Source organism: Cytophaga aurantiaca DSM 3654, assembly GCF_000379725.1.
GTDB lineage: Bacteria > Bacteroidota > Bacteroidia > Cytophagales > Cytophagaceae > Cytophaga > Cytophaga aurantiaca.
In genome coordinates, this window is sequence record NZ_KB903643.1 from 57672 (window position 1) to 115342 (window position 57671).

Genomic DNA, 57671 nt, shown 5'->3' on the forward strand with positions numbered 1-57671 from the left:
GGTCACGACCTAAGTTTTTTTCAATCGACAAACACGTATTCAATACATCAATTGGCTTCTGCGCTGTTTCGCAAACCAGCACCTGATTCAGAAAATCCGGCTGTGTTTCATTTCCCCAGGCTTTCGTTTCGTAATACGAAGAAGACTTTATAATAGCGCCGACTTGAATAGATAATTCTTGTGCGGCTTGCTGCATAAATTCCTGACGAGAGCCAAGATTGCTTCCTAATAAAATAACTACGGTGTGTGATGTTACTTGCTTCATGAATGTTCAAATATACGGAAAATGTCTGAACCACTGATTAACCTGATTTATATGATTAAATGATCATGTGAATTATTTTGATTGTCTGAATATGTAACAATTTTCAACGGCCTCATTTCAAATTGCGTTAAGAAATTTTGGTTCATGGAGCTTTTTGAACGCTACAACTAGTCCTTTTCCCAGGACGATTTTGTAGCGTTCGCGGAATGAACCAAAATTTTAGCTTATTTGAAATCAGCCTTGATTTTTTTGGTTCTTTTGCATCAAAGCCTGTCCCGCCTTAGCGGGGGCAAAAGAACAGAAGAATAAAAAAGAAAGGTTGATGAGGATAAGCAAGAAAAACTATTTATAGAAGGGCCACGCAATATAATCGCCCTTCAACCGACTACATTAAAACAAACAATTAAACTAATCATAATAACTATTTAACTACCCGCTAGTTTTGTATATTTGATCAACTAATCATTACCCATATGAATTTTCTGAAAAATGTTTTGGCCGTTATTGTAGGCTTTATTTTATTGACAGTAATAGGTATTGTTATTCTTCTTGCAATATTCTCTTCCGGAAAAGATGAAGGAGCTGTAGCTTTGAAAGAGTCGTCTGTTTTAAAGATCACATTAGACAATCAGATCGTTGAACGCGAATCGGATAAATTATTTGATGGCTTGCTGGATCCGCGTGGAGCGTCTTCTCAAATTGGTTTGTTGGAATTGAAACAAGCAATCAAAGAAGCAGCGGGCAATGAAAAAATCAAAGGGATTTTAATCGAAATAAAATTTGCCAATGCCGGCATTGCAACCTGGAAAGAATTGCGCGACGAATTGAATGACTTCAAAAAATCCGGAAAGTTTGTTATAGCCTATGGTGAAATGTATAGCGAAGCGGCATACTATTTAGCATCTGTAGCAGATGAAATTTATTTGCCTGAATCAGGAATGCTTGAATTTAATGGTATTGGCGTAAACATGCTGTACTTTAAAAATCTGCTTAGCAAGATCGGTGTTAAAACGGAAGTGTTCCGTGTAGGAAAATACAAGAGTGCAATAGAGCCGCTTGTGAATGATCATATGAGCGATGAAGATCGTGAGCAGGTTCGTTTATATATCAACTCTCTGTACAGTGTAATGCTGGAAGACATTGCTGCAAGCAGAAACATTCAGGTAGAAACACTAAAGGTCATTTCAGATTCGATGCTGGTTCGCAATGCTGCTGATGCCAAGCGTTTCGGATTGGTTTCACATGTTGCCTATTACGATGAATTATTAACTTCATTGAGAGTAAAATTAAATATGGAAGTCGATAAGGAAATTAATTTTGTTTCGTATAAAAAGATCAATCAATTAACCGGAGATAAAAAAAAGCTTTCAACAGAACCGCATATTGCTGTATTGTTTGCGAATGGTGAGATACAGTCGGGCAGAGGCGATGGTGAAACGATCGGTTCAGAAACGATCTGTGCGGATCTTCGCAAATTAAGAGAAGATAAAAATGTGAAGGCAATTGTATTGCGCATCAATTCTCCGGGAGGTAGTGCTCTGGCTTCGGATGTGATCTGGAGAGAAATTGTGTTAACACGTAAAGTAAAACCTGTAATAGCATCTATGGCGAATGTAGCTGCTTCAGGCGGATACTATATTGCGATGGCGTGTGATACCATTGTTGCATCACCGGCTACTATTACAGGTTCTATTGGTGTATTTGGACTATTGATGAACTCAGAAGATCTGTTGAATAATAAATTAGGTATCAATACCGACTCTGAAAAAACAGGTTTGTATTCCGATATCGGTTCGTTAACAAGGCCGGTTACAGATGCTGAGCGTATGATCATTCAAAATGAAGTGAACTCCATCTATTCAACTTTTGTGCGCAAAGCTGCAGAAGGCAGACGTACTACCGTAGAGCATATTGAAGAAAATGCTTCGGGTAGAGTATGGGCAGGTAAAGATGCGATAAACAATAAATTGATTGACGTTTTTGGAGGCATGAACAAAGCAGTTGCTTTGGCTGCAAATGCAGCAAAGTTAGGTGAATCCTATAAATTGGTTTATTACCCTGAAAAGAAAAATCAGATCTGGATCGAGTTTTTTAATTCCTTATCCGGTGAAGAAGAAGCCAAAATGAAGACCTTCGGTGCCTATTATGAGCACTTTAAAACACTGCAATCCTTGCCTAAATATCAGGGTGTTCAGGCAAGGATTCCATATTTTATAGAGATAAAATAACGAAAAGTTAAAATATTATATCTTCATGCTGAATTACTTAGCTTTTGGCAGAGAACGTAAGGCATGAGAGTACGTATACAAAACTCAATAATTCGTATATTTGTTGATTAGCTACTTAGAAAAGAAATGACAGAAATTCGCAATAACTGGACAAAAGAAGAGATTTCAGCAATCTACAACAGCCCTATATTGGATTTAATGTATCGTGGTGCTACAGTGCATCGTGAATTTCATGATCCACAGGAAGTACAGGTTTGTACGTTGTTGTCTATCAAAACGGGCGGATGTCCTGAAGATTGTTCTTATTGTCCGCAGGCTGCCCGCTATCACACAGGTGTGAAAGTAGAGAAGTTGATGGATGTAAAAGAAGTGTTGAACTCTGCTTTGGAAGCAAAAGAATCCGGAAGTACACGTTTTTGTATGGGTGCTGCCTGGAGAGAAGTGAGAGACAACAAAGACTTCGATAAAGTAATTGATATGGTGAAAGGTGTAAGTACAATGGGTATGGAAGTTTGCTGTACACTTGGTATGTTAACACCTGAACAGGCAACAAAATTAAAAGATGCCGGTTTGTATGCATACAACCACAATCTGGATACAAGCGAAGAACATTACGATAAAGTAATTACGACAAGAACATACGACGATCGTTTAGAGACATTGGATAACGTGCGTAATGCAAAAATCTCTGTATGTTCAGGCGGTATCATCGGTATGGGCGAAAGCCATGGCGATCGAGTAGGTATGTTACATACTTTGGTAAACATGGCTGAGCATCCGGAATCTGTTCCGGTAAATGCATTGGTACCGGTTGAAGGTACGCCGTTAGAAGATCAACCACGTGTTTCTGTTTGGGAAATGGTGCGTATGATCGCAACAGCTCGTATCATCATGCCGAAAGCAATGGTCCGTTTGTCTGCAGGTCGCGTGCGCATGAATACAGAAGAGCAGGCATTGTGTTTCTTAGCAGGCGCTAACTCAATCTTCGCAGGTGACAAATTGCTTACTACTCCGAATCCGGAAGTAAATGCAGATAAAGAAATGTTCCAGGTGTTGAACCTTAAGCCGCGTCAGTCATTCAAAAACGGCGATGCTCCAAAGATCAAATTCGAACAGATCCCGAGTGCATTGGTTAAATAAATAATAAATCCTGCAAACATAGTTGATTCAAGATCTCTAAATATAAAAAGCCTTCCGTTATTAACGGAAGGCTTTTTTGTATATTACGTATAGTGGTAGAACTGAATAAATTTGTCTTATTTATATGAAAGCAAATCATGTTAAGATTTCAATGGTGTTATTCTTATCCATTATACTATGCTTATTTAATTGTATTGGAAAGAATGATTCATATGAAGCAAATCCAAAAGGATTGGTTTATAGTTCCGTACAGGGTGGGCCGGGTACCAGCAATAGTCAGGGTGCTTTAAAGGTAAACATTCGTTCAGATACGTATTGGTCAAATTATGAAAAGTATACGATCCATATTGATGGACTAGGAGATTATACACTTCCGGTCAATACCATTCAATTTAATAAATCGAATATTAACCCGGGTACATATACATTTCAGATAAATGTGGTTTGTGAAAATGGAAATAATAATAATTGCAGACAACGTTTTATAAAAGGACAATTTACGGTGCAAGCTTCATATACCACTGTAATCGATGCCGGCCTATAATTTATTTTTCGGAAAATTTAATGAGTAGGTCTTTCGTTTGTTGGGAGGATTTTTTTGTATGTTTTGAGAATCTGTTTTTTGAAATAATTTTTTTCGAAAGAAATTGATTTCAGATAAAAAAATACCTTAGATTGTTGATACAAATCCCCGGTGTTTTTTAGAACTACCCAAATGAAGCATTTTATTATTTTCCCTTACAAACCATTATTGTTGGTGTGTTTATTCGCATCTATACTCTTTGCATGCAAAACAAAAGAGAAACCAAGTCAGATCACCAATGCGATTTATGTATGGAATGAGCGATCGGGATATAATTATTTTTCCGATGAAGAATTAAATTTTATTAAAGTAAATAATATTCAACAGGTGTATTGCAAACTGGCGGATGTAAGCTGGGATGAAACGGATCATGCGTATCCGCACGACATCAATCAGCTGCCGGGGGATCGTGTATTGCAAACATTCATAAATATTGTTCCATGTATTTTTATGGAAAACTCTGTGATGCTGAAAAGCACAAAGCCTGAATTGGAATACATGGCTCAAAAAATTGCAGCACGTATTAAAAATTTTGACAAACATACAAAGATCTGCCAGGTCGATTGCGACTGGAGTGCAGCAAGCAAAGACAATTATTTTTTCTTTCTGGAAAAAATGAAACAGCACCTGGATTCAACAAAACTTTCGGTTACGCTACGATTGTATCAATATAAGTATCCTGAAAAAACAGGTGTGCCGCCTGCAGACCGTGTTACGTTGATGTTATATAATTTTAATTCACCTACCGTTTACCGTCAGGAGAATAGCATCTTTGATAAAGCAGAAGCAAGCAAATACATTACCGGTAAAAAATATGCGTTGCCGATGGATTTTGCCTTGCCGGCTTTTTCATGGAATGTGGTCTATGATCATGAGGATAAATTTGCGGGCTTTCTTAAACTCAGCGGAGATTTTGACAAAATCGAATATTTGAAATTAGTAAAGGATCATGTGTATGAGGTAACAGCAGATACAGTTATTGATGCATACTATTTAAGGAAAGGATATAAGCTAAAGTTTGAAGAGGTCAATCATAAAAAATTGAAAGAAGCATACAGTCTGATCGATAAATTTAAAAATACAGATACCTTTTCTGTTGCTTTATTTGATTTGAATTATGAAACATTGAAAAAAATAACTGAAGAAGATCATGCACCGCTATACAATTCGATTCTGGTTAAGTAGTATTATTCTACTGCTGCCGCTGATTCCATTGAAGCCCTGCGGCGATTATTATGCAAATGGAATACGTGTTACCAATTTCATGGATAACGTACTGCATTTTGATGAACTTACGAAATATGTTTTCACGACAGATTATTATAAATACGATTACGATATACCCACATATGAGTCGTACAAAGAAAATATTGAACAATGGTTTGTGTATTGCAATAATCAACATGTTAAACGAAAAGATATTTATGATTATTTATATATTCTATCAGATGAGGATTTTATAAAAAATGAACGCATCTTATTAGAAAAAAACACCTTTCTTTCTTCCTTAAAAAATAAAAAAGAAGCACTGAATTATGTCTTGTCACTAAAGCATACATCCGGCGGTAGCTTTGAAAAGACCTGGGATGATTTTGGAAATGAATATGGTTCATATTATAATGGAAGAGAAAAAGTATATGATATAAAAGCTTTAGATAGCTTACTTGCAAATACACAGGATGCTTTTTTGAAAAGACGTTATGCATATCAATTGTTGATCGCTTCTTTTTATTATGCGGATAGTATTCCTCATACGGTTGAAAATATCTTTGATCTGAATTTTAAAGAAGGTAAAAAAGATTGGATGTATTATTCAGCCTTGCATTATGTGGCGTATGTTGTACCGAATGAAAATGAAGTGCGTTTAGAGTGTATCATGTATGGTAGCGATAAGCAGTCTCGCAATATAGAATTGCTATATGCTTCACCTACATTTAACAGTTTTCTTGCAACTGAAAAAGATCCGGTAAAAAAATCATATTTGTTAGCTGTTAGATCGATGCGCAATATGGGGCCTTGTCTGGCTGATCTCAAAGAAATTTATCGTTTGAATCCGAAAAATAATTATCTGAATTTTTTACTGAATAGGGAAGTGAATAAAATTGAAGACTGGATCTTAACACCGGAGTTTACGTCATTCGCTCCATATGTTGGATATACAGAAGATATGGAATCACACGCTGCACGGAATTATAAAAAAGATCTGCTGTATACGAATACGTTGTTAGAGTTTACAAGCCAGTTGCAGGGTACAAACAATGTTATGTTTGTAACACTGATAAATTCTTACTTAAACTATATTTTACACAGACCTGAAAAAGCATTTGAAATCTTAAACACTATAACATATTCCGGAAATGAAACATTGAATCTCCAGGCACGGACGATTGCACTTCTAATAAAGCTTTCCGAAAAGAATGTAAATGCGGAAACTGAAAATGAATTGTGTGAATTGATTAAACGTTCTCCAAATTATGCCTTCCGCAATCAATTGATACGAAGCTGTGCGAGTTTATTATTTAAGGTTCCTGCTTATAGAGCGAAGGCATTTTTATTATTAAGTCAGAGCTGGTATCCGAAAGAATATTTCGGAAACGATCTTTATTACGATATTCACGATGATGCTTCAATCGATGAAATATATCAGATGATCGCTATTATCAATAAGCCTAAGAAATCTACACTGGAAACATTTATTGCTACAAACAACACAAGAACATATTCGTGGGAAGATGAAATCAATGAAGAACGTCAGGCATACGATACCTTGAAGATGAAAAACCTGATCGCAATGAAGTACATTCATGCAGATCAATTAGAACAGGCACTTGCCGTTTATAACACATTTCCGGAGTCGTATTGGGAAGATTCCTATTTCGATGATCCCTTTACTTTCAGCATTTTTGACGGACACAATCATGCAAAGACCGATAAGATCGGTTACACAAAAAAACAATTTCTGGAACAATTTATCGCCTATAAAAAAGATCTTTCCGCTAAGCCGAATGATCCGCTGTTAAATTATTACGTAGGAAATGCGTATCTGTCCCTTACTTGGTATGGGAAAAACTGGTACATGACGGATATCGGATGGAGTTCAATGGGATTGGGCTATAGAACAAAAGCATTATCTCAATTTGAAAAAAACTATTATTATTTTGCCAGAGCTTTGCCCTATATTAAAAAAACTGCTGCCAATAATTCAGATAAGATCCTGCAGACATTAGCAAAATTAAATCTGGCCTATTGTTACAGTAATATTAAAGAGGAGCAGCTTTCAGATTTGTTGGATGCACATACACGTGCATACTACGCTGAAATTAAATTGAACTGCGATGTCTATGAACAGTATTTAAATCATTACCGATTGGTTGATCACAATTATTCTCCGGTTGTTAAGCTCAAACGATTTGAACATTTTGAGGATCGTTGGTATTAAAATTTTGGACAAACAACCCGGCGCTGAATGCGTTTAGGTTGTTTGGTTTTAAAGCTATAGGATAAAGTAAGTTCATGAGCACCTCCGGATCTGCCTGAAAGTTTTGATATAGTATAATCGTAGCTGTATCCCATGGTTACATTTTTATAAATAAAACCAATTAAAAGAATGATTGCTTCGTTGTTCATTTTTTCGGGTTTAAATACTTTTACAGGTATGCCTCTATACCACATGCCGATTACAAGTATATTATATCTTCCGTAGAGCCCGATGTCCAGTTGGTCGGACTTGCCTTGCATCTTATAAAATGCAGTTGGAGTAATGCTTTTTTCTTCATCCGGATTCACATATCTTTTTTTCCATTCCGGAGTAAATGAAAATTTGTATCCACCGAAAAAAGAGATTCTCATTGGTAATTCACTTTGGCCATGAATAAAACTTTGTTCGGGAGTATTCATGTGATGTGTTGAGGCACCTATCCAGAATTTTTCTGAATATAAAATTCCACCGGCAGAAATATCAAGATAAGAAACTGTTGAAGCATTATACGGTTCATTGCTCGGACCGCCTGTGTATCCATTGTTTGTGTATTGCGAACCAAATGTTAGACTGTTAAAATTAAGGCTTCTATTTACATAGGACAATTGAAGTGCCGGTCTGAATACGATTTTTTTTGAGAGTTCGGCATGGAAAGCATAAATTCCGCCTATTTCATTTGAACGTAATTGTGCAGCGGTTGAAAAATCGGATGTTGCTATCAAACCTATTCCGCTTTTATACCGATCGATATAATGGTCTACCGAAAATGTATTTGAAATAAATGATGCATCTAAACCCGGCCATTGATAGCGCGTGGCAAAGATGGCTCGTGTATTTTCTTCTGCACCTGCAAACGCCGGGCATAAGTATAATGCATTGGCATACATTTGCGAATATTGCGGATCCTGGGCATAGATCTGCCTGCTGCAAAGGATTACGAATGTTAGTGTGAGTATAAACTTCATGTTCATTGAATTAACGTACCAATGTAATACTGCCCTTTATCACATGCTCCTTGTGTTCCGGATCAAGTGTACTTGTATAGCTAATGATCCATGGATAACTTCCCGAAGGCATTAATTCACCTCTGTATGTGCCGTCCCATCTTATATCTCTGTCTGTTGAAATGAAAACAATTTCTCCCCAGCGATTAAATATGGTGATTTTAAAATCGGTAAAATGTTTTCCGAAAATTTCTACATCATCATGCAGACCGTCATTATTAGGTGTAAATCCGGTTGGAACAAAAATCTTTGTTTCGCAAAATTCTGTTACGTTTATCTGTTCGGTATAAGAACATTGATTGATATCTGTAGCTGTTACACTATACGTACCAGCTTGTGTAATTTCAATGCTTTGAGTTGTTTCTTTTGATGGCATCCAAATGAAAGACTGAGCAGTATTGGCAGTAAGCGTTAAAACTCCTTCGTCAAAACAATATGCGGTATCGTGTACAGATATAACGTCAAATGGCTTCAGCACTGTAAGGTTCAATGTTACAATGCTGTCACACGTACTGGTTGAAAGTGTATCGCGGTAGATACCGGTTTGATTATAGGTATGTACACCAATCGTTATACTTTGACCTGTGCAAATAGATCGATTTATCGTAGTGCGCTTAATTGGAAGTACTATGAGATCTGTAACAATAACACTGTCGCATCCGAAGGAAGAACGCAATGTATCGGTATAAAATCCGGTTAGGGTGTACGTATGATCTGCTATTGAAAAATATGTTCCTTCGCATATAGCTGTTTGAATGGTATCTGGATATCCGTTCACTTCCAACTTTGTTACTGTTATCTCATAGCATCCATATGCATTCTGAATAGAATCTTTATATAATCCAGGTTGATTGTATGTATTCCCGCCCAAAATAATATGTTCTCCATTGCAGATACGAACATTCGCTGTATCTATTTTTTTAGGCAGCATGGTTAATGTAATGATACGAATGCTGTCACAACCTTCCTGATTTTGTAAGGTGTCGGTATACACGCCGGATGTTGTAAAAATCTTCGTTCCTATGGTTAAGGAATTTCCTTCACAAAATGTAATTGTTTGTCGGTAAACATCGGGTAGCTTAAGGTGGTAGCTTGATTGAAATGTATCTACACATCCGTTAATATTTACTCTTTTTTCAATTATATACAGTCCCGTATCTGCAGGAGAAAAAGCATTTATAATAAGAGAATCCCCGGTGTATATACTGCCATTCGGGCGCTTCCAATCGTATTCAAAAAAAGTAGAAGTAATTGCTTTTAAGACAATTCTATTTCCTCTGCAGGTTGCTCCAATTCTTAAGATGGGCGCAAATTTTGCTGAATCAACAGAAATTTGTTTTGCATTGCTATTGCCGCACGCATCTCTTATTCGAATAGAATATTCTCCATAGGTTGGTAGTTGAAACACATTTCTGCTTTGTAATGGAAATGTTGTTGGTCCGTTATTTATTTCATATTGGTATGGAGGAATTCCAAATGTGCTATCTGCATGGATCTCTACATAATTGATATTATTACATAAAATGGAAGTGTGGGATTGGAAATTTGAATTACTTGCTTTTTCTTTAATACGAATTGTATCTGTTAATACTGCGCAGCTGGTTGGACCATCGGTTATGCTTGCATTGGATGTTGTTCCATACGTAATTTTTAAAAGATATTTTCCGGCTTGTAAAGATGTGATGGAATCCGGGATCACCACACCTGCTCGTTTATAAAGATCCGTATTTGTAGAGACATTTGTAATAACAATTCCTGTAGCATTGGAGTTTGTTGCATTGAATTTTAGAACATTATTTCCTGCACATCCTTTTGTTAATGTATATGTATAAGACATGCTATTTAAATTTGAAGACGGTATGATAAATGAACCGTTTACAATTGTTCCGCAGGTATCAGTAACTTTATAGCTATATGTTCCGGCAGCCATATTTTTAATAGAATATCCATTGGCACTATTCGCAAAAAAAGTTTTAGGATAAGTAATTGGATAGGAAAAACGATAGCCCGGTTTTGTACTTTCAACTTTTGATGGACCTGATAGAATCTGTATAGTAACCGGTGCGCCAAAATTTTTAAGATTGAAATTTGCTACAGATGTTGAATCCAAACAACCCTTTCCAATTGAGACACCAACGCTTGCAGGATCAATGATGGGTGCAGGCCATTGAATATTCCGTTGAAATACTTGACCACAACCATCTGTAATTCGTAATATATACGTGTTACTGGTAATTCCATTTGAAAAATAAAGGGAACAAAAACTATTGTTACAACCTGCAGAATCAACTAAGGCATTTGTTGAAACATCGCGTAGTGTAACCGACAACGGAGAACGGAAAGCAGTGTTCATAAAGGGCTTTCCTGAAATGGAATTATATACTGCATGTCCGGTGAGATTATAACCACATGCAAAATAGCTTGTGTTGAATGCTACATCAAAATCAAAAGGGGCAATAGAATCTTTTGTTGCACAAATTTCATAACCGCAAACATCTTTGAGACATCCATGCAGGTAGTCATTGTAGGATATATTAAGTATTGTATCCCGGATTACATAAAGTGCAGGTTCATAATTTATTGTATCAACCGGTATAGGGTAAACGGTTTTTACTGTACTGCTGCCATCACCTCTGGTAAGTGTTAGTGTAAGGGGATATCTGGATCTGTCTTTTAATATTTTTACATCCATGTTATACAACATACTATCACACCCGATTTTAGTTATTGTAGGCACCCCATTATATGTATGTGATAAGCCTGTACCTCTGTCTAAAATAATAGCTGTCCGGGTTTGATAATTTCCACATGCATCGGTTAATTTAATGACATAGTTTCCTGCGGAAAGATTGTTAAATACATTCGTTGTTTGTGTGATGATGGAAGAAGCAGGTGAAGTTAAGTCCCAGGTAAAAGGAGCCTTTCCTTTTCCGGGTAAAACGCTGCCAACTATCTTTCCATTTGCACTACCCAAGCAAAAGGGGGCTGTGATTTGCAGATTGATATCAGGCAATTTATAATTTCCTGTAATCGTAAACTGTTGTTCTCTGTATACAAAATCTATATCATATATACGCACAGTATAGGTGCCGGGAAATAAGGATGAGAAAACAGGAACGGTTTGTATAGCCGCAGTAGTAGGACCTGAAACAATTTCATAAAATAAAGACGGATTGGGTTTGCTGCTTGTTGCAACGATTGTTGCTGTACCGTTATTACTACAGCTGCTTATTGTTGTTGCAATAGAATGAACGGTAATGGTTGCAGCTGCAACTTTTGCATTTAATAAAATAACAATACAAAAAATATATTTGAATACGTATTTTACTTCTAAAGTAAAAAATGATACGCGCATATTCTGAATCGATTTACATTCAGATAGTCTTTTGTATATGTTTGTATCTGTACTTTCCATTTGCTATTAAATAAAATGATCTATGGACCGTATTGCACAAGTCAATAAGATCCCTAGGCAATCAATTAAGCTAAAGCAGGGGAATAGATAAGATTAATAGCTGGTTAACCTCTTGGTAAACATAACATAAATTTCAACTAATGGAATTACATTATTTCCATTGAAATTCCATTGAATATATATGTTATAAAAAAATCGGTGTTTTATGTAACAACTGTGTTCAATTAAATGGTATGGTTTTCCTGTTTGATTTTTAAATGAATTAAAAATTCAGAACAATCCGAGTTGTCCTTTGTTGCTGCGAACAAACAGATCCGTACGCAGTTTAGGGAATTCTCTTCCTGCTAAATACTTTTTCTTGGATACCATAAACAGATCCCGTATGATCGTAGCGATGTTTCCTTCACCACGCATGCGTGTTCCGAATCTGCTGTCATTTAGTGTACCGCCATGGCACTCTTTAATCTGATTCAATATTTTATCAGCTCTGTCGGGATATGCTTTGCGCACCCAATCTTCAAAGACAATACCAATTGAACCATTCAAACGCACTATGGTATAGGCTGCAGAGGAGGCACCGGCATCTGCGATCTGTTTCATGATCTGCGGAATCTCATGATGATTGATACCGGGAATGATGGGAGCGATCATCACATTCACCGGAATATTTTCTTTCGCTAAAGCCTCTACTGTTTTTAAACGTTGTGAAATGGCTGAAGCTCGCGGTTCTAATTTTTGTCTGATCTCATCTCGGGCTGAAGTAATGGAAATGCTCACATGCGCCAGATGCTGTGCAGCAAGTTCTTTCAGAATATCAATATCACGTGTGATCAAATGATTTTTTGTGATCATGCTAATCGGATGTTTATAACGTGCCACTACCTGCAGCATGTTTCGCGTGATCTGCAGCTTGCGTTCGATCGGTTGATAACAATCTGTGTTGCCTGAAAACATAATGGGTAGCACTTCCCAATTTGGTTTCTCAAAAGTTTTAGCCAACACACTTGCTGCATTCCGTTTTACAATGATCTTCTTTTCAAAATCCATCCCAGCATTGTAACCCCAGTATTCATGGGAGTTTCGGGCATAGCAGTAAATGCAGCCATGCTCGCAGCCTTGATACGGATTCATAGAATACGCAGCACCTACATCTCCACTTTCAACCTTGTTTACGATCTGTTTTGCATTTTCATAAAAATACTGTGTTGGTGTATTGATGTCGGTATATTCATCAATCCCTTCAATATGATCCTGAACAATTTCCTGTGCATGAAAGCGGCTTTTGGCTTGCATTTGCGCACCACGGCCTTTGATGAAGTCGGAGTTTTCTTCCATAGAAATATTATGATGCTAATAAACCTCCAAGGTTTTTTAAGTTGTATCGCAGCTTAACAAATTAGCAGGAGGTAATTGAGATAAAACCTTGTAGGTTTCATTTCCTATTTAAAGTAGTTGTTGATTCAAAAATACTAAAAATAATAGTAAATACTAAAAATATTAGAAATATCTTTTTGCCTCACGAAGCCACTTCGGAGTCGCAAGAAGTAAAAAAACGGCAAGACAGATAAACGGGAGAAATATAAAAAAGAACATCAGGTGATATGTCCACATAAGCCACAAGCAACTAAACAGAATGCCGATCCCAAAAAGATAGAACACAAATGGGGCTAAAAGTAAAAGCGCTTTGGCCGGTTTAAAGTATTTGGATTGTTGAAATGCTTCTTTACGTTTTAAAAAATCCTGGAATGCTTTTTCTTCCAATTCCTCAATTTTTCTGCGTTCAATTTCTTTCCATTGTCCATAGGTTAAAAGATGTTCAGAATTTGAGATCATAGCCATGTCGTATAAATGGCGCTTGTTTGCATCGATCAAGATTTCGTAAGCCTGACGGAGAATTAAAAAATGCATGTGCGCATTTGATTGCCCACTCGTATCGGGGTGATATTGTTTTGCCTTTTTTCTATACGCTTTCCGAATCTGCTCGATAGTAGCATTCTGAGGTATCTCTAACAGATCGTAATAGGTGTTGATAGACATGTGTTGGTGATTTCTGTTGCAAGTACGAAGAACTGATGTGAAATTCCAAAAAGTTTTACGTTCTAAGTAATAAGTTTTAAGAAAAGGTACACTACTATTCATTTTCTTAAAACATAAAACATATTACATAAAACATTTAAAATGTCCACCGTACTTGCCAAGTACCTGAATAAATTGTTTTAGATACCGCAATATCCAGCTGTGCTAATGGTTTTGTTAAGCCGATTTTAAACCACAAATCCATATTGTTAAAGAGATTGTATTTGATGATGATGAATGGATGCATTGCTTTTCCATTATATGCCGGAATGTAGAAACTATAGGGAACATCGGGTTCATATGCATACTGTCGGGCATTGTAATCTTGTACATCGTAAAACATCCATCGGAAAGTGACTTGATATTTTCGTTGCTTGTAAATAATATCCTGCGCAACTAAGCTACCTGTTGTAATTTTATCATTGGTTTCATAACTGCCCCATTGGATGCGTGTACGTAAGGTGAGCGCAAAACCGATCTTATGTTCGAAATAAATAATATTTAATTTTTTAATTGCCGGTAACGTAAGAAAAGTACCGGTTATATCCCACGATTTTTGTTCGTATCGATATTGAAAATAGATACTTGTTTTCTTTGTTGGTTTGTATTCAACTTTAATAAAATATTCTTCACCGCTGCTGGGTGTGTGGATGCGATACTTCAGCCATGGAAAAACAAATACATCTGCGTAGGCATGTATGTTCCATTCTTTCTTCGGTCGTACTTTCAATCCAAGATAACAGCCCTTTTCATTAGATACCGCCGCCGACTCTCCAAAGGCTTGTGCAAACGGACTTACATATTCCTTTCCATAGTTGCGGTATAGAATGGAAAGATCTGCTTTGCGATGCAGTGCGATCATTGTACCAATTAATAGCGCTTTTCCGCCCGAAGCTGTCATTGCAGCTTCTCCGAATAAAAGCATATTTTGAAATTGCCATTGCATGTCTAGGGAGGCTCCTGAAAATTCTTTTCCCGATACATAAAACTGATTGTAATAATTCCGTTCAGGTTGTAGGTTAGCAGATAGAATGCGGTGTACATATGTTGTACCCATCGAAAAATTTCTGCGTTCGTAACGCACATGGAAACCCGCTACCTGAACGAGCAATGCTTTGCGTTTCGCTAACTCTACATCTGTGCGGTGATAACCTGTTTCGGAGATCGATTGAAATGTTTGTTCGAAACCGCTGGTATCAATACCGGCGTCCTGGTTTGTTCTGGAATAAAATCCGGTAATGGAAATTTTTTTTGTGAATTGATACGTTGAACTGATCCCGAACAAGCGGTTGTATTCGGTTGTACTTCCAATGGGTATGATAGCGCGGCCGGCCTTTCGAAGGGTTGTGATGGTTTCAGAACCTTTGCCTGCATAAAATCCTGCGCCCATCAATACGCCTTGTCCGAACTGCAGATTCTGTGTTCCGATGGTAAGCTGTTTCCATTTTTTTGATGGAATATAATGCAGGTAAAAATTGATGTTGTCAAATCCAAAGTAATTTTTTTTAGCGTTCCATGTTATTTGTTCTCCTGCATCTTTTTCAAGACTCAGACCGAAACGCATTTTGTTAGGTATACTTGTTTGAAAGCGTATCGAAGCTTTATCACCGCTGCCTTTCCATTCTTTTGGAACAACGGCTGGCGCAGCACCATAGCGGAGTAATACCATGCTTTGTTCTTTCCCGACCAGGTGATGCAGGAGATTTGTTTCAGTCGGCCCCGATGAAACTTTAAAGCAGGTGTTCAATAAGGAATACGTTTGCTCATTCATGGATGGTAGTGTCTGCAGCTCAAGTAAATTCAACAGTGGACCGTAGTCGTTCACGTAATCAGCAATCTCTTTGATCTGATTTTCTTTTAAAAAGCCAATACTTAATAAGGCAGAAGCATCTATTTTATTGATGTCCAGGGGATTTTTAGTTAAGATGGCGAGATTTTCAGCAGCCTCAGAATTGTTTTCAATAACATCTTCATTGGCTGTTAAATTTTCAACTATACCTGATTCTTCAAAACCATTTTGTGCAGAAAGGCTGAAAATAAACCAGAAGAAGAAAAAAAATAGAACCGGCTTCATGATCTTTTTGCAATCGTAAATCGTGCAGAAAGCTGATGCCTGTAGCCCAACGGCGACTGATAGCTAAGGCTGTAGTCGATTGAGATAAATTTGTTTGCAAAACCAACGCCGCCATTTAACCGCAGCGGCTTTAATTGCAGTCCGCTGCGAATATAAAAATGCGCATGTATTTTATATTCCAGTCCGGAATGCACACTTATACTACTGTTGCTTTGTTTCACAAGATCGGTGTAAAGCAGTACCTGATCCGAAAGTTTGTAGAACATGCCGCCCTGTATGGACAAAGGAAGTGTTTGCGTTTCATTTTGTGTATTGCTGCAATTACTGATATGCAATCCAAACTGAACGGATCTGTTCAACGACATGGTACCGCCAATATTGAAAAGCGGATAGAGTTGGTGATAGGTTTCACCTGCAACGCGTTGCCATAAGATAAAACTAGCGCCTAAGCTGTAAACACTGATCTTGTGCGCCACATGAATACCGATCTGCTGATCGTTGAACCATTTATAGCCTTGCTTCTGAAAAGTGATTCCTAAAATGAATTTTCGTTTAAACGGAACTAGTATCGCTGCGGAAAAACTTTTAATGTCCTGAATTCCGTAGAGCTGTTCATCACTGACTAATAAAGTGGAGCGTTTAATGCGTGTACAACCTGCCGGGTTTGCAAAAACCGACCAGGCATTTGTATCTGCTACGCAGGTGTTTCCTAATGCACGTGTACGCGCGCCAGCTGAAAAATCCTGAGCGAAAGTGTACTGTTGTTGAACCAGTAATAGAGAAACAACAAGGAATAATTGACTGAAAAATTTCATAATAGATTTAAAAATCCATCAAATAAAATCATAATTTTTCTGCTTCAATATTTCTCCGTATTTCTTTATCGAATGTTAAGAAGTGTGTTCATTATTAGGAATTTAGCAAGTTCTAATTAAAAGTGGGCGGAAGGACAAAAAAGCCGTCTGACCACTAGAGCACTATTCGTCAGACCACTTTTTTGTGGTCCGACGAATAACCCCAATTGTATAAAATATATTGCACGCTCCAAGGGTTTAAACCCTTGGAGCGTTTTGGTTAAGAGCTTTCGCTTTTTTGCAACTGAATTCACCTTCTATCTTGAATGAATTATCATGTATTTTTTGTACTTTACTAATGAATAACCGATCTAACTGTATCTATTATGTTTCGATATGTAAGTGCATTTCTAATTCTTCTTTCAAGTATGTATGCGTATGCTCAACAAACGAAAGAGTATTATGAGAATACAAAAGTTGTAAAGGCTGAAGGGAATTTAGTGAATGGCAAACGTGAAGGTTTGTGGAAGAGCTATTATTATTCAGGTACAGTAGAAGCAGAAGAAAATTTCAGCAACAATCTTTTTAATGGCGCGGTTGTAAATTATCACCCCAACGGTAAAATTTCATTGCAGGGGAATTTTGTAAATGGAAAAGAAGAAGGTGACTGGAAAGAATTCTATAACAACGGACAGCTCTCTGTACAGACTACCTTTACAGATGGGAAGCGCAATGGAGTTTACAAAGAATTCTATTCAAACGGAAAACCATCGATTGATGGATCGTATAAATTAGACGTAAAAGACGGGGTGTGGAAAGAATATTATCCATCCGGACAAATAAAGATCGACGGGGTATATGCTGTTGGTGAGCGTAAGGGGGCATGGAAAGAGTATTATGCGAATGGTACGTTGTATCATTCATCTGCTTATGTAGATGGAAAAATTGAAGGTACGGTTGTGTGGAACCATGCAAATGGTAAAACCAAGATCAGCGGACAGTACGTGCATGGCAATATGGATGGGGAATGGAAAGAATTTTTTACCTCAGGCAAAATACAATCGCTTTCACATTATGCAGACAGTTTAGAGAATGGATTGTTCGAAGAGTATTCAGGCAAAGCAATAAAGATCTTTTCTGGAAATTATAAAGCAGGGAAACCGGATGGTACCTGGACATACTTTTACGAAAATGAAACCGGTACAAAGAAAAGTGTAGAGATCTGGAGTGAAGGCAAATTGATGGAAGCTCCTGAATTTTATTCTGAAGCAGGTGTGGCTTTAAATGCAGGCACTCTGAAAGATGGAAAAGGTACACGCAATATTTATTATCCGAAAGGTGCCTTGCTGATGGACATTACTTTTGACAACGGAGTTGAAAATGGTTTGGCAACAAGTTATTATGAGAACGGATTTATAAAAGCCGAAATCTATTATGTGAATGGCGTGCAGGAAGCAATCATGCGCGAATACTACAACACAGGTACACTTGCAGCAACTACTTCCTATGAGAACGGCGTTGAAACAGGTGAGTACAAACAATTCACAAAAGATGGTGTTATATCTGTTTATGGATTTTATAAAAACGGAAAAGAAGACAGTGTTTGGTTTGAGTATCACGCCAACGGAAAAGTTTTCAGCGAAGGCTATTATGTGGATGGTCAGAAGGAAGGAGAGTGGCTGGAGCATTACGACAACGATACGCTTGCATCCAGAGGTGCGTATGTGAATGGTAAACCGGATGGGTTATGGGTCGATTATTATCCGACCGGAAAAGTTACAGCTCAAGGATATTATGTGGATGGTATGAAAGAAGGTTTATGGAAAAGTTATCACGACAATGGTAAAGTTTCTATGGAAGGAAATTTTGTACAAGGATATGAAGACGGTGCCTGGAAAATTTATTATGAAACGGGCAGAATAAATATGGAAGGCTCGTTTGTGATGGGTGAAGAGATTGGGTTGTGGAAAGAATATCATACAAATGGGAAGCTTGCTTCTGAAGGTGTCTATGTGAATGGACTGGAAGAAGGCAAGTGGAAAAATTACTGGAGCAATGGTATTCTTATGTCTGAAGAGACGTATGAGAAAGGACGTTTGGTATCTATAAGCGACATCACATCCATGCGTGGTTCTAAGTTGTCGAAAGGTTCTTTCAAAGATGGCAACGGTGTTTTGAAAAGTTACCATTCGAATGATAAGGTTGCAGCAGAAGGGAATTTTAAAGATGGTTTACCGGATGGTAAATGGAAATATTACCATAGTAATGGAATCTTATCCGGTGATGGAGAATATGTAGAAGGATTGCGTCAAGGGCACTGGCGTTTTTATACTGAAGCCGGGTTGCTTGAAGCAGAAGGAGAGTATACAGACGATGAGATTTCAGGCATCTGGAAATACTACGATCAAGGAAAACTCGTTCGTATTCAAAATATTGATGTAGACGAAGAAGAGGAATAATATGCAGGAGCAATTAAAATATCTAGTCATTTTTTGTAGTTTGTTTGTGCAGATCACTGTTTTTGCACAAATGAATGATTCCATGATCGAACGCTATCCCAATGGAAAAGTAAAAGCTGTGGGCGGTTTGAAAGATCATGAAAAAGATGGTGAGTGGAAATTTTATTATCCTACAGGTGCTCTTTCTGCAAAAGAAGAATATGATGAGGGTATTTTAAATGGCTTTGCACATTATTATGATACCTTGAATCATTTAGTTGCAAAGGAGCAATGGCAGAACGGTTTGGAGCAGGATAGTGCCTGGTACTATTATGAGAACGGGCAAGTAAAACGTACCGGAGTTTATTTTTATGGAATGTATAAAGGCATCTGGCATACCTATTATGAGAATGGAAAAATTAAAACCGTAGGCGGCTACACAAACGGTACACCAAATGGTCTGTGGAAGTTTTACTCAGCAAATGGGTTGCTTACAGAAGAATATACCTATGTGGATGGTGTGTTAAATGGCCCTGCAAAATTGTATGATAAGAAAGGCCTTTTATCTTCAACCGGAAATATGGAAAAAGATTTGCCTGTAGGAACGTGGCAGTATTACAATAAAAAAGGTAAGGTTAAAAAGACGAAAGTTTATTGATACATCAATGCATATTCCATTTTTACTTTAAAACTTTGATCCAAAGAAAATGTGAGAGTACGGCTGCTATTGTTCCAAAAAGCCAAAATGCAAGCGTAATACCAAGTATTGGCATGCCGCAATCTGCTCCATTCGGGTTGGGTTCAGGGTAGAAAAATTTAGGAAAAATAAATAGATGTCCAACCAATAGTATAATAAGAATTATATAAGAAGGAATTTTAATAGTATACCTATCTAATATATAATAGGAGATCACTTGAAGCATAGAAGCCGCTATAATAAAGAGTAAAATCATTTTATTTTAGTTTGTAATTATCACTTCCTATTTCAAATTTTTAAATATACTGTTCTCAAATTTCGAAGTGTCAAATTTTAGCTTTGCAATTTTATCTCGCTCATGTTTGATCAGATCATTCATTTGTAACCAATATTCTTTATTATTATTCCAGAACTTTGTTTCAATTGACAATACGTTTTTTAAGAGATCTCCTTCAAACAGGTCGCCTTCAGCAAATAAGTTGATCGATAATGTTTCAATGGATAATGGAATCAAATATGGTAGACTCATCTGCTGTCCAATCATAATTCTTAAATCTTCTGTAGTAAAAGTATTTAAAGGAATATCTCGTAATTGGTTTAGTCTTAGGATTAAGCGACTATCAAAGGAAGAATCGTTCCATTTCTGTTTTTCCAAATGAGACAATGTTTTTGTTTTCCAATTGTGTTCGAGTTTTATCATTGGCAATATGGTTAAACCACAACTATTTTTTCTTCTTATATTCCTCTAATAACTTTAATGTATGTTCTAAGGATTTTGTGCTTGTCCAATCCTGGTGGCCGGTAATGATGTATGTAGGATTTTTACAATTCTCCTGAATATTTCTGATTGTTGAAGGCCAGGCTTCAACATCTGCATCTGCTAAATTACCTAAGTCTATAGCTTCAATACTTTTTATTAAACAGCCTCCATATAATATTTTTTCTTTTGAAAACCAGATCACAATATTATCCGGTGTATGTCCGGGGCCTGCGTAATAGGTTTGAAAAGAATATTGACCAACTGTAAATACAGAATCATTCGTAATCGTGTATTGCGCCCGTGGCTCATTACGTTCTCTGCAGATCGAATCGGTTTGTTTTGTCGTGTAGGTTTTAATACCGATTTTTTTGTAGTAACTCAAACCGGCAGTTCGATCTTCATGAGAGTGTGTAGCAATGCAAACAATAATCTTTTTGTGATGTCTTGCATAGATGCTGTCAAGTAAAGGCTGAAACTGCGTCGTATCCCATGGTGTATCAAATAATACAACACCTTCTTTTGTTACCACATACATTCCGTTTGCAGACATTTTTTGTCCGTTGTATGATTGATAGGTAATATAGACGTAAAAATTACCGGTTATATGAGAGAGCTTTAACCGCTGGTTGGTCTCTTGTGCAAAAGAAGTTATACAGCTTATTCCAAGTAATATAAGTAGAGTGACGTAGCGCATGTTAACTTAATGATTTTAATATTGAATAAATTTTAAGACTTGATCGTTTTATAATCATCAAAGTTTACTTCAATTTTTTCAAAGCGTTTATCTGCAACCAGCAATTCATTGATCTTACTAATGCAATCCTGATTGTGGTCAGCCATGATAAATGCTAAGTTCCAGATGTCTTTGAATAATGTAAACTCACCTAATGCAGATCGCATGGAATACAGTACTTCATCATTCATCCATAGATCATTTAAATCTACTAATTCTGCTTTGATATGTTTTAGTGCATCAAACAGATCAAGCATGAATGTTTCCTCTTCCACACCGCTAATGAACTCGATCAGTAGTTTTTCAGAACCATATCCAGGACGTAAATAATACTTATATGATGCTGAATGTTTCATTATTTGATCCAATCTTTCTTCAAGATAACATATTCATAATGCAATACCTTTTGTCCGTAGTAATCAAAATCTACTTCAGTAACTTTCGTAGCTCCGATAGTTAAGATTGCTTTTTGTGAACGGATATTGTTTGCTCCGATATGAAAGTATACCTGATCTACATATTGAAACGCATAATCTAACAGAATTTTCTTGGATGTTTTATTGTATGCAGTTCCCCAATACGATCTATTTAAAAACGTATAACCAACGGCAATGCTTGATTGCTCTGGTTTGTAATCGTAATAGCGCGTAGACCCTATGAGTTTATCCGTTGCTTTATCAATGATCAGAAAAGCAGCTTTGCTGGCAATTGCTCCATCAAAGAAGAGTTGGAAGACTTCTTTTTTATATCGGTCTTTTGTTGGGTGTTGCTCCCAGATGAGCGGATCTGCAGCTACTTCAAACAAATTGTCAACGTCTGATTCGCGAAGTGGTACAAGTTTTACAAGATCGTTTTCGAGATGCGTGGGCTGCCAGTTGAGAGTGGTGGTCATAGCTGTATTTTGGGAAACATAAATTGTATTCTAAGCTACTATTATTTTTTCAGAATAATTTCTGCTTTTTTTATTTTAAGAGTAGGGTTGTCGGATGCTATCAATATTCCTTTGAATGTATAAGTCGCATCTTCGGGAATGGTAAACTCTGAATTTTTTCCGGTGAAGCTCCAGCTTGTTTTATTCATTAAGGATGTTTTTACTTCACCAATAGTGATATTTTTGTCCGTTGGATCAATTGTAAGAACACCTACATTTTCGTTGTTTTTTAGAATTTCTATTTTGAATCGCAGCGACACATTACCTTTATATTCCATGTCCATGTCAGACCAGAAGGCAATTTTTTCATCCTTTTTAAGTACTAAGGATGTGTCTTTAATGATCAGGTTATTGGTATCCTTGCTTATTTTATTTATTGTCAGTCTGCCTATTTCCTTACCTGTTATTGCCTCGCAGCCGGTTAAAAGAGCAAAAGAAATTGAAATAAGTAAAAGTAGTTGTGTTTTTTTCATGGGGGATTTATTTTTAATAATACAATATAGACTTGATGTTTTTTATTTTGGCTGTGCCATTTTGATCAGGAGGTCTTTTGTTTCCGGGTTCTCATAAAATTTTTCTAACATCGCATCAAATTTATTTCCTTTAACCAATGCATTAAAACCATATTTGCAGAGAACAAGTCTGCTGGTTGATTCACTATACGTGTATGAAAGCTTGTATTTTTTATTTGTAGGATCTACATTTATTGAATCTATTTCAACAATTTTGTTTGCATATATTTTAAAGTCGTTTACAGTCATTGTGGAAATGTCTTTGCCCTCTTTAATTTTTTCGATTTGTTGTTTTGTAAGGAACAGGATATATAATGGTTGTTTCTGAAATTGTGGTATTGCATTTTCAGCAGCAGCTATGTTTGAAAAAGCAACGTTCGTAGACTCTATATTCATATGGTTTTTTCCACTATTAGTGTCAACTATAAAACCAAATAAATAATAATTGGTAACGCTATCTGTAAAAGACGATACGATGTAATTCGTATGTACGATTTTCTCGATCCTAAATGCTCTATCTGCATAGCCATAGTCGCGCAGACTATCATAGCTGCATTTTCGGAATACAATGGAATCTGTTGAAATAATAACGTGTAGCAATTTATTCCGAAGTGGTGTATACCAATTTCCTTCAAGGGTTTGGGCCAACAGTGTCCTTGGAGTTGTGAAGCTAATTAAAATTAGAATTAAAAAAAGGAGACGTTTCATTTTATAACTATTTTAATGATTGAAAATTTTATCGCATCCAACCTTCGATCACGTAATTTTTTTCAAATACTTTTATTTCTTTTTCTTCTTCAGTATCTGATTTGAACCAGACTTCAAAGCGTGCTGCATAAGGATTTCCCCAGTCACCTTCATAAATGGCAAAGTGTTGTGAAGTTTTAAATTTTCTTAAATGACCTTCTGTGTTATAAATGCGTATGCTTGAACGTTCTTTTAATCTTTTTGCTGATAATTGAATTCCTTGTGTAATTTCAAACGCTTTAAGATAAATGTATCCATTTTTCTTAGAGGTCAACCAAATATCATATTCATACAATCCGGGTTGAAGAGAATTGTAAAGCTGAAAAGAGGCAGGATACGCATCCTTGATTTTATCGGATGTTTGTACATATGATCTTTCTTCAAATGGATAATTGAGTGGTACATTTTCAGGGAGTTTTAAATTAGACGCAAATCCATCGGTACTCGGACCGAATACAGATAGAACGAGTGAAATGTATGAAATGAAGATGATTGCGGCAACGCCTGAAAGCAATGTAAACAGTTGAAGTATTCCCCAGTACCATTTTCCATTTATAAATTGCCATACTGCTGCAAAAAAAAGTAAAAGTCCGAGAATTCTGAATAGAATAAATGAAACAGGAACAAGTTGTGAAATTTTATTAAAAGGTAAGAAGAAAAAACATGCATATAATAAAGAAGCTACAAAAAAAATGAGCATTGGCAGCCACCATTTAGTCAGTAGATATTTTTTAAGTAGTTCCTTCATCGTTTATTTAATTAAACATTTTAAATTTTTTCACCTGTCAACGGCTCAATTAAGATAGGTTGTTTTTTTGATATTTTTCTAAAATACCCATGAGCAACAACACCATGCCCCCAACAATCGCGTTCACTTTTTTCAGATATATTAATTCCTTTTTTACTAAAAGTAAAAGTTGTTATACAATCTTCATTTATATAGGTGACAATGTTGTTTATAAAATCTAATGTATCAACAAAGGAACCTGAATTATAACTGGGAGCGCCTTTGCATATAAAAAAGGTCATTACAATTTTCGTGTCACTTAATTTTTTCACTTGAATTGTTCCGAAGTAACCATATATGTCTCCATCTTTTTTTGTTGTCTTTCCTTGAAATTCGTATGTTCCTGTTTGGTCGAATGTTGTTTGCCCAAATGAGGAATTTACTGTCACTACGAATAGTGTGATTCCGAAAAATAAATGATTAAAAAGTTTGATTGCTTTCATGTTTTTTATATCATTTTGAAAGTATTCTTTTTATAAACCAGGCAATTGATAAACTAAACAATTGTATGGGTATCATAAGTATTAAGAATGGTCCGTCAAATACATATGGTTTTGTATTAAAGTCAATGATGAATGATGCAAACGGCCATCCCATATTTAATACTTCATCATTAGGATCACTGCCTGTATATCTGAAATGTGGACTTTCATATTCCGGATACAGATCCATTATAAGGAAGATAGCTAAGAGAGAATAAAATAATATAGCACCAACTTTTAAATTCTTCATTTGAAGTAGTTTTTATTTTACGGCAGTGCCCTCAAATGTTATTCTACTATCGTTTATATTTACCAGCTCATCTAATTCATAAATATTTTTATAACCATAACCATACAGATTAATATATGTTGGAATATTCAATGCAAGCATAATCGGTTTTCTATTCGATAAAATCTGATTTTGCATCATATTAGGTGTCATATTAGAATTGAGAGGTAATGCAACTTTAGATGCAAAATTTATTTGGTCTCCTTGAAAGTTGTTGTTGCAATAGATCAATATTTTAGTGGTTGTATCAGGGATTAATGTTCTGAGATTGTCTTGCGTGTAATCCGTGAAGTCTAAATGGATAGCCCCTTTTAAATGTTTTTTGTTAAAGCGAAAGTCAGAACGGCTATCTAAAATAACAACATTATTTTCTTTACTCATCTTTAAGAAAACATCTAAGTTGATCAGGCGTTCATTTCTATGTTTTTCAACTTCGGATACAAGATTTTTAAAATCATCGTAATCAACCAGTGCTTTGGGATACGTTTGTTCGCTCATAGTTTTTGTGTTATCTAACGTTTGTGAATAAACAATGTAACCTGTTAAACAAGCTATTGTTAAAAGTGTAATTACTATCTTTTTCATTCTCTACGTGATTTAAATTTTGTATTCATTCTTGGGCAGTAAAATTGTCGCCTTAGTTTTCAATTACTAAGTTTCCATTTTTATAAAAGGCACAAAACATTCCAGAGCTTATACTAGAATTGTTAGGTAAGGTTATTTTATGCTTCATCCAGTCTATCAAATTTGGTAAGACGTGTTCTGTAAAAAGTGTTTCTGCTTTCTTTCTATCGGAAGAGGGAACAACTCCTGTTCTAATATAGAAACGAGCGTAATCAACGTTTTGATTAGACAGCCAATATTCAGCTTCTATCAAGGAGCAATCTGTTTTGTTATCCCTTTGAGGTGTCCAATAGATTAAATGTACATTACAGTCAAGGTTGTTAGAAATAATCGCATCTTCAAGTACAGAAGATTTTAGAATATAACTCAGGCCTTTCCATGTTTTTGGTTTTTCAATATCAAACCTCATTTTCTATCCGGATATATCTTTAAAAATTACAGTCACGTATATAACGTTCTTGTAAATTACCTAGCGTATACTTGCCGTATGCGTCTCGCCCAATATGTATACCTTAGGTTTGATCAGGTAAGGGATCACACCTACAGCCACCATACCTGCACCCATTCCAAGATAGGCACCTGTAGAGCCGCCGCCATTGTCTGCCAGTGCACCGGAGCTTGCCATGGTATATGCACCACCCAAAATCAATAAGCCTCCAACAACTCGAGATACATTGTGTATTGTTGTTGCTTTCTGTATGCTTTTGATCTCGCTTAAGGGTACTTCTCTAACCGGACTGCTTTCATCTTCATCCGGCAAATAAAATACAATCGTTGTAGCTGTGATGTTTTGAATTTTCACTTTTTCAAAATCGGTATCTTCCAAACCTTTGTAACGGATCGTTTGTCCGATCTTAAATACTTTTACTTTTCCCGTAACAGTATCTTTTAATTCCAGTTGTTTCTGAGCGAAAGCAGAAAGGCAGAGGATGTTTAAAAGCAGAACTAAAATTGCAGTTGTTTTTTTCATAGATATAAAAGTAATACGTTCTAAGTAATAAGTTTTAAGAATGGTGATCGTTTACATTTAATGTTTAGTTAGCAGGCTTTAGTAGTTACATAATTCTATGTTTTATGAATAAAGACCGTTAGTACTTTCTTAAAACTTAAAACATATTACTTAAAACTTAAGCCTTCGGCTTAAGGAGTCTCATGAAGCTGTTTCAGATAAATGCTTTTGTAAATACCTTCAATCTGGATCAATTCGTCGTGCGAGCCGCTTTGAGCCACTTCTCCATCTTCTAAAACGATAATTTTGTCCGCAAGTTTCACAGACGAGACTCTGTGGGAAATAATAATGGTGCTGCGATCGCCCAATACCTCTTTCAGGTTCGTAAGAATGGTGTCTTCGGTTTTTGTATCCACGGCAGATAAACAATCGTCCAGTATAAACAAGCGCGGATTGCGTATGAAGGCACGCGCCAGTGACAAACGTTGTTTTTGTCCGCCCGATAAGGTAATGCCGCGTTCTCCCAAAATCGTATCCAGTCCCGCCGGGAAGCCCTCAATAGATGTATACAAATCTGCAAACTTCGCTGCTTCAATGATCTGTTCTTCACTTACGTCGTCAGAGCCAAAGGCAATGTTGTTGCGGATGGTATCCGAAAATAAGAACACATCCTGAGGTACAAAACCGATCTGGCTTCTTAAATGCTGCAGATTGTATTCCCGTATAGAAATACCATCGATGGTGATGTCGCCTGTTGTAGTGTCGTACAAACGACAGAGCAGAGAGGCTACTGTAGATTTTCCTGAACCGGTATTACCAATAATGGCAAGCGTTTGTCCGGGTGATACGCTAAAGTTTATATGTTTTGCAGCTTCAATGCCTGTATCCGGATAAATGAATGAAACATCTTTAAAATCAATTGCTCCCTGAATGGGAGAGGTTAATTCTTTGCCTTTTAATAAGGTGTTTTTTTCTTTTAAGAATTGGTTGATGCGTTCCTGAGATACTTCTGCACGTTTGATCATTACTGTGATCCAGCCCAGAGATGTTACAGGCCATGCTAATTTATTCAGATAGAAAATAAACTCTGCAATATTACCGGTAGTAATGCCTTCGTTGGCAATTGCTTTTGTACCGCCGATCCACACAATGAAGATGATAGAAGCACCGATCAGCGATACCATCAAAGGAAAGAATAAGGCATTGATCTGTGCCAGACGAACCGATTTTTCTTTGTAATCCGAACTTTGTTCATCAAACTGAGTACTCATGGATTCCTCTCTGCCAAAGGATTTCACCACGCGTATTCCTGAAAATGTTTCCTGTACCAGCGAGGATAAATTAGACATGCTGCGTTGAATTTCTTCGGAGTGTTTGGTGATCACATTCTGTACGGTATAAATACTGATCACAAGAAAGGGCAGTGGTATCAGGGTATACAGCGTCAATTCAACACTTACCGACAACATGATCGGTATGGTAACCATAAAGATGGCAACCAGGTTGATGCCGTACATAATGGCCGGTCCCAGATAATTTCGTACCTGATTCACATCTTCGGAAATGCGGTTCATGATATCTCCTGTATTGTTTCGTTTGTAGAAACTTACCGGAAGCTGTTGGTAGTGGTGGTAGATCTCATTTTTCAGGTCGAACTCAATGCGTCTGGATGTTCCGATAATGATCTTGCGTTGAAAATATAGAAATACACCACTAAATACAGTCAAACCAAGAATCTGCAATACTAAAAACGTTATTTGTTTGCTGAATTCAGACTGCAGGGCTTCTTTCTGAACGCCGCTGGCCGTTTTAAGCAAGGGTAGCGATTTTTCCAGATAATCAATCGTTTCCCGGATCACAGGTCCCTGATAACTGCCAAAGAAGTTGTTCAGAAAAACGAACAACAGGCCGGTCAGGAGGTAGTATTTGTATTGAAGAAGGTATTTATTTAAATGACTTAATGCCCAGCTTTTCACAATTATGTATGTTTCTGTAAAATATTCGATTGGAATTAATAACGTTTGGTGAGGTATCCGTCAAGTGGTTGGACGGCTGAAAAAGCCGTCTGACCACTGTTCTTTGCTAGAGCGCATTCGTCAGACCACTTTTTTGTGGTCCGACGAATTTTTAAAGCTATCGTGTACTTAACTAAACAATATTGGTTGGAATCTTTTCGTAAAAAGAGTACCTTTGTAATTCATCACAAAGTAAGAAATTTCTGTTTCTTTGTCTCACCAAACAGAAATACTTACATAATAATTCACAGAAATTGCTCTGTAAAACAAAAATGTTCTTTATAAGTTATGCTGAATAGAAGAATTCTACGGATTAAAGTAATGCAATCTTTATATGCATTATACCAAACGAAAGTCTCAAATTTCCACTTAGGTCTGGATGAAATCTCGGGTGTATTTGCCCCCGATCTGATGTCGCCAGATGTACAGGATGTTCCGGCCCTGGAAGCCAAAAAGAAAACAGCACACACTTTTTATGAATCGTTTTTTGATAAGAACGATAAAGCTTATTTAGAACAGGCACCAGATATCCGCAAAGCAATTACAGAAGCCATCAATCAATACGACAACGCACACATCAAAGACATTACGCATTTCAAAAACATGCTGCTTGAAGATGTAGCACGTGTTGAAAATATGTATAAACTTGTTCTGTTCAGTGCAACACGTTTTATGGCGATTGCTGAAGCAGATGCAACGGAAGGTATACACTCGGTTGTAAAAAGCGAAGTGCCTGAATATTTTTATAAACTTAAAAAGAATCCGGTTTTACTTTCTATTGAAAACAATAAATCATTGAAAAGTTTTGTTGAAAAACACAAACTGAATCCGCCGGTTGATCTGTTAAAGACCGTTTATAAGAAAAAGATCAAGCAGGATCCATTGTACATTGAATACCAAAAATTTCCGGAGTCTTCGTTCGAAAAAGACAAAGAAATTGTATTACATCTGATCAAAACTTATTTGTTCAAAAACGAACAATTGGATGCGTATTGGGAAGATCTGGATTACAACTGGACTGAAAACGACGAGGCGATCAGAAGTCTTACATTGAAGGCAGCTAAAGGCATTCAGGAAAATACCGATTCAACGTATGAGTTACCGTCTTTATCTCCGAACTGGGAAGAAGATCAGGCATTCATGCTGGAATTGTATAAAGCATCTTCAGAATTTGATGCGGAAGCTGAAAAGTTAATTACAGATAAAGTGCAGAACTGGGACATCGAACGTCTTGCCTTTACCGATCGCATTATATTAAAAATGGCACTTACAGAGATGGTGAAATTTCCGAACATCCCTGTAAAAGTTACTATTAATGAGTATATTGAAGTATCAAAATCATATAGTACCCCGAAAAGTAAGCAGTTCATCAATGGGTTGTTAGATACCATTTCTATTGACCTGCAGAAGAACGGTATGATTCTGAAAAGCGGAAGAGGTTTGATGGATAATAAATAGTTTCTTTAGTTACCAGTTTCTAGGTACTAGTTACTAGACAATGTTAAATTAGTGATCATATTTCAATTTGAATCGTCTAGTACCTAGAAACTAGCACCTAGTAACTAAAAACAAATATGGAAAGCAAAAATTCAAACGGCGGCAGCAGCGTAATTACTGCACTACTCCTGGGCTTAGCTGCAGGCGCAGTATTAGGTGTATTATTTGCACCGGATAAAGGTTCGAATACGCGTGCGCATTTGAAATTTAAACTTGCAAGTTATAAAGAACAACTGATGGCATTCTTAGAAGAGTTCGAAGCGCGTAAAGAATCCGTATTGCAATCAGACGAAGTTGCTGAATCTAAAAAAGCTGCTGAGAAATTAGTGTCTGAGATCGAAAGTTTAATTGAAAAAATACAATCAGGAAAAGCCTGAAATGAAAACACATATATTTCTATATCCTGGAGACGGCATAGGCCCGGAGCTGTTTGATTCGCTTCGGGCTTTTTTTAGTTTATTCGATGAAACAATTGAATATCATTATTTAAGTTCCTTTCAGGATTTGTCAGGTCTGAATAAGCCGTACTTTGTGCTTTGCGGGCCGTTTGTTTCTGAACAGGAACAAACAGAAACATTCAAATCGTTAAAGCCTCTGTATGCACATACGCAGATCCCTCACGAAACGAAAGGGTACACCAGTGTACTTGCAGTACCTGTTACAGAGAAGCAGATGCACACGGGTGCATTAAAAGATATGACGGTAATACATGCTTGTTTTAAAGAGGATCAAAAAGTCGTAATGGTGCAGCAATACCAGGAGCAGCCACAGGTGTGGGAAGACACCATGAAAGCCTGGACACGACTTGCCTTCTCCAACAATCACTGGCGCTTCGAAGATGCAAATGTATTGTCGTTCATTAAACACAGTCAATATAAAAATACCAATCAGGTTGTAAGCTCCATTGAAGGGGCAAATGTGTTGAAGGCCTTGTATGCTTCCATACACAATTCATTGAACCGTGCACATACCTTGATTGAAGTAGAGGATGGCTATATTGCTGCGGCGATGCACGGACATGCACCGGATATTGTAGGAATGGGAATTGCCAATCCATATGCGCTTATGATGGCATTCTGCAGATTATTATCGGTGGCTGGATTTGCAGACTTATCTCAACGTGTTGAAAATCAAATTGAAACATTCTTTTTTGAAAATAAAGAGCTAACCACGCCAGATCAGGGCGGAATCTTAACGACCGAAAAATATATGTCTAAAATAATAGAATATATAAATTTGTAAGATGGGAATTTCGGCCGTGGTTGTGTCTTTTCGACCAACCACTAGCCAGATGGTGGTTGGTCGAAAAGACACAACCACGGCAAACTGCAGAGGAAAATAGCTTAATCTTTTTTGATAACTTGATTAAACTGGATTAATTTTAATTAAATTCGTAGACTAAAATATATAACTTATGAAACGTATTGTTACTTATGCATTTTTACTTTCGTGTGCAGTAATGACTGTGTCTTGTGATGATAAAAAGAATGAAGAGGCAGCAGTTGCACAACTGGATTCAACAGGAGTTCCTGTTGTTCAGGAGTTAAAAACAACTTCAATTGCATTTAATGAAGCAGAACATGAATTTGGCGATGTAAAAGAAGGAGAGTTCGCTAAACACGAATTCGTATTTAAAAATACCGGAACAGAACCTCTATATGTAAGAGATGCAAAAGCATCATGTGGCTGTACAACTCCGGAGTGGACAAAAGATACCATTGCACCTGGTGCAGAAGGAAAAATTCTGGTTCAATTTAACAGCGAAGGCCGTCCGGGCAATTTCACTAAAACAGTGACAGTACTTGCCAATACAGATCCGGAAGCAACAGTAATTACGATCAAAGGATTTGTAATCGCAAAGGCGAAAGACATTTCAGGTCCATACATTAAAGACGCGAATTAATTCCTTAATCAATAAATCAAAACTAAATTCAATAACAATGGCTAACGTTCAATTAATTTTATTACAAGCTTCAGGTACAAATAACTATTTCCAATTTGGTTTCATTGCATTGATGATTGGGGTATTCTATTTCTTCATGATCCGTCCTCAGCAAAAGAAAGCAAAAGAGCAGGAAACATTCCGTTCAAGTTTGAAACCTGGAGACAGCGTGCAAACAATTGGTGGCTTACATGCTAAAGTTGCAAGTGTTGAAAGCGATGGAACAGTGATCCTTATTGTTGATCGCATTCGTATGAAATTCGAAAAAAGCGCTATTCAAGGCTTATCTACTAAAGCTGAATAAGTTTTTTGAAATACTATTAAAACCTCCATTGACTGTATCACTACTTCATTGGAGGTTTTGTTTTAAAACAGGTTATTCGTTTTGTTAAGACTATTTAATGAGCTGTGATCCGACGGCTTTTTTGTCCGTCAGATCACTTTTATTAAATTCGTCGGACCACAAAAAAGTGGTCTGACGAATCTCTCTAACAATCACGAATACACAATTAACCCAACACGATTTTGAAAGCTATACTGAGACTATTTAATCGAAAATACGACTGGAAGGTAATGTTTGTCTGCCTTCTGGCAACAATATTTATCTGGTTGTTAAATTCAATGAATAGAGATCATTTAGCAGATGTATCGTATCCGATTGTTTTTAAATACGACAATCAGGCGCTGATGCACAAGAATGAAGACAATACAAAGATCACCTTTCACGCATACGGTTTGGGTTGGGATCTGTTGAAACTGAAATTAAATTGGTTTGTTGATCCCATTGAGATTGACATTACGAACAGAAAGAAATACAGATATGTATTGGCTTCGGAGATAAGACCTTATCTGGAGGATAAGTTACCGATCGTTGAGATCCGGTATTTTATATCTGATACCTTGTATACAGGCTTAGATAAAGTCAAAAAAGATAAGATGAAGATCTATGTAGATCGTGAGCCGACTTTTTTAGCAGACGACTATAAGATTGATGGCAATATCCGTATCAATCCCGAGTACATTGTGGTAACAGGCCCTGCATCTATTCTGGACACCATGTCTCATAAGATTGTAGTTAAAGTATCAGACAACAATATTGCAGATGCTTACAAAGAAGAGATCTCACTTCCGAAACCGTCGAACCCTCAGGTAAAATATGGTGCGGATAAAGTTGAAGTATCTTTTAATGTAACGAAATACAAGCGACCATTTACACAGTAAGCTATGTTTAAAGTAGGCATTACAGGAGGCATTGGCACTGGTAAATCAACGGTATGTCGTATTTTTTCGATTTTAGGTATTCCTGTTTACGATGCAGATTCCCGGGCAAAATGGCTCACTGAAAATCATCCGGATATCCGTAAAGGATTGATCGCTGCTTTTGGTTCAGAAGTTTTTAAAGACAATGTGTTAAACAGGCCGTATCTGGCTTCTGTAGCCTTTGCAGACGATAGCAAAACGGCTGCGTTGAATGCCATTACACATCCTGCAGTACGACGTGATTTCAACGATTGGGCAAACGCTCAATCCAATGCTCCCTATATCATCAAAGAAGCAGCCTTGTTTTACGAAGCCGATACCGCGAAAGAAATGAATGAGATGATCGTTGTGACTAGTCCAACGTCATTACGCATAGAACGTGTATTGCACAGAGATACACACCGCAATGAAAAACAGGTTAGGGATATCATGAACAGACAAATACCCGATGCTGAAAAGATCGAATTGGCCGATCATGTTATTTTTAACGACGAGGAACAACTGCTGATCCCGCAGATTTTAAGGCTGCACGAACATTTTATACTGCGGGCACTTTTATAGACCATTTTTTCTTAGTAGATTCAACTACGAAAAAATATCCCAATGTCATCTATACAAACAAGCAATGCTGTAATGCGCTTTGAATGTCATTCACCGGAAGAAACGATTTCTTTTTTAGGAGCATTGATTGATTTTGCGCAAGGTGAATTGATCTGGGTATTATACGGGGAGATGGGTGCAGGCAAAACTACCTTTGTGCGCCAATGCGGAGAATTTTTAGGATTTATTGAGTCGGTTAACAGCCCTACGTTTTCTATTGTAAATGAATACCGTTCAAACAACGGGAAAATATATTATCACTTTGATTTTTACAGAATAAATTCTGAGCGGGAAGCCTTTGAAATAGGCTGCGAAGATTATTTCTATTCAGGCAATATGTGCTTTATAGAATGGGCTTCACGCATACCGTCTTTACTGCCGGAAAAATATCTGCATATAAAAATTGATGCGATAAGCGAACAATCCAGAGTGTATACAATTACCCGATATGGTGCAGGAGCTAATTAATAGGAACGTGTTCTGCATTCAAATGAACTCCCTAGTCTCATGAAAAAGAAGTCTGAATTAGACGTATTGGTAAAAGAACAGATTCTTTATCCCAAAGAACAATTGATGAAGGTTCGGAAACAGCTTCCGCAATTGTGTATTGGTATTCCAAAAGAAATTGATGGTATTGAAAACAGGGTGTGCTTAACACCTGAAGCAGTGGCCCTGATCGTCAACAACGGGCATGTTGTGCAGGTTGAAACAGGTGCTGGTTTGAATGCAAAGTTTTCAGACAGAGAATACAGCGAAGCAGGTGCGAAGATTGTGTATTCAAAACAAGAAGTTTTTGACTCGGAGATTGTATTGAAGGTTGATCCGCCTACGATGGAAGAGATTGGTTACATGAAGCCCGGAAAGACCTTGATCTCTGCATTGCAGATGTCTACACTGGACGCGGCATACATTGCAGAAATAAATAAAAAACGCATTACCGGTTTGGCATATGAATTTATTGAAGACAAAGCAGGCGGCAAACCGGTTGTAAAATCAATGAGTGAAATTGCGGGCAGCGCGGTAATGTTGATCGCTGCGGAGTATCTTATTTCTAAAAACGGAATGGGCGTAATCCTGGGCGGCGTTACAGGTGTTCCATCTACCAAGGTATTGATCTTAGGTGCAGGTACCGTGGCAGAGTATGCAGCGCGTACTGCTATAGGGTTAGGTGCTGAAGTAAAAGTATTCGATAGTCATTTGTATCGTTTGCGCAGATTGAAATTGAATTTAGGGTTGCAATTATATACCTCTGTTATTGATACCGTGAATTTGCGTAAGGAATTACGCGAAGCAGATGTAGTCATAGGTTCGTTGAGGGCAGAAGAAGGAACATCCTGTCTGGTAACCGATGAAATGGTTGCAGAGATGAAACCGAATTCCATTATTGTGGATGTGAGTATCGATCAGGGCGGTTGTTTTGAAACGTCAGAAATAACGAATCACATGAGCCCGATTTTTAGAAAATACGATGTGATCCATTATTGCGTACCGAATATCCCATCACGGGTAGCGCGTACAGCAACCGTTTCCTTGAGTAATATTTTTGCACCGATCTTATTGCAGATCGCTGAAGCGGGTGGGGTAGAAGAAATGATTCACCACAAAGAATGGTTTATGAATGGGATCTACAGCTACAAAGGATATTTAACCAATTCCATTATGGCTAAAAAATATACCGTTTCGTATAAAGATATAAAGTTGTTAACGGCGAGTATGTTTTAATACGTTTTAAGTTTTAAGTAATAGGTTTTAAGAAGGAGATTACTTAATAGATAAGTTTACTAATAAATAGAAGGCATAAAAAAGTCCTAGGTAAATAGTTTACCTAGGACTTTTTTCTTAAAACCTAAAACGTAGTACTTAATACGTGTTTACTGTTTTACAATTTTTGTAGTAACAATGTCGGTGTTTGTAAGCACTGTTAACATGTACATGCCTTTCGCTAAGGTTTCACCAACTGTCTGGATCTGATTGATTGTGCCTGAGCCTTGCTCTACCAATTGTCCGTTAACACTGTAAAGCATGTAGGTATAAGTTGCAGCATCCGGTCCGCTTACTAAAAGCGTTGTATTGTTCTGGAACGGATTCGGGTATGTTGTTACCTCTATAAGACCTAGAGATGAGTATGGTTTCATTGCAGTAGACGAATGCTTTCCATCGTAGTCATATTGTATGACATAGTAATACGAAGTACCGGATAATGGTTCCGTATCTACATAATAATAATTGCTGGCAGCATCTCTATTGCCGGCTCCGGATAAAGTAGCAATCGTTTCGAAGTTAACTCCATCTGCCGAACGTGCGATCGCAAAATACGAATTGTTGGTTTCGTTTGCAGTACTCCAAACCAATTTGCAGCTGTTGTCATCCTGTGGAACAAGATAGAAAGAAGTCCATGTAACAGGAGTTACGCAGTTGTTGATTGCGCGAACAGGTATACGGTTACAAGCAGTTTGTGCTGATATTCCCCAATTGTACAAAATGTTATATCTATCCGTTTTTCCTGCTCCATATTCATATGAACCTGTTATACTTGTTACATTAGGAATTGATGAAAGAAAAGGAAATGGTGTAGGACTCAAACTTGTTCTTTGACCAATTTTAAATCTCCAAGTCGGATAATTAGTATTAATTTGGTCAATTTTAAGTGTTAGAGCACTTCCAACACCAGCTGACGAAGGATCAATAGTGAAATTACTGAATGTAAAGGTGTATAAAGCAAACGTAGCTGAGTTACCTGCAGGAATAACAATAGCTGCATTATTAGATGTTGCAGTGATTGTTGTTGCTGTACCATCTTGTTTGTACACTTTAAGTGCAATAGAAGTAATTGTCATGTCAACTGCGTCGGTTTGGCTTATCCTGATTGGTATTTGAACGGAGTTTATATTAAATGTTTGGTTTGCTGTAAAATCAATACCAAAACCTGTTCCTTGGGCATTTCCGGCATCCACATCTCCAAATGAACCAGTTGAAAGACTTGAAGTTGGTCCAACAGTACCAGTACTGACGGTTTCATCCTGTACATAATACGTTTGTGTACCAGTTGTGCCCATAGGTATGGATATGCCATAACTGGCTCCTGTATTAACTGCACTGCCGCCTGAGGATGCAGTATACCATTTAAAAGTTGCGCTGTTTGTTCCAGTGGCTCCTAATGTAACTGGTACTGCTCCAGCGGTAGCACAATAAACGGCATCTACAGGTGTTACGGGTGAAGTCGAAGTTACTACGGTAGTACCGCTGGTTGTAGTGGTACAACCAGGCAATTTAACATCGACTGTATAGTTACCAGGAGATATTGCTGAATAGGTTTTGTTGGTACTTGGTGCGGGTAAATTTACACCATTTAATTTCCATTGATACGTAATGCCCGTACCTGTCAATACAGCATCCAAAGGTACAGGGTTTGTTTTACAAAGATCACCATTGGCGCTTGTAGTAGGTGCTGAAGTTGCACTTGCACTTATTACTGTAGTACCACTTGATACGGTACCACAACCAGGTACCGTAACATCTACGGTATAATTACCTGCTGTTGTTGCTGTATAGGTTCTGTTTGTACTTGGCGCAGGCAGGTTGGAACCGTTCAATTTCCATTGGTAGGTTGCACCAATACCAGTAAATACAGCATCTAATGGTGCAGATGGATTACCGCAAAGGTTTGCATTAGGAGATGTTGTTGGCGTAAAGGTATTTGAAATAACAATAACATCTGACTTTACACAAGAACCATTGTCTGTAACACAAACAGAATATGTTCCAGGAGCAGTAATTACTCTTGAATAAAACGCAGGGTTGGATCCCATATTAGAAGTACCATCACTCCATGAAACCGTTGTTGTAGCCAACATCGGAACATTTGCATTTAAGGTGATCGATCCACCTGTACCACATAAAGATTTATCCGGTCCTAAGTCAGGTTGCGGACCAGGAGATCCATACGAACAACCCGGAATAAAGGCAATATCATCAAGAGCAAAATCTACTTCATTACCACAGTTAGCCGTATTTTGGTTTTCAATACTGATGACAACGTTTCCACTGGTTGCACCTGAATTCCATATAACTTCATATTTTTGCCATCCACCGCCGGGACTTCCTCCTCCCAGAGCAGGAGCAACAATATTAGACCCTATATTATTGCCTCCAATATCAAAGTTTAAGACGCCCGGATTGGTTGGGTTGTCTTTTAATGAATTGATCCACACAGAGAAATAATAATTGGTGTTTGGTGCTACATTTACTGTTTGAGTAAACAATTTTACACCCAATTTACAAACCCCATCCACCATCAGAAAATTTCCTGTGCCGGTTGTGTGATCACCAAATGTTTGAAAGCCTCCTGTATTGAACTGAACAGCAGGATTTGTTCCTACTAAAATATCGCCCGGTAAGGAATTCGCACCATGTATACGATATCCGTCAGCTTGTGGAGCCGGAGGGTTACCCGTCCATGGAATTGTTTGAGGGGTAAATGACCATCCTGTATATCCATTAGAAAAATCACCATTTACAACACTATTCTGCCCGTAATTGACATCTGTTGGACACTGTGCATACAATGTTATTGATGAAGTAAGAAACCAACCTAAAATAAAGATAGGTATGAATGTTTTAATCATCGGTTTTGCTTCCATAGACTTATTTATAGAATAAATATAAAAATACTAAACTTATTAAACGGGTAATATTATCTAAAGTTAAAGAAAAAAAAGGAAAAGTCTGAAGAAAATTCATTAAGTAATTAACATTCAATTTATTGAATGGAGTAAAAAAGTGACATTGTGTGGATAAGTCTGATATGTTATGTTTAAAGCCATATAGGAGGATTTTAACCCGATAATACCACAAGTAAGAAATCAACTTGATTAGATTTTAAACTGTTATTTACAATATGTTGTATTTTTAATACTGTTATTTTAGTAGAGAAAAAATAAAAAAGGTTTGGTTGTAAAGATCATCTTAGAATAAAAGTAGGGATAAATTCGTATAAAAATTACCGCTGTTACTACTTATTTCAGGAGCGATGCAGTTTTATATCTTATTGAAGAATGTAAATCTCTGCTCTGCGATTTTTTACACGTCCTTCAGGAGTATCATTTGTATCTACAGGGCGGGTTTCCCCAAACCCATTTGTACGTATTCTTTTTGCATCTATACCTTTAGAGATAAGATCGTTTTTAACAGCTTCTGCTCTTTGTTTGGATAGATCAAGATTCTTTTCGAAGGTATCTTCCGCATCGGTATATCCTTTGATATATAATTTATACGTTGGGTTTTGTTTTAGTTCTTTTGAGACCTCATTTAATAATTGAAAATAAACAGAATCAATTACAAAAGATCCTGTTTCAAATAATACATTATTGAATTGTTTAAGAACAGAAGTCTTTTTTTGTGGCTCACTTTTAACAGGTTTGAGTTCAATGTCATCAATTCCAAAATCTACTTCTGTCTCACACGTTTCGGTATTATTATTTTCAATACTTATTTGTATAGATCCACTAATAGAATCCGAAAACCATATTTTTTCATAATGAACCCATCCACCACCAGAACTGTCGGGTGTTGCTCCGCCTTTAAGTGGAGCAATAATGTCAGAACAAATGCTCTGTCCTCCAATATTACATAAAAGAATACCTGGATGTTTCAAATTATCTTTAAGAGATGAAACCCAAATAGAAAAGAGATAATACGTATTGGGCACTATAGTTACTGTTTGTTTCCAGATTTTGATATAATTCGAATTGCATTTACCATCTACCATTAAAAAATTTCCGTTGCCGGTAGTATGGTCGCCATAGGTATCAAAGCCACGTACACCGAAACTTCCTTTATTGAACATTGCAGGATTTGTTCCAACTTGTATATCGCTGGGATTTGAAACTCCATCATATCGTATATGATAACCGCCACTTCCTTTATCAAAATCCCATCCTGCATATTCGTTTGAAAAATCACCATTGATAATAATGTTCTTATCGTAAATGACAGATAAGGCGCTTGCTCCGAACATATCAAGCTTTGTTCCTGTTTGTCCGGAAACATTTCCCGCCAATAAAAATATAGTACAAATAATGATGAAAGAGTATTTAAACATAATGATTCAACGTGAAATATGTTTTACGTCTAGCGTATAAATTTCTTGTGTTGAACCTAGTTAACTAATTATTTTAAATAAAAAAAAGTCCCCCGATAGCTATCGGGGGACTTCCTTCAGAATCTAAATGATTTTTTTTTAAAAAACTATTGAAGAATATGCATTTCCACACGGCGGTTTTTCTTACGTCCTTCAGGCGTTTCATTTGTATCTACCGGTTTCATTTCACCAAAACCATCGGTACTTAATCGAGTACCGGCAACACCCTTAGAGATCAGATAGTTTTTCACTGAGATCGCTCTGCGTTTTGATAGATCTAAGTTTGCATCGTCATCACCTACATTATCGGTATGTCCTTCAATGTATAATTTGAAGCTTAAGTTGTTTCTCAACACTTTTGCCAAATCATCCAACGATTGGAAAGAAGAAGATACAATTACATCTGAACCTGATTCAAATAACAAGTTGTCGAATGCTTTTTGTAAGGCTGCTTTATCTGCAGGTTTCAATTCCGGACAACCTCTGTTTGTTTTAACTCCAGGTGTGCTTGGACATAAATCTGAGTAATCTTCAACACCATCACCATCAATATCGCTATATGGCGGCGGACAACCTTCGTATTTAACAATACCAGGTACAGTAGGACATTTATCCTTATTATCCGGAATACCATCACCGTCTGTGTCCGGGCAACCGTGGTATGTTTTTAAACCAGCTTTATCCGGACAGTCATCTACGTTATCCATAATGCCGTCGCCGTCTCTGTCACCCCACGGACAACCATGGTTTTCTCTTGGACCGGCTTCGTTTTTACATGAATCTTCGTAATCAAAAATACCATCAAAATCCACGTCATATGGGCAGCCAAATGTAGTTACAGGCTCACCTTTAGGCGTGTGTATACATTGATCTCTGCTATCCGGTACACCATCGTGATCCGCATCTGCATCATGATATACAGGGGTATATGGATCTTTCTTTTTCTTTTTAGCTGCTTTCGCTTTCTTTTTATACTTCTTGCTCTGTGCAGGATTTTGCGCTGAGACTTCAAAAGTACCTGCCGCAGATACAAGCAGCAATAAAATCAGTACACGTAGAAAATGTTTCATTCGATTAAGGATTAATAACAATTTAATTAAGCAACGATTTCTTTCAGAGCTTCCTCCAAAGATTTTATTTTTGAAAGCGCATCCTGTTGTTTTTGTCGTTCATTTTCGAGCACAGATGCTGCTGCGTTTTGTACGAATTTATCATTATTTAGTTTCTTTTCAACAGAAATTAAGAAACCTTTTGTGTATTCAAGCTCTTTTTCAATACGTTCCTTTTCAGCTTCAGAGTCCAGATTGTTTTCTTTTTCAATCTGAATCTGATATTTATTATTAATAGCATACGGATAGAAGTGTTGGAACAGAGGAACACCATCCTTCAATGTTTTTATGTCAAAATCACATTTAGACAATTTAATAATGTAGGGTAAGAATGAGTCCGCAGTGTTATGCTCTTCCGTAGTATTAGGAACTATGAAAAGACTGTTTAGTTTGCTCGTTCTTTTTAAATTATTTTTTTGAATGTGATTATTGATCGCAGTGATAGCTGGCTTAAGTGTATTTTCAACAAATGATAATGTAGAGATTTCATTGCTATTTAAATCAGATACCGTAGGCCATTGTGCAATAATCACACAATCTTTTGCATCACGTTCTTTAATGTCATGCCACAATTCTTCTGTGATAAATGGCATAAACGGATGAACAATTTTCAATATTTTTTCAAAAATGAGTAAAGTTTCCTGATATGTTTTTGCATCTATTGGTAAACTCTTATCTAATTCTCTATCATATTCAGGCTTGATCATTTCTAAATACCAGGAACATAAATCATCCCAAACCAGTTTATATACACTCATCAATGCATCAGACAAACGGTACTTGCTGAAGTGATCTTCAATTTCCACTAAGCTTGAATTAATTTTAGCATTCATCCACTCTACAGAAGCTGCATGTGTGTAAGGCAAGTTGCGATCAACTTCCCAGCCTTTTATTAAACGGAATGCATTCCAAAGTTTATTCGTGAAATTTCTACCTTGTTCACAGTACTTATCATCAAATAATAAATCATTTCCTGCAGGCGAACTTAATAACATACCGAAGCGAACACCGTCAGCACCATACTTCGTAATTAAGTCTAATGGATCAGGTGAGTTGCCCAAAGACTTCGACATCTTACGTCCTTGTTTGTCGCGCACAATACCGGTAAGGTATACATTGCTGAAAGGTTTCTCTCCTCTGAATGCGTAGCCCGCCATGATCATACGTGCAACCCAGAAGAATAAAATTTCAGGAGCCGTTACTAAATCGTTGGTAGGGTAGTAGTACTTGATGTCTTCGTTGTTCGGATCTTTAAATCCATCAAATACAGAGATTGGCCACAACCACGAAGAGAACCAGGTATCCAGTACATCTTCATCCTGTCTTAAATCTGAAAGTGTCAACGATGTATTTCCGCTTAGTGTTTTTGCTTTTGCCAACGCTTCTGTTTCATTCATCGCAACAACGTATTGCCCGTCGGATAAATACCATGCAGGTATACGTTGTCCCCACCACAATTGACGGGAGATACACCAGTCTTTGATATTATCGATCCAATGCTTGTATGTATTTTTGAATTTCGCAGGATGTAATTTTATTTCGTCGTTCATTACTGAACTCAATACTTCCGGATGTTTGTCCATGAAGCTGCGCATGTTCACAAACCATTGCAAGGATAGACGTGGTTCAACAACAGCGTTTGTACGTTCAGAATAACCAACGTTGTTTGTCAGGTTTTCCGTTTTCGTTAAATATCCTTTTTCTTCTAATTCTGCAGAAAGCTGTTTGCGAACTTTGAAGCGATCCAGGCCAACATAAAGCTGAGCTTTTTCATTGAAGGTACCATCGTCGTTCATGATGTCGATGATTTCCAGACCGTGTTTCTGACCCAACTGATAATCGTTTACATCGTGCGCCGGTGTTACTTTTAAACAGCCTGTACCAAATTCAAGATCAACATATTCATCTTCGATGATCGGGATCTCTTTATTGATCAAAGGAACAATTACTTTCTTGCCTTTTAAATGTTTCCAGCGATCATCTTTCGGGTGAATACAAACAGCTGTATCACCAAGAATGGTTTCCGGACGGGTAGTAGCTACCAATGCATAATCGTCTGAACCAACAACCTGGTACTTGATATAATATAATTTCGATTGAACTTCTTTGTGAATTACTTCTTCATCTGACAAAGCAGTCTTGCCTTCGGGATCCCAGTTTACCATGCGGAATCCGCGGTAGATCATACCATCCGTGTGCAATTTATTGAACACTTCGATTACCGCTTCTGAAAGATTGTCTTCCATGGTAAAACGTGTTCTTTCCCAATCACAGGATGCACCTAATTTTTTTAATTGTTCTAAAATAATGCCGCCATATTTTTCTTTCCAAACCCAGGCATGTTCTAAAAATTTATCGCGTGACAGATCACTTTTTTTAATTCCCTGTTCGCGTAACAAGGCAACAACTTTTGCCTCCGTAGCAATAGAAGCGTGGTCCGTGCCGGGTACCCAGCAGCTTTCCTGGCCTTCCATACGCGCTTTTCTGATCAATACATCCTGAATGGTATTGTTCAGCATATGTCCCATGTGCAATACTCCCGTAACATTTGGTGGAGGTATTACAATTGTATATGGTTTTTTATTCGCATTGGGTGCAGAATGAAAGAACTTATTTTCCAGCCAATAGGAATACCATTTACTTTCAACTTCAACGGGGGAATATGTTTTACGAATTTCAGACATAAGAATTTTTGATACTGTATTTATCAATAAATGAAGATGCAAGTTAGTTATTTCTTATAGCAAGGAAAAATGCTAAATTGCAGTATTATTGCATAAATATTCACAATCAACAAAAAAATACAATGAGAACATCAAATCCGGCATTAAACGACGCTACTTTTGATAACCATGCTCTTGCAGGTGAGGAAACGATGACCATTCAAGGGACGGTGAACAAAAGCTTTATTTTGATTGCACTGGTTTTTTCAACCGCATTATTGTCATGGGATTTTCTGACGCAACTGGAAAGCGGACTTATTTATGTAATTGCTTCAGCAATTATCGCATTGATCGTTGGTTTAGTTACTTCATTCAAACCAACCTGGGCGCCATATACTGCACCTGCGTATGCCTTATTTGAAGGTGTATTTCTTGGAGCACTTTCCGGTTTTGTAGATTCAATTTATCCGGGTATCGCTATTCAAGCGGTATTATTGACGTGCGGAACATTTCTTTGTTTGTTGATGGCATATCGTTCAGGTTTAATTAAGGCAACTGAGAATTTTAAATTGGGAATTGTTGCTGCAACAGGCGCAATCGGTTTGATCTATTTAGCATCTTTTATTCTGGGTTTCTTTGGAATTCAGATTCCATATATTCATGGTAATGGCATCGTAGGAATTATATTCAGTGTAGTAGTTGTTGCGATTGCGGCATTGAACCTGGTATTGGATTTTGATTTTATTGAACAAGGGGAGGCAAAAGGTGCACCTAAATACATGGAGTGGTATGCATCGTATGGCCTGCTTGTAACGCTGGTTTGGTTGTATATCGAAATTTTGAAATTACTTATGAAGTTAGCCAGCAGAGACTAATTCAAAAGGTAAAAAAGAGATATAAAAAAAGACCCCGCCAAATGTGCGGGGTCTTTTTTGTTCCGGGGAGAACGATTATAGTGTCTGTTCAAGAAGGTGTGGTAAAGTTATTTCATATCACGCGATTTGTTTTTAATAGATTAATGATCTCTTCTTTGTCCCTGATCTGTTCTTTCAGATACTCAATCTCACGCATCATGCTTTCCATTTTTTTTGCAGTCTCAAGCTCTTCATATGGACTTGAATTTAGATCCGACTGTTCCAATAACATTTGTCCATTGCCCATGTAGAGCCAGTGCGGACTGATGCTTGGCAGGGCCTTATATATAGCATTGAAAAACTCAATATTAGGAATGTTCTTTCCTTTTTTTGCATTTGAAAGCGTATTCTCTGGTAGACCAGCCTGCTTTGCTAATTGCTTTTGGTTTAAATTGAAATGTTTTAGGATCAATTCAATCCTAGCGTTTACGGGTACGTTCATGCCACTTTGAAATTTATTTATTCAACAAATTGAATTTGTCGTGACAGTTTTCTATATTTGGTTTCTGTAATAAACATAGAAAACTAACGTTTAACTTTCACTTAGAATTTCCTTACGATTCTAAGTGAGGGTTGTCGTTACTGTTGATCACGCTTCATAACACATTGTACGAGATGTTGATTAAATAAGTTATCTTTTTAGACAATTCTGTATTTTTTGTGTATTATAGAGGGATTTTAGATCACAATTAATTAAATTGTGTGAATACTTTAAGGCAAAGCATGACTTCAGTAGTGGATTGGGTATTGTTGGTTGACGACGATGAAATACAGAATTTCATTCATCAGCGCATTATTCGAAAATATGTACAGGAAAGTCAGATTCTTGTAGCCACAAACGGTCAAGAAGGGCTTAAAATATTACAGGAACTCATCGAGAGTAAAGCGAATTTACAGCGAGGGATTATTTTTCTTGATATAAATATGCCTATAATGAATGGTTTTCAATTTTTGGAATTATATCAATTAGAGTTTGCTGGCCAATTTAAAAACACCACACTTTATCCATTATCCAGTTCAGACGATATCAAAGACGTTATTCAGATGAATCAACTGGGTATTGAACATTATATTGTAAAGCCATTAACACACGAATTTGCTACAAGCTTATTTGCGTAATTAATACTAGGAAAGGGGATCAGGCCTCTTCTAAATAAAAAAACCTCCACGCCTAATTAAAGCGTGGAGGTTTTTTTATTTCAATTGCATTGCGATTATTTTACAATGGTCATTTCGTTTATTAAATGCGTTGCTCCTGCATATTGTTCGATCATAAACAATACGTAGCGTATATCTACACAGATGCAACGCTGCAAAGAAGGTTCATATATAATATCACCGCTCATTGCTTCCCAGTTGCCGTCAAATGCAACACCTATAAGCTCGCCGTTTGCATTCATCACCGGACTTCCTGAGTTCCCGCCTGTAATATCATTTGTAGTTATAAAACACACCGGAAGTTTACCTTCAGCATTTGCATACGCGCCGTATGATTTTGTATTATATAGATCCTTTAATTTTTTAGGAACAACGAACTCTTCGTTTGTTGAATCTTCTTTTTCAATGATGCCTTCCAATGTTGTGTAGTAGTTATAATACACAGCATCTCTTGGAACGTAATCCTGAACGGTACCATAAGTTAAACGCATGGTAAAGTTTGCATCCGGATACAATACTTCATTTGCACGCATTTCAAGAATACCTTTTAGGTACAACTGATTATTAGCTTCTAATCTACTGAATACGCTTCCTAATGAAGGTCCAACATCGTTTCTGAAGTCGCCTAGTATAGATGACATACAAGCAAAGCCCGGATCTTTCTCTAAGGCTGCAGCAGTAGGATTTGCCATAAATGCTTCAAATAGTTTTTGGTTGGCAAAAAGAGATTTTGAAAAGACCATTGCAGCGTACTTTTTAAAATCACCTTTGTATTTTTTTTCTATCACCTTGAAAATTGCAGGATGTAAATCCTTGTCAATATCCTTGTAATACATTTCTAATAAAGCAGCAAAAACTTTTTGGTCCGTGGCTTTATTATAATCTTTAAAATACTCAGTACCTATATTCTGAATATTGTCTTTTGCGGCAGCATCTGCTTTGCCTGCTTTTAGCAAACCGTAATATTTATTTGTCTTATAGGCAAACTCTAAGATCTCTGTTCCGAAAGCAGCCTCCACTAAGTATACATACGGAAGGTTTACTTTACTGTAACTCTCGAATATCTTTTTATAATCACTGACTACATTATTGTATTGGGAGCGGCTGCTGTCTTGTTTGATCCAGGCTTCAAATGCCGCTTCTTCAACCTGTTTGTCTTCAATTACGTGAAGTCTTTTTAAGCCTTGGTTCTGCCCAATAAAATATTTGTAGTAGTTACTTACCCGTGCATATTTAGATGCATATTGAATGCGTACTTCCGGATTTGCATCCATGTCTTCTTTCATTAAAGCAAGACGTTTTTCACGGATCTTAATTTTTGCTGGATTGCTTTGATTGTAATTCATTGCAACTTCAAACGAAGACATATAACGTTCTGTGCTTCCCGGATAACCCATTACCATAGAGAAGTCGTCTTTTTTAACACCAGCTGTAGATACAGATAAATGCTGACGCGGGTGAAAAGGAACATTGTCTTTAGAATATTCTGCAGGTTTGCCATCTTTGCTCATATATACACGGAACAAAGAGAAGTCTCCTGTTTGTCTTGGCCACATCCAGTTATCGGTATCGCCACCGAATTTTCCGACAGAAGAAGGAGGAGCACCTACGAGTCTAACGTCTTTAAATATTTGATATACAAAAAGAATTTTTTGATTGCCTGCATAGAAGTTTTCAATTTCTATTTCATAAGCATTTGCTTCGCCATATTCTTTTTCCAATTCCGCAGTGATCGCTTCCTGTTCTTCTTCGGTCTTGCCCGCCAAACGATCTGTAACATCTACCATACGGATCAGGAAGGTAACAGTAAGGCCCGGGTTGCTTAATTCCTTTGAACGATCCATTGCCCAGAAACCATCTGTTATGTAATCATGCTCAACAGAACTGTGTGATTGTACCGCGTCAAATCCGCAGTGGTGATTGGTAAGGATCAATCCGTCCTGAGAAATAACTTCGCCGGTACAGAAATTACCAAAGTTTACAACCGCATCTTTTAAACTGGAAGTATTGATCGAATAAATTTGTTCAGGAGTGATTTTCAATCCCAGTTTTTTCATCTGGTCGTAATTTTTTCCTAATAAAAATGGCAGCCACATACCTTCATCTGCACGAACATTTCCAAGACCAAGGGAAAGAAGAGTAATAAAAAGAATAAAACGTTTTAACATAAAGTAAATCTTTTGATTAAGAATGGATGAAAGTAACAAATATTTTTATTAGTTGCCAGTTACTAGGTTCTAGTTGCTAGATTAAAGATCATCTTTTTTAAAGTCTAGGAACTAGAACCTAGTAACTAGAAGCTATATCGTTGCCTTAAAGTTTACAAACACACCGCTTTGCAGGTCGCGGTTCACGGAATATTCAACCCGTAATACAAAATCGTAGTAGGTAACAAAATCCAAACCAAGGCCGCCGCCAGGTAGGTAGGTATTGGCATAGTGTACATTTCCCTGTGCATACATACTGGTTCGGTTATCCCATACATAGCCCATATCCATATAGGTTTTTAAGAATACTTTTAATGGAATTTTTGAAAAGCGTTCTTCTTTGAATTCATGCAGCTGGAAATTCCAATCGAAGAGTTGGAATTTCAAATTCACTTTCCCCAAAATATATTTTTGTCCGTCAATGACATATTGCTCATAACCGCTTACGATTTCTTTGTCATAGCCCAGACCGCGTTGGTTAAAATAAGGTTGGTTCACGGGTGTTGAATATTTCCCTTTTAAGGTTGTAGCTAAATATAATTTCCCTATAAGTTTATTGAAGATGCTGACTTCTCCTTTAAGCGATGTAAGTGAGATGTCTTTCGTCAGGCCTAATCCCATCTGCTCTACATCCATTCGCAGGTAAGAACCTGTAAGCGGGTAATAGCGGATATTTCGATGATCGCGGATCAGCGAATATTTCAAACTGATGTATTCCTGCCTAGAACTTGAGTCAGCAAAATAAGTCGGGTTAAGTGTGATCACCGTATCGCCGATGTGATTGTTGTAATACGTTGCACCCAACTGATGCTCTAGATAGAAAGAACCTCTGTAAGTAAAGGTAATTCCTGTGCCGAAACGTTCGCGAAGAAATTTATCGCCTTCGGTATAAAACAGTTTATTGTCGATGGTGTTGTATGCTACCTGTCTGTTCAGTATATAGCCGATGTAATAGATCATGCCCAGCTTGCGCGATTTTGTTAAGTAGGGAATGGTATAGGTAAATTCAATTTTTTTAGTAAACCCGAATTCACCTTTGATCTTCATGGATTCATTTTTTCCACGCATGTTTTTCTGTAAAAAATACACGCCCAGTTCTAATCGGTTCAGCTTGTGGTCACGCTGCACCCACCATTCATTAAAGTTACGGTCTGCCAATCCTATGATGGGTACGACGTAGGTATAAAAACGTTCTTTAACAGATACTTTTAAAATCTTATGCGTTGAATCAATCGGTACGAGTGAAGTAGTGGTTTCCAGAAACAGCCCTGTGTTGAATAGCCTGTTTTGCGTGCGTTGTATGCGAAGATCTCTTTTTTGAGTAGAGACCGTATCTCCGATTTTAAAATCCAGTTCCCGAAGAATAATAACATCTTTCGTTTTTTTATTCCCTTCGATGTGTATACTATCGATCACAATATAGGATGGAGCTGTGGATGGTTCTACTTGTGCATAGCTTAGATGACAGCATGCAAAAACGGGAACGAAAAAAAGAATATGTTTTAAAATTGAATACACGCAGTCATATTTATCTTTTAAATTTATATATTTAATTTGTATTTAACCGCTTTTTATACCCATGATAAAACCAATTCAGTCATTTGAAGAATATACGGCAACCTATGCTTCCAGTATTTCAGATCCGGAAGCGTATTGGGCATCGCAGGCAGATCAGTTTGTCTGGAAAAAGAAATGGACGAAAACTCTGGAATGGAATTTCACTGAACCGAGTGTGAAATGGTTTTTGAATGGTAAGTTAAATATCACAGAGAATATCTTAGACAGACATCTAAAAGTAAGTCCTGATAAGGTGGCGCTATACTGGGAAGCGAATAATCCCGACGAACAAGGTAAAGCAATAAGCTACAAAGAATTGTATGAGCAGGTTTGTTTGTTTGCAGGTGTATTAAGATCAAAAGGAATTAAAAAAGGAGATCGGGTGTGTATTTACATGCCGATGATCCCTGAATTGACAATAGCTGTTTTAGCATGTGCACGTATCGGAGCCATTCATTCGGTGATCTTTGCAGGCTTTTCAGCCAGTGCGGTAGCGGATCGGGTTAACGATGCGCAGGCAGTTGCTGTAATTACTTCGGATGGTTCGTATAGAGGAACGAAAAGCATTGGTGTGAAATCGTTGATCGATGAAGCGCTGCAAACGTGTGCCTCGGTAAAAACAGTTGTTGTGGCAAAGCGTACGGGAGATGCGGTGGAGATGCTTTCAGGCAGAGATTACTGGTGGGAAGAGGAAATAAAAAAAGCAACTCCCGTATACGAAGCAGAAGAAATGGATGCAGAAGATCCTCTGTTTATTTTATACACTTCCGGATCTACCGGTAAACCGAAAGGTGTAGTACATAGTATTGGTGGTTACATGGTGTACACCGCTTTTTCTTTTGCGAATGTATTTCAGTACAAAGAAGGTGATATTTATTTCTGTACAGCAGATATTGGCTGGATCACCGGACATAGTTATCTGGTTTATGGTCCCTTGTTACAAGGCGCTACACAGATCATGTTTGAAGGCGTACCAACCTTTCCGGATGCAGGCCGTTTCTGGAACATTATCGATAAATATAAGGTCACACATTTCTATACAGCACCAACAGCGATCCGTTCATTGATGTCGTTTGGTAATGAGGTGGTAGAAAAATATTCGTTGAAGAGTTTGAAAGTATTGGGTTCTGTAGGTGAACCGATCAATGAAGAAGCGTGGCATTGGTATAATGAATTCATCGGAAAGAAAAATTGTCCGATCGTTGATACCTGGTGGCAAACAGAAACAGGAGGGATTTTAATTTCTCCGCTTGCCGGTATTACGCCATTGATACCATCGTATGCAACCTTGCCGCTTCCGGGTGTACAGCCGGTATTGGTAGATGCTAACGGCATGGTATTGGAAGGAAATAATGTAGAAGGGAATTTATGCATGAAGTTTCCGTGGCCCTCTATTATACGAACAACCTATGGTGATCACGAACGTTGTAAGCAAACGTATTTTTCAACGTATCCGAACTTATACTTTACAGGTGATGGCTGTAAGCGCGACGAGAACGGTTATTACAGAATCATCGGCAGAGTAGATGATGTGATCAATGTATCTGGTCACCGTTTTGGAACAGCTGAAATTGAAAATGCGATCAACGAACAGGCTGATGTGATCGAGTCTGCCATTGTAGGTTATCCGCATGAAATTAAAGGGCAAGGTATTTATGCCTATGTGATCTGTGATAAAACAGATAAAAGCGAAGATCAGCTTCGAAAAGAGATCCTGGAAAGCGTTGTGAAGATGATTGGTCCGATTGCAAAGCCTGATAAGATACAGATCGTGCCTGGCTTACCGAAAACACGTTCAGGAAAAATCATGCGACGTATTTTGCGTAAGATCGCAGAAGGAGAATTGAATAGTTTGGGAGATACGTCTACGCTGCTGGATCCGGGCGTGGTGGAAGAGATCAAAAAGGGAGCGCTGTAGTTGACAGTAAACGGTGGTCAGTAGTCACACAAAAGTATAGAGTACGGATTACTTCGTATTAAGTATAAAAAAGAAGGATAAGGTTAATGTTTGTAGGATGAAAAAAAGTTGTCTGGTATTTTTATCATTTTTGATCTCGGCATTTTCATTGCATGTATTTGCCTCGGATTATGAGGAGCGTAAGCTGGGTTCGTTTCACAACATTACGGTTGAAGACGGTATCACAGTTGTTTTAATTCATTCGGATAAAAACAAAGCCTTTGTTAAAGTAGAGGATGTAGATTTGTCGGATGTAATCACAGACCTTTCTGTTTTTTCTCTTACAGTGAAAATGAAAAAGTATGTTGCAAATGCATCTGTTACCGTTGAGATCTATTATACCGACGCGCTGGATGAAATAACAACGGAGGCTGGTGTAAACCTTCTCTCCGAAGGCAAAGTGTATACAGACAAATTAACGATCAATGCTCGGTTTGGAGGAGAAATACGTATTGAAATTGATGCGAAAGAAATTGAGATACAAGCTGGCGGCGCAACCATTACGGTTACCGGTAAAGTAAAAGATCTGGAGATACATGCATTGAAAAATGCCTTGGTTGATTGTTCAAACTTAAACTATCAATCGAAAGATGTGTTTAATAGCGGCGGTGTTGTGAAGTTGAAGGAGTAGTTGAATTAGCTATTGTCTTTTCGATGACTTTTTATTTTGTTTGAAAAAATCCGAATATTTAACTTTTGCATTTGCTACTTCTGTCTCATCGTCCCAGTTGTATACGGGCAGACCTAAGGATGAAAAAATTGCTTTTGTTTTATCCAAATCTAAACCTGCCGCTGGTTGAGGATGTATAGCAAATACATTGCAATGAAAACATATTGCTAACCTTCCTTTAATAATTCCTTTTTTATAAAAGAAAATTCCATGATAGGGTTGAAAGCAATCAGCTCTTATAGAATCATAGTTTCGCGTTCTTCCGGATAAATATCCTGTGACTAAATTGATTTGATCGGTACTCAATTTTCGTCTGCTTGACAATCCATATAAGGTATCCATCCGCGCCACATTATATAATATTCTTAGTTCACCGTTTAAAATCACTGCTACGGCACTATCAAAATCAGATTTTTGCCAGATAGAGTGTACTTCGGAAACGTACTTCGTTGTTGTGTCTATGGATGTTGAATTTTCTTTTCTCGTAGTATCTGCAGATGGGAGAACAGTATCAATCACTTGCTTTTTATCTTCGCTGCAAGAAAGTAAAAGACAGAGGAATAAAATTGAAAATATTCTCATAAAAATAAATCCTATTGATAATGGTACTCTATACTTTTTGTCTAGCAACTAGTAGCTAATCACTCGAAACTATTAAGGTACCGGATCATACCCGCTGCCACCCCAGGGATTACAGCTGCAGATGCGTTTTGTTCCCAGCCAGATTCCTTTAAGTGGACCGTATTTTTCAATTGCCTGCACCGTGTATTCGGAACAGGTAGGAGTGTAACGGCAAGCTCCCGGTAGTAATGGTGAGATACTATATTGATAGATCTTCACAGGTATAATAAACACCTGTTTTATAATTCCTGTGAAGATCTTTTTATCACTCATTTATTTCGCCTGATTTTTTAAACGATATGCTCTGATCAATACAAGCACACCTGCAAGTATTAATGGGATGCTTAAGAGTTGTCCCATGTTCCATTGCATGCCTTCTTCAAATTGAGATTGATTTTCTTTGAAGTTTTCGTACACGAAACGCAATGAAAATAAAACTATTACGAACAAGCCGAACAATAAACCTTCCGGCGTGTCTTTGCCATATTTTTTATATAAGGCATACAGCAATCCGAATAATAGCAAAGAAGAAATTGCTTCAAACAACTGTGCCGGGTAACGCGGAATACCATATACCAATACATCAATCTCTTGGTTTTTCCCAACGTTTCTGCTGCCTAATACTAGGTTTTTATTCAAAGGTAATGCAATGTGTTCCGGATAGCCCGGTGCATTGTAGATCGCATTCCAAACTGCTGTGTTCACAAAGGCATCAACCGAATCAATGCGCTTCGTAGTTAAGGTCATTTTTAATTCTGTAACAGGAAATCCAAAATTTACAGAGTCTTTTCCCAATGAAGTAAATCGAACGTCTTTAATGGTTTTTTCTCCGAATACTTCTTGCAGACGTTCCTGTGTTGGATGTACAAATACAAACGACGTAGCAGATGCGGCAGGCTTACCGATAATTTCAGAGTTCATTAAGTTTCCCATACGTATACACGCACCGGCTAAGGCAACTACAATTACGATGCGGTCCAATACATATAAGAAACGTTGGTCTTTGTATTTTCTGGAGTACAACCAAACAGCGAAGATGATACCGAATGCAGCACCATGGCTCGCTAGACCTCTGAAGCCTGTGAATTTAAACTCAGGATCAAATTCAACCGGCAGGAATATTTCTAAAATATGATTTTGAAAATAAGCCCAATCGTAAAACAAACAATGTCCCAAACGTGCACCAATTAAGGTTGCCAGAAACATGTAGATGGCTAGTTTTTCAACTTCGGATTCAGGCCGACCTTCTGATTTATATATGGAAGTAAGAATTTTATATCCAAAAAAGAACCCTGCTGCAAACAAGAGACTATACCAATGCAATTCGAAATTTCCTATTTCAGCCACATAGGGAGCAACATTCCAGATAATATAATTCAGCATAATTTTATTGTAGTTGTAATTGGTTACAAAGTACGAAAAAAACCGACACGATTGCAGGATTAAACAGGATAACACGATTTCCATTCGGGATTAATAAATGGCTGTTTTGCAAGATTAAACAGTATTTAATTGGATGAGTGAGCGGATAATTATTTGTACGTCAATTGTTTTATCTTCAATATTAATTCAATAGGTTTGAGGGATCTTGATTTTTTAGAAAGAATAGCTATGGTACATTATCTTATTTTGAATGGAGTTCTTACACTTTTTGTAAGTGTTGTAGGAGGTTTTGCTTTTGCAAAGGCAATTAAATCTATACCTGAACGTGAAGTTGCCTGGCGTGTGGTGCATTCAGGAGGCAGCATGGCCGGTATTATGTTGATGGTTTTTGGTTGTATATGGCAGTACATAGCGCTTGGAAAATATGAATGCGCTGTAGGATGGTCGTTGATTGTTTCTACAGAATTGATGGTTGTAGGAATGTTCCTGGCTGCACTTACTGGCAAACGAGGACTTCGTTCGGATTCAACAGGTATAGAAAAAGTAATTTATTGGTTGTATCTGAGCGGAGGGATTTTATCTACGGTTGCATTGACAGGAATTCTAATTGGGCTAATTTTCTCGTCGTAGAGACGCAATTTATTGCGTCTACTATTACGCAATGAATTATAAAGACGCAATGAATTGCGCCTCTACGCGCAGGCACGTTTCAGTCTATCATTAATCGCAAGACCTAAACCTGTTGCGGGTACATATTCCGTTAGGATAACTTCTGCACCACAGGTATCCAATTCACGCATGGCTGCAAATAAATGCTGTGCAGCTTCGGTTGTATCGCCTTTGGCAGATAAGATATAGTTTTTGTAAACGGATGGATAGGCTTTTTGAAAAGACAGTACGGCAATTTTTTTTGACGCATGCTGAGTAATCAATTCTTCGATGTTGCCTTCTATCATCGGGATGCGTGGTGCATAATGACTTTTTAACATTCCTGGAGCAGCAGGATTGGAGCTGCTTACAGCCTGAATGTTTACAGGTCCGATCACGCGTTCAATTTCTTCGATCGATAAACCTCCTACACGCATAACTGTTGGAATATTATTTTCCCAGCCCACAATCGTTGATTCAACACCGATTGTACACGCGCCTCCATCTAAAATATATTCCACCTCATTACCCAATTGATCTGCTACATGCTGCGCAGTAGTAGGAGAGATGTAACCGAATGGATTTGCACTTGGCGCTGCCAGTGGAAAGTCCAGTGATTGCAATAACTCGAGTGTTAAGGGGTGATTGGGAATGCGGACAGCAACCCGATCCAGGCCACTGGTAACAAGATCGGGAATGTTATTTTTTTTAGGCAGAAGTAATGTGAGCGGACCGGGCCAGAACGCTTGTGCCAATTGCAAAGCCTGCTTCGGTATTTCTGTTACAAAGTTTTTTAATGCTTCAATGGAATGCGTATGAACGATCAAGGGATCAAAACTCGGTCTTTTTTTTACAGAAAAAATTTGTGCAACGGCAATTACATCCAACGCATTTCCTGCAAGTCCGTATACCGTTTCTGTAGGAATGGCCACAATCTTAGCCTGTTGTAATATTGTTTTTGCAGATGTAATGTTTTGTCCGATAGTTGACATTCTAAACGAGTTGTTCAAGTGGCTACAAATTTAGTCCAATTATTTTAGAATTGATCACGCTTTTGAAAATTGCGATTGTGGCCAGTTTGAGTTTTTTAGATTGAATTTTTAAAAAAATGGTACAGGAAGGCTTGTAAGAAGTGCTCAAATTATATGATTTAAGCATTTTAATATCAGTGTATTACCTGATTGTAATTTTTGAATGCAGAATGGAAAAAAAATTACGAAGAGAAGTTGTTGCTTTACATATATCAACAACAGCTATTTTTATGGAACAGATTACAAAAAATGATTACTCAATTTTTAGAAAGAATAACAGTATTTCTACTATTGAACGAATGATTGAAGCAATGCCTGGAGACATTATTATTCCCAGACCAAAGCCTAAGACCAACAATGAAGATGAAGAACTTTAAAGAGAATTAGATTGAGTCTTCTATCTAGGCTCAATCTAATTTATCCAACAGTTCTAATTCTCTTTTAAAACCTCCGCTCAGAATCGGAAAACGGCACCACGAACGTGGATCCACATTGAAGTCATCCATATGGAGAGACGGCGCTATGCGTTCACGTTTCCATTGGTTTATTGCCCAGAGTTTGTAAAATTTCTTTACCCAATATTTATATTCGTTGTGTGTGTGTGTCGAATCTTTAATTAATTCGGTATACACCTGTACCGGCGACCGACGCTCTTTAATTGCTTTACGCTCTATGCGTGCAAGTACGCTATATGGCATCAGATCACGTTCATCGGTTTGCACATAATCCGAAGGTCGGAGCTCGGCCGTAGGAGCAAGGCTATTTACAAGAGCCAAGCCCGTATGATTTCTGTTTTTTTCTGCCCAGCGCAGCCAGCTGCGAATGAAATCTTTGTCAACTCCGGCAATCGGTGCAATGCCGCCTGCCGTATCACCATCCATTGTTGCATAGCCCACATCGCCTTCACTTCTGTTGGATGTTGTAATCAGTAACGCCTGTTTTATATTTGTCAGCAGCCAGATGATCGGTGCACGGCCTCTTGCCTGAATATTTTGTAAGGCAAGATCGTCTGTTTCCCAGGCGAGCTTTCTTCCGATGATATGTTCAATCGTTGATTTGTAATTTTCTATTTCTTCGTTTACGCTCCAATTGTAAAACGTAGCACCGATTGACTCCGCCAGCACTTTGGCCGATGTAAGTGTTTCATCACCGGAGTTAACGGTGGATTGATAGGCTGTTGTAAGAAAAACAGAAGTGATCTTTTTAGCTTGTTCCTCAAAAGATAAAGAAGTCAGTGCAGGTATATCAAAGGATTTTTGCATTCCTGATTTTTCAAGGAAATATTCCGCCCCTA

55 protein-coding genes (2 of these 55 cut by a window edge) are annotated in these 57671 nt (G+C 37.5%); 22 read left to right on the top strand and 33 right to left on the bottom strand.

The window, feature by feature from the left end; translation table 11 throughout:
* Window positions 1-265, bottom strand: the 5' portion of a protein-coding gene (gene folK, locus A3EE_RS0111535; protein ID WP_018343602.1) for a 2-amino-4-hydroxy-6-hydroxymethyldihydropteridine diphosphokinase. The gene continues 239 nt to the left of window position 1, outside the view; 265 of the gene's 504 nt are visible here — the first part of the coding sequence; its start codon is at window positions 263-265; its stop codon lies beyond the left edge, outside the window.
* A 473-nt stretch (window positions 266-738) separates the two neighbouring features.
* On the opposite strand from folK, the gene sppA reads away from it, so the two are divergent.
* The 5 genes from sppA (at window position 739) to A3EE_RS0111560 (ending at window position 7655) form a co-directional block, all read left to right on the top strand.
* Window positions 739-2493, top strand: coding sequence for a signal peptide peptidase SppA (sppA, locus tag A3EE_RS0111540; protein ID WP_018343603.1), 1755 nt, complete (start codon window positions 739-741; stop codon window positions 2491-2493).
* A 126-nt stretch (window positions 2494-2619) separates the two neighbouring features.
* Window positions 2620-3633: a biotin synthase BioB gene (gene bioB / locus A3EE_RS0111545; protein WP_018343604.1), complete on the top strand. Its 1014-nt coding sequence runs from the start codon at window positions 2620-2622 to the stop codon at window positions 3631-3633.
* Between the two features lie 124 nt (window positions 3634-3757).
* On the top strand, window positions 3758-4177 hold the full coding sequence (locus tag A3EE_RS0111550; protein ID WP_018343605.1) for a hypothetical protein: 420 nt from the start codon (window positions 3758-3760) through the stop codon (window positions 4175-4177).
* A gap of 171 nt (window positions 4178-4348) precedes the next feature.
* Window positions 4349-5401 carry a hypothetical protein gene (locus A3EE_RS0111555; protein ID WP_018343606.1) on the top strand — a complete coding sequence of 351 codons (1053 nt, stop codon included), beginning with the start codon at window positions 4349-4351 and terminating at the stop codon, window positions 5399-5401.
* Window positions 5367-7655, top strand: a complete 2289-nt coding sequence (locus A3EE_RS0111560) for a hypothetical protein (protein WP_018343607.1) — start codon at window positions 5367-5369, stop codon at window positions 7653-7655. Before A3EE_RS0111555 ends, A3EE_RS0111560 begins: the two co-directional genes overlap by 35 nt.
* Here the strand turns inward: A3EE_RS0111560 and A3EE_RS0111565 are convergent.
* From A3EE_RS0111565 to A3EE_RS0111590, 6 genes are all read right to left on the bottom strand, one after another.
* Entirely contained in the window at window positions 7652-8659 is a 1008-nt protein-coding gene (locus A3EE_RS0111565; RefSeq protein WP_157446993.1) for a PorP/SprF family type IX secretion system membrane protein, read from the bottom strand. The genes A3EE_RS0111560 and A3EE_RS0111565 overlap by 4 nt on opposite strands.
* Before the next feature lie 10 nt (window positions 8660-8669).
* Window positions 8670-12053, bottom strand: a complete 3384-nt coding sequence (locus tag A3EE_RS0111570; RefSeq protein ID WP_033417902.1) for a T9SS type B sorting domain-containing protein — start codon at window positions 12051-12053, stop codon at window positions 8670-8672.
* 330 nt (window positions 12054-12383) lie between these two features.
* Window positions 12384-13448, bottom strand: coding sequence for a PA0069 family radical SAM protein (locus A3EE_RS0111575; RefSeq protein ID WP_018343610.1), 1065 nt, complete (start codon window positions 13446-13448; stop codon window positions 12384-12386).
* 162 nt (window positions 13449-13610) lie between these two features.
* Entirely contained in the window at window positions 13611-14150 is a 540-nt protein-coding gene (locus A3EE_RS21360; protein WP_157446994.1) for a J domain-containing protein, read from the bottom strand.
* A gap of 136 nt (window positions 14151-14286) precedes the next feature.
* Window positions 14287-16263 carry a hypothetical protein gene (locus tag A3EE_RS0111585; protein ID WP_018343611.1) on the bottom strand — a complete coding sequence of 659 codons (1977 nt, stop codon included), beginning with the start codon at window positions 16261-16263 and terminating at the stop codon, window positions 14287-14289.
* Entirely contained in the window at window positions 16260-17078 is an 819-nt protein-coding gene (locus A3EE_RS0111590) for a hypothetical protein (RefSeq protein ID WP_018343612.1), read from the bottom strand. Before A3EE_RS0111590 ends, A3EE_RS0111585 begins: the two co-directional genes overlap by 4 nt.
* A 365-nt stretch (window positions 17079-17443) precedes the next feature.
* Here A3EE_RS0111590 and A3EE_RS0111595 point away from each other — a divergent pair, with 365 nt between their 5' ends.
* Window positions 17444-19516, top strand: a complete 2073-nt coding sequence (locus A3EE_RS0111595) for a toxin-antitoxin system YwqK family antitoxin (RefSeq protein ID WP_033417869.1) — start codon at window positions 17444-17446, stop codon at window positions 19514-19516.
* A gap of 1 nt (window position 19517) precedes the next feature.
* A complete protein-coding gene (locus A3EE_RS0111600) occupies window positions 19518-20153 on the top strand; it encodes a toxin-antitoxin system YwqK family antitoxin (protein ID WP_245553834.1) in 636 nt (211 codons plus the stop codon).
* A 22-nt stretch (window positions 20154-20175) separates the two neighbouring features.
* On the opposite strand, the gene A3EE_RS0111605 is transcribed toward A3EE_RS0111600, so the two are convergent.
* The 14 genes from A3EE_RS0111605 to A3EE_RS0111670 all read right to left on the bottom strand — a co-directional run bounded on the left by A3EE_RS0111605 (window position 20176) and on the right by A3EE_RS0111670 (window position 28982).
* A complete protein-coding gene (locus A3EE_RS0111605) occupies window positions 20176-20448 on the bottom strand; it encodes a hypothetical protein (protein ID WP_018343615.1) in 273 nt (90 codons plus the stop codon).
* Between the two features lie 27 nt (window positions 20449-20475).
* Entirely contained in the window at window positions 20476-20892 is a 417-nt protein-coding gene (locus A3EE_RS20435; protein WP_018343616.1) for a contact-dependent growth inhibition system immunity protein, read from the bottom strand.
* A gap of 22 nt (window positions 20893-20914) precedes the next feature.
* Window positions 20915-21646 (bottom strand): BlaB/IND/MUS family subclass B1 metallo-beta-lactamase, encoded by a 732-nt coding sequence (gene bla, locus A3EE_RS0111615; RefSeq protein WP_026209740.1) that lies wholly within the window; start codon window positions 21644-21646, stop codon window positions 20915-20917.
* 32 nt (window positions 21647-21678) lie between these two features.
* On the bottom strand, window positions 21679-22041 hold the full coding sequence (locus A3EE_RS0111620; protein ID WP_018343618.1) for a hypothetical protein: 363 nt from the start codon (window positions 22039-22041) through the stop codon (window positions 21679-21681).
* The gene (locus tag A3EE_RS0111625) at window positions 22041-22577 is read right to left on the bottom strand and encodes a GNAT family N-acetyltransferase (RefSeq protein ID WP_018343619.1); all 537 of its coding nucleotides are present in this window, start codon (window positions 22575-22577) and stop codon (window positions 22041-22043) included. The genes A3EE_RS0111620 and A3EE_RS0111625 overlap by 1 nt, the downstream gene beginning before the upstream one ends.
* Window positions 22578-22618: 41 nt before the next feature.
* The gene (locus A3EE_RS0111630) at window positions 22619-23089 is read right to left on the bottom strand and encodes a PA14 domain-containing protein (protein ID WP_018343620.1); all 471 of its coding nucleotides are present in this window, start codon (window positions 23087-23089) and stop codon (window positions 22619-22621) included.
* Between the two features lie 42 nt (window positions 23090-23131).
* On the bottom strand, window positions 23132-23836 hold the full coding sequence (locus A3EE_RS0111635; RefSeq protein ID WP_157446995.1) for a hypothetical protein: 705 nt from the start codon (window positions 23834-23836) through the stop codon (window positions 23132-23134).
* A 28-nt stretch (window positions 23837-23864) separates the two neighbouring features.
* Entirely contained in the window at window positions 23865-24623 is a 759-nt protein-coding gene (locus tag A3EE_RS0111640) for an energy-coupling factor transporter transmembrane component T family protein (RefSeq protein ID WP_018343622.1), read from the bottom strand.
* Between the two features lie 20 nt (window positions 24624-24643).
* On the bottom strand, window positions 24644-25105 hold the full coding sequence (locus A3EE_RS0111645; protein ID WP_018343623.1) for a hypothetical protein: 462 nt from the start codon (window positions 25103-25105) through the stop codon (window positions 24644-24646).
* Between the two features lie 10 nt (window positions 25106-25115).
* Window positions 25116-25394, bottom strand: a complete 279-nt coding sequence (locus A3EE_RS0111650; protein ID WP_157446996.1) for a hypothetical protein — start codon at window positions 25392-25394, stop codon at window positions 25116-25118.
* A gap of 12 nt (window positions 25395-25406) precedes the next feature.
* Window positions 25407-26018, bottom strand: coding sequence for a rhodanese-like domain-containing protein (locus tag A3EE_RS0111655; protein WP_018343625.1), 612 nt, complete (start codon window positions 26016-26018; stop codon window positions 25407-25409).
* Window positions 26019-26070: 52 nt separating this feature from the next.
* Window positions 26071-26466 carry a hypothetical protein gene (locus A3EE_RS0111660; protein ID WP_018343626.1) on the bottom strand — a complete coding sequence of 132 codons (396 nt, stop codon included), beginning with the start codon at window positions 26464-26466 and terminating at the stop codon, window positions 26071-26073.
* Window positions 26467-26526: 60 nt separating this feature from the next.
* On the bottom strand, window positions 26527-27027 hold the full coding sequence (locus A3EE_RS0111665; protein WP_018343627.1) for a hypothetical protein: 501 nt from the start codon (window positions 27025-27027) through the stop codon (window positions 26527-26529).
* 170 nt (window positions 27028-27197) lie between these two features.
* Complete coding sequence (locus tag A3EE_RS0111670; RefSeq protein WP_018343628.1) at window positions 27198-28982, bottom strand: ABC transporter ATP-binding protein; 1785 nt, start codon at window positions 28980-28982, stop codon at window positions 27198-27200.
* Window positions 28983-29309: 327 nt separating this feature from the next.
* Here A3EE_RS0111670 and nusB point away from each other — a divergent pair, with 327 nt between their 5' ends.
* The 9 genes from nusB to A3EE_RS0111715 all read left to right on the top strand — a co-directional run bounded on the left by nusB (window position 29310) and on the right by A3EE_RS0111715 (window position 36042).
* Window positions 29310-30479 (top strand): transcription antitermination factor NusB, encoded by a 1170-nt coding sequence (gene nusB / locus A3EE_RS0111675; protein WP_026209741.1) that lies wholly within the window; start codon window positions 29310-29312, stop codon window positions 30477-30479.
* Window positions 30480-30595: 116 nt separating this feature from the next.
* Window positions 30596-30895, top strand: a complete 300-nt coding sequence (locus A3EE_RS0111680) for a YtxH domain-containing protein (protein WP_018343630.1) — start codon at window positions 30596-30598, stop codon at window positions 30893-30895.
* Between the two features lies 1 nt (window position 30896).
* On the top strand, window positions 30897-31760 hold the full coding sequence (locus A3EE_RS0111685; RefSeq protein WP_018343631.1) for an isocitrate/isopropylmalate family dehydrogenase: 864 nt from the start codon (window positions 30897-30899) through the stop codon (window positions 31758-31760).
* A 172-nt stretch (window positions 31761-31932) separates the two neighbouring features.
* Window positions 31933-32421 (top strand): DUF1573 domain-containing protein, encoded by a 489-nt coding sequence (locus A3EE_RS0111690; protein ID WP_018343632.1) that lies wholly within the window; start codon window positions 31933-31935, stop codon window positions 32419-32421.
* A 37-nt stretch (window positions 32422-32458) separates the two neighbouring features.
* Entirely contained in the window at window positions 32459-32764 is a 306-nt protein-coding gene (gene yajC, locus A3EE_RS0111695; RefSeq protein ID WP_018343633.1) for a preprotein translocase subunit YajC, read from the top strand.
* 317 nt (window positions 32765-33081) lie between these two features.
* The gene (locus A3EE_RS0111700; RefSeq protein ID WP_245553835.1) at window positions 33082-33681 is read left to right on the top strand and encodes a YbbR-like domain-containing protein; all 600 of its coding nucleotides are present in this window, start codon (window positions 33082-33084) and stop codon (window positions 33679-33681) included.
* Window positions 33682-33684: 3 nt separating this feature from the next.
* A complete protein-coding gene (gene coaE / locus A3EE_RS0111705) occupies window positions 33685-34281 on the top strand; it encodes a dephospho-CoA kinase (RefSeq protein ID WP_018343635.1) in 597 nt (198 codons plus the stop codon).
* A 42-nt stretch (window positions 34282-34323) separates the two neighbouring features.
* The gene (locus A3EE_RS0111710) at window positions 34324-34788 is read left to right on the top strand and encodes a bifunctional alanine racemase/tRNA (adenosine(37)-N6)-threonylcarbamoyltransferase complex ATPase subunit type 1 TsaE (RefSeq protein WP_018343636.1); all 465 of its coding nucleotides are present in this window, start codon (window positions 34324-34326) and stop codon (window positions 34786-34788) included.
* Between the two features lie 39 nt (window positions 34789-34827).
* Window positions 34828-36042, top strand: a complete 1215-nt coding sequence (locus tag A3EE_RS0111715) for an alanine dehydrogenase (RefSeq protein WP_018343637.1) — start codon at window positions 34828-34830, stop codon at window positions 36040-36042.
* A 149-nt stretch (window positions 36043-36191) separates the two neighbouring features.
* Here the strand turns inward: A3EE_RS0111715 and A3EE_RS21365 are convergent, their stop codons facing one another.
* The 4 genes from A3EE_RS21365 to A3EE_RS0111735 all read right to left on the bottom strand — a co-directional run bounded on the left by A3EE_RS21365 (window position 36192) and on the right by A3EE_RS0111735 (window position 44252).
* A complete protein-coding gene (locus A3EE_RS21365; RefSeq protein ID WP_018343638.1) occupies window positions 36192-38960 on the bottom strand; it encodes a T9SS type A sorting domain-containing protein in 2769 nt (922 codons plus the stop codon).
* A gap of 404 nt (window positions 38961-39364) precedes the next feature.
* Entirely contained in the window at window positions 39365-40420 is a 1056-nt protein-coding gene (locus A3EE_RS21370) for an OmpA family protein (protein ID WP_018343639.1), read from the bottom strand.
* 146 nt (window positions 40421-40566) lie between these two features.
* Window positions 40567-41529 (bottom strand): OmpA family protein, encoded by a 963-nt coding sequence (locus A3EE_RS0111730; protein WP_018343640.1) that lies wholly within the window; start codon window positions 41527-41529, stop codon window positions 40567-40569.
* Between the two features lie 26 nt (window positions 41530-41555).
* Window positions 41556-44252, bottom strand: coding sequence for a valine--tRNA ligase (locus A3EE_RS0111735; protein ID WP_018343641.1), 2697 nt, complete (start codon window positions 44250-44252; stop codon window positions 41556-41558).
* Between the two features lie 122 nt (window positions 44253-44374).
* Here A3EE_RS0111735 and A3EE_RS0111740 point away from each other — a divergent pair, with 122 nt between their 5' ends.
* Window positions 44375-45106 (top strand): Bax inhibitor-1/YccA family protein, encoded by a 732-nt coding sequence (locus A3EE_RS0111740; protein ID WP_018343642.1) that lies wholly within the window; start codon window positions 44375-44377, stop codon window positions 45104-45106.
* Between the two features lie 112 nt (window positions 45107-45218).
* Here A3EE_RS0111740 and A3EE_RS0111745 read toward each other — a convergent pair whose 3' ends face one another.
* Window positions 45219-45587, bottom strand: coding sequence for a helix-turn-helix transcriptional regulator (locus A3EE_RS0111745; protein ID WP_018343643.1), 369 nt, complete (start codon window positions 45585-45587; stop codon window positions 45219-45221).
* A 260-nt stretch (window positions 45588-45847) separates the two neighbouring features.
* On the opposite strand from A3EE_RS0111745, the gene A3EE_RS0111750 reads away from it, so the two are divergent.
* On the top strand, window positions 45848-46264 hold the full coding sequence (locus A3EE_RS0111750; RefSeq protein WP_245553836.1) for a response regulator: 417 nt from the start codon (window positions 45848-45850) through the stop codon (window positions 46262-46264).
* Window positions 46265-46359: 95 nt separating this feature from the next.
* Here the strand turns inward: A3EE_RS0111750 and A3EE_RS0111755 are convergent, their stop codons facing one another.
* A complete protein-coding gene (locus A3EE_RS0111755; protein ID WP_018343645.1) occupies window positions 46360-48471 on the bottom strand; it encodes a S46 family peptidase in 2112 nt (703 codons plus the stop codon).
* Window positions 48472-48603: 132 nt separating this feature from the next.
* Window positions 48604-50028, bottom strand: coding sequence for a BamA/TamA family outer membrane protein (locus A3EE_RS0111760; protein ID WP_018343646.1), 1425 nt, complete (start codon window positions 50026-50028; stop codon window positions 48604-48606).
* Between the two features lie 61 nt (window positions 50029-50089).
* Here A3EE_RS0111760 and acs point away from each other — a divergent pair, with 61 nt between their 5' ends.
* Both acs and A3EE_RS0111770 read left to right on the top strand, forming a co-directional pair.
* The gene (gene acs, locus A3EE_RS0111765; RefSeq protein WP_018343647.1) at window positions 50090-51985 is read left to right on the top strand and encodes an acetate--CoA ligase; all 1896 of its coding nucleotides are present in this window, start codon (window positions 50090-50092) and stop codon (window positions 51983-51985) included.
* Between the two features lie 97 nt (window positions 51986-52082).
* Window positions 52083-52655, top strand: coding sequence for a GIN domain-containing protein (locus A3EE_RS0111770; protein ID WP_018343648.1), 573 nt, complete (start codon window positions 52083-52085; stop codon window positions 52653-52655).
* A gap of 9 nt (window positions 52656-52664) precedes the next feature.
* Here A3EE_RS0111770 and A3EE_RS0111775 read toward each other — a convergent pair whose 3' ends face one another.
* From A3EE_RS0111775 to A3EE_RS0111785, 3 genes are all read right to left on the bottom strand, one after another.
* Window positions 52665-53276 (bottom strand): hypothetical protein, encoded by a 612-nt coding sequence (locus A3EE_RS0111775; protein ID WP_026209742.1) that lies wholly within the window; start codon window positions 53274-53276, stop codon window positions 52665-52667.
* A gap of 72 nt (window positions 53277-53348) precedes the next feature.
* Window positions 53349-53588: a membrane protein insertion efficiency factor YidD gene (gene yidD / locus A3EE_RS0111780; RefSeq protein ID WP_018343650.1), complete on the bottom strand. Its 240-nt coding sequence runs from the start codon at window positions 53586-53588 to the stop codon at window positions 53349-53351.
* Complete coding sequence (locus tag A3EE_RS0111785; RefSeq protein ID WP_018343651.1) at window positions 53589-54698, bottom strand: prolipoprotein diacylglyceryl transferase; 1110 nt, start codon at window positions 54696-54698, stop codon at window positions 53589-53591.
* Between the two features lie 228 nt (window positions 54699-54926).
* Here A3EE_RS0111785 and A3EE_RS0111790 point away from each other — a divergent pair, with 228 nt between their 5' ends.
* Window positions 54927-55328, top strand: a complete 402-nt coding sequence (locus A3EE_RS0111790; RefSeq protein ID WP_018343652.1) for a styrene oxide isomerase — start codon at window positions 54927-54929, stop codon at window positions 55326-55328.
* Window positions 55329-55390: 62 nt separating this feature from the next.
* Here the strand turns inward: A3EE_RS0111790 and A3EE_RS0111795 are convergent, their stop codons facing one another.
* On the bottom strand, window positions 55391-56338 hold the full coding sequence (locus A3EE_RS0111795; RefSeq protein ID WP_018343653.1) for an L-threonylcarbamoyladenylate synthase: 948 nt from the start codon (window positions 56336-56338) through the stop codon (window positions 55391-55393).
* A 209-nt stretch (window positions 56339-56547) separates the two neighbouring features.
* Here A3EE_RS0111795 and A3EE_RS0111800 point away from each other — a divergent pair, with 209 nt between their 5' ends.
* Window positions 56548-56754, top strand: coding sequence for a hypothetical protein (locus tag A3EE_RS0111800; RefSeq protein ID WP_018343654.1), 207 nt, complete (start codon window positions 56548-56550; stop codon window positions 56752-56754).
* A gap of 30 nt (window positions 56755-56784) precedes the next feature.
* Here A3EE_RS0111800 and nadE read toward each other — a convergent pair whose 3' ends face one another.
* Window positions 56785-57671: the 3' end of an NAD(+) synthase gene (gene nadE, locus A3EE_RS0111805; RefSeq protein WP_018343655.1), read on the bottom strand. 994 nt of this gene lie beyond the right edge of the window; 887 of the gene's 1881 nt are visible here — the last part of the coding sequence; the start codon falls outside the window, past its right edge; it ends in the stop codon at window positions 56785-56787.

Coding starts and splice junctions, on each gene's coding strand:
- A3EE_RS21365 (WP_018343638.1), bottom strand. CDS start 38,960: ATGGAAGCAAAACCGATGATTAAAACATTCATACCTATCTTTATTTTA.
- nusB (WP_026209741.1), top strand. CDS start 29,310: ATGCTGAATAGAAGAATTCTACGGATTAAAGTAATGCAATCTTTATAT.
- A3EE_RS0111770 (WP_018343648.1), top strand. CDS start 52,083: ATGAAAAAAAGTTGTCTGGTATTTTTATCATTTTTGATCTCGGCATTT.
- sppA (WP_018343603.1), top strand. CDS start 739: ATGAATTTTCTGAAAAATGTTTTGGCCGTTATTGTAGGCTTTATTTTA.
- A3EE_RS0111555 (WP_018343606.1), top strand. CDS start 4,349: ATGAAGCATTTTATTATTTTCCCTTACAAACCATTATTGTTGGTGTGT.
- A3EE_RS0111660 (WP_018343626.1), bottom strand. CDS start 26,466: ATGAGGTTTGATATTGAAAAACCAAAAACATGGAAAGGCCTGAGTTAT.
- A3EE_RS0111600 (WP_245553834.1), top strand. CDS start 19,518: ATGCAGGAGCAATTAAAATATCTAGTCATTTTTTGTAGTTTGTTTGTG.
- A3EE_RS0111595 (WP_033417869.1), top strand. CDS start 17,444: ATGTTTCGATATGTAAGTGCATTTCTAATTCTTCTTTCAAGTATGTAT.
- A3EE_RS0111715 (WP_018343637.1), top strand. CDS start 34,828: ATGAAAAAGAAGTCTGAATTAGACGTATTGGTAAAAGAACAGATTCTT.
- A3EE_RS0111755 (WP_018343645.1), bottom strand. CDS start 48,471: ATGTTAAAACGTTTTATTCTTTTTATTACTCTTCTTTCCCTTGGTCTT.
- A3EE_RS0111630 (WP_018343620.1), bottom strand. CDS start 23,089: ATGAAAAAAACACAACTACTTTTACTTATTTCAATTTCTTTTGCTCTT.
- A3EE_RS0111730 (WP_018343640.1), bottom strand. CDS start 41,529: ATGAAACATTTTCTACGTGTACTGATTTTATTGCTGCTTGTATCTGCG.
- A3EE_RS0111665 (WP_018343627.1), bottom strand. CDS start 27,027: ATGAAAAAAACAACTGCAATTTTAGTTCTGCTTTTAAACATCCTCTGC.
- A3EE_RS0111735 (WP_018343641.1), bottom strand. CDS start 44,252: ATGTCTGAAATTCGTAAAACATATTCCCCCGTTGAAGTTGAAAGTAAA.
- A3EE_RS0111685 (WP_018343631.1), top strand. CDS start 30,897: ATGAAAACACATATATTTCTATATCCTGGAGACGGCATAGGCCCGGAG.
- bla (WP_026209740.1), bottom strand. CDS start 21,646: ATGCGCTACGTCACTCTACTTATATTACTTGGAATAAGCTGTATAACT.
- A3EE_RS0111565 (WP_157446993.1), bottom strand. CDS start 8,659: ATGAAGTTTATACTCACACTAACATTCGTAATCCTTTGCAGCAGGCAG.
- A3EE_RS0111635 (WP_157446995.1), bottom strand. CDS start 23,836: ATGAAACGTCTCCTTTTTTTAATTCTAATTTTAATTAGCTTCACAACT.
- A3EE_RS0111740 (WP_018343642.1), top strand. CDS start 44,375: ATGAGAACATCAAATCCGGCATTAAACGACGCTACTTTTGATAACCAT.
- A3EE_RS0111745 (WP_018343643.1), bottom strand. CDS start 45,587: ATGAACGTACCCGTAAACGCTAGGATTGAATTGATCCTAAAACATTTC.
- bioB (WP_018343604.1), top strand. CDS start 2,620: ATGACAGAAATTCGCAATAACTGGACAAAAGAAGAGATTTCAGCAATC.
- A3EE_RS0111605 (WP_018343615.1), bottom strand. CDS start 20,448: ATGATTTTACTCTTTATTATAGCGGCTTCTATGCTTCAAGTGATCTCC.
- A3EE_RS0111800 (WP_018343654.1), top strand. CDS start 56,548: ATGGAAAAAAAATTACGAAGAGAAGTTGTTGCTTTACATATATCAACA.
- coaE (WP_018343635.1), top strand. CDS start 33,685: ATGTTTAAAGTAGGCATTACAGGAGGCATTGGCACTGGTAAATCAACG.
- A3EE_RS0111655 (WP_018343625.1), bottom strand. CDS start 26,018: ATGAAAAAGATAGTAATTACACTTTTAACAATAGCTTGTTTAACAGGT.
- A3EE_RS0111640 (WP_018343622.1), bottom strand. CDS start 24,623: ATGAAGGAACTACTTAAAAAATATCTACTGACTAAATGGTGGCTGCCA.
- A3EE_RS0111710 (WP_018343636.1), top strand. CDS start 34,324: ATGTCATCTATACAAACAAGCAATGCTGTAATGCGCTTTGAATGTCAT.
- A3EE_RS0111585 (WP_018343611.1), bottom strand. CDS start 16,263: ATGAAGCCGGTTCTATTTTTTTTCTTCTTCTGGTTTATTTTCAGCCTT.
- A3EE_RS0111575 (WP_018343610.1), bottom strand. CDS start 13,448: ATGGAAGAAAACTCCGACTTCATCAAAGGCCGTGGTGCGCAAATGCAA.
- A3EE_RS0111790 (WP_018343652.1), top strand. CDS start 54,927: ATGGTACATTATCTTATTTTGAATGGAGTTCTTACACTTTTTGTAAGT.
- A3EE_RS0111680 (WP_018343630.1), top strand. CDS start 30,596: ATGGAAAGCAAAAATTCAAACGGCGGCAGCAGCGTAATTACTGCACTA.
- A3EE_RS0111785 (WP_018343651.1), bottom strand. CDS start 54,698: ATGCTGAATTATATTATCTGGAATGTTGCTCCCTATGTGGCTGAAATA.
- acs (WP_018343647.1), top strand. CDS start 50,090: ATGATAAAACCAATTCAGTCATTTGAAGAATATACGGCAACCTATGCT.
- A3EE_RS0111650 (WP_157446996.1), bottom strand. CDS start 25,394: ATGAAGAATTTAAAAGTTGGTGCTATATTATTTTATTCTCTCTTAGCT.
- A3EE_RS0111590 (WP_018343612.1), bottom strand. CDS start 17,078: ATGAAATTTTTCAGTCAATTATTCCTTGTTGTTTCTCTATTACTGGTT.
- yidD (WP_018343650.1), bottom strand. CDS start 53,588: ATGAGTGATAAAAAGATCTTCACAGGAATTATAAAACAGGTGTTTATT.
- A3EE_RS0111795 (WP_018343653.1), bottom strand. CDS start 56,338: ATGTCAACTATCGGACAAAACATTACATCTGCAAAAACAATATTACAA.
- A3EE_RS0111775 (WP_026209742.1), bottom strand. CDS start 53,276: ATGAGAATATTTTCAATTTTATTCCTCTGTCTTTTACTTTCTTGCAGC.
- A3EE_RS21370 (WP_018343639.1), bottom strand. CDS start 40,420: ATGTTTAAATACTCTTTCATCATTATTTGTACTATATTTTTATTGGCG.
- A3EE_RS0111625 (WP_018343619.1), bottom strand. CDS start 22,577: ATGACCACCACTCTCAACTGGCAGCCCACGCATCTCGAAAACGATCTT.
- A3EE_RS0111690 (WP_018343632.1), top strand. CDS start 31,933: ATGAAACGTATTGTTACTTATGCATTTTTACTTTCGTGTGCAGTAATG.
- A3EE_RS0111570 (WP_033417902.1), bottom strand. CDS start 12,053: ATGCGCGTATCATTTTTTACTTTAGAAGTAAAATACGTATTCAAATAT.
- A3EE_RS0111550 (WP_018343605.1), top strand. CDS start 3,758: ATGAAAGCAAATCATGTTAAGATTTCAATGGTGTTATTCTTATCCATT.
- A3EE_RS0111560 (WP_018343607.1), top strand. CDS start 5,367: ATGCACCGCTATACAATTCGATTCTGGTTAAGTAGTATTATTCTACTG.
- A3EE_RS0111700 (WP_245553835.1), top strand. CDS start 33,082: ATGAATAGAGATCATTTAGCAGATGTATCGTATCCGATTGTTTTTAAA.
- A3EE_RS0111645 (WP_018343623.1), bottom strand. CDS start 25,105: ATGAAAGCAATCAAACTTTTTAATCATTTATTTTTCGGAATCACACTA.
- A3EE_RS21360 (WP_157446994.1), bottom strand. CDS start 14,150: ATGTCTATCAACACCTATTACGATCTGTTAGAGATACCTCAGAATGCT.
- A3EE_RS0111620 (WP_018343618.1), bottom strand. CDS start 22,041: ATGAAACATTCAGCATCATATAAGTATTATTTACGTCCTGGATATGGT.
- A3EE_RS20435 (WP_018343616.1), bottom strand. CDS start 20,892: ATGATAAAACTCGAACACAATTGGAAAACAAAAACATTGTCTCATTTG.
- yajC (WP_018343633.1), top strand. CDS start 32,459: ATGGCTAACGTTCAATTAATTTTATTACAAGCTTCAGGTACAAATAAC.